57 protein-coding genes and 1 pseudogene (1 of these 58 running past the window's edge) are annotated in these 55,828 nt (G+C 72.5%); 29 read left to right on the forward strand and 29 right to left on the reverse strand.

The annotated features are described in order from the left end of the window. Positions 1-92: 92 nt before the first annotated feature. Positions 93-239 (reverse strand): annotated as a pseudogene (locus AB0N03_RS26690) (endonuclease/exonuclease/phosphatase family protein); the annotation flags it as partial. 70 nt (positions 240-309) lie between these two features. Here AB0N03_RS26690 and AB0N03_RS26695 point away from each other — a divergent pair. Continuing rightward, positions 310-726 (forward strand): hypothetical protein, encoded by a 417-nt coding sequence (locus tag AB0N03_RS26695; protein ID WP_364377102.1) that lies wholly within the window; start codon positions 310-312, stop codon positions 724-726. Positions 727-751: 25 nt separating this feature from the next. Beyond that, positions 752-1,411, forward strand: a complete 660-nt coding sequence (locus AB0N03_RS26700) for a TetR family transcriptional regulator (protein ID WP_364377103.1) — start codon at positions 752-754, stop codon at positions 1,409-1,411. Here the strand turns inward: AB0N03_RS26700 and AB0N03_RS26705 are convergent. The 7 genes from AB0N03_RS26705 to AB0N03_RS26735 all read right to left on the reverse strand — a co-directional run bounded on the left by AB0N03_RS26705 (position 1,398) and on the right by AB0N03_RS26735 (position 9,807). Next, positions 1,398-2,651, reverse strand: a complete 1,254-nt coding sequence (locus AB0N03_RS26705; protein ID WP_364377105.1) for a GrpB family protein — start codon at positions 2,649-2,651, stop codon at positions 1,398-1,400. The genes AB0N03_RS26700 and AB0N03_RS26705 overlap by 14 nt on opposite strands. A 59-nt stretch (positions 2,652-2,710) precedes the next feature. Continuing rightward, a complete protein-coding gene (locus AB0N03_RS26710; RefSeq protein ID WP_364377107.1) occupies positions 2,711-3,565 on the reverse strand; it encodes a shikimate dehydrogenase in 855 nt (284 codons plus the stop codon). Next, positions 3,555-5,894: an endolytic transglycosylase MltG gene (gene mltG, locus AB0N03_RS26715; RefSeq protein ID WP_364377109.1), complete on the reverse strand. Its 2,340-nt coding sequence runs from the start codon at positions 5,892-5,894 to the stop codon at positions 3,555-3,557. The genes AB0N03_RS26710 and mltG overlap by 11 nt, the downstream gene beginning before the upstream one ends. Then, positions 5,891-6,352, reverse strand: a complete 462-nt coding sequence (gene ruvX, locus AB0N03_RS26720) for a Holliday junction resolvase RuvX (protein ID WP_364377111.1) — start codon at positions 6,350-6,352, stop codon at positions 5,891-5,893. Before ruvX ends, mltG begins: the two co-directional genes overlap by 4 nt. Positions 6,353-6,383: 31 nt before the next feature. Continuing rightward, positions 6,384-9,044 carry an alanine--tRNA ligase gene (gene alaS / locus AB0N03_RS26725; RefSeq protein WP_364377113.1) on the reverse strand — a complete coding sequence of 887 codons (2,661 nt, stop codon included), beginning with the start codon at positions 9,042-9,044 and terminating at the stop codon, positions 6,384-6,386. A gap of 77 nt (positions 9,045-9,121) precedes the next feature. Then, positions 9,122-9,424, reverse strand: coding sequence for a hypothetical protein (locus AB0N03_RS26730; protein WP_364377115.1), 303 nt, complete (start codon positions 9,422-9,424; stop codon positions 9,122-9,124). Next, positions 9,421-9,807 carry a DUF948 domain-containing protein gene (locus AB0N03_RS26735; RefSeq protein ID WP_364377117.1) on the reverse strand — a complete coding sequence of 129 codons (387 nt, stop codon included), beginning with the start codon at positions 9,805-9,807 and terminating at the stop codon, positions 9,421-9,423. The genes AB0N03_RS26730 and AB0N03_RS26735 overlap by 4 nt, the downstream gene beginning before the upstream one ends. Before the next feature lie 129 nt (positions 9,808-9,936). On the opposite strand from AB0N03_RS26735, the gene AB0N03_RS26740 reads away from it, so the two are divergent. Continuing rightward, a complete protein-coding gene (locus AB0N03_RS26740) occupies positions 9,937-10,821 on the forward strand; it encodes a hypothetical protein (protein ID WP_364377119.1) in 885 nt (294 codons plus the stop codon). Between the two features lie 100 nt (positions 10,822-10,921). Here AB0N03_RS26740 and AB0N03_RS26745 read toward each other — a convergent pair whose 3' ends face one another. From AB0N03_RS26745 to AB0N03_RS26755, 3 genes are all read right to left on the reverse strand, one after another. Continuing rightward, positions 10,922-11,767 (reverse strand): NAD(P)-dependent oxidoreductase, encoded by an 846-nt coding sequence (locus tag AB0N03_RS26745; protein ID WP_364377121.1) that lies wholly within the window; start codon positions 11,765-11,767, stop codon positions 10,922-10,924. 40 nt (positions 11,768-11,807) lie between these two features. Further along, positions 11,808-12,185, reverse strand: coding sequence for a VOC family protein (locus tag AB0N03_RS26750; protein WP_364377123.1), 378 nt, complete (start codon positions 12,183-12,185; stop codon positions 11,808-11,810). A 130-nt stretch (positions 12,186-12,315) separates the two neighbouring features. After that, the gene (locus tag AB0N03_RS26755) at positions 12,316-13,692 is read right to left on the reverse strand and encodes a replication-associated recombination protein A (RefSeq protein ID WP_364377125.1); all 1,377 of its coding nucleotides are present in this window, start codon (positions 13,690-13,692) and stop codon (positions 12,316-12,318) included. A 141-nt stretch (positions 13,693-13,833) separates the two neighbouring features. Here AB0N03_RS26755 and AB0N03_RS26760 point away from each other — a divergent pair, with 141 nt between their 5' ends. The 3 genes from AB0N03_RS26760 to AB0N03_RS26770 all read left to right on the forward strand — a co-directional run bounded on the left by AB0N03_RS26760 (position 13,834) and on the right by AB0N03_RS26770 (position 16,571). Next, positions 13,834-14,529 (forward strand): TetR/AcrR family transcriptional regulator, encoded by a 696-nt coding sequence (locus tag AB0N03_RS26760; RefSeq protein WP_364377127.1) that lies wholly within the window; start codon positions 13,834-13,836, stop codon positions 14,527-14,529. A 34-nt stretch (positions 14,530-14,563) separates the two neighbouring features. After that, positions 14,564-15,781: a cytochrome P450 gene (locus AB0N03_RS26765; RefSeq protein ID WP_364377129.1), complete on the forward strand. Its 1,218-nt coding sequence runs from the start codon at positions 14,564-14,566 to the stop codon at positions 15,779-15,781. A 61-nt stretch (positions 15,782-15,842) separates the two neighbouring features. Continuing rightward, the gene (locus tag AB0N03_RS26770) at positions 15,843-16,571 is read left to right on the forward strand and encodes a metallophosphoesterase family protein (RefSeq protein ID WP_364377130.1); all 729 of its coding nucleotides are present in this window, start codon (positions 15,843-15,845) and stop codon (positions 16,569-16,571) included. Here AB0N03_RS26770 and AB0N03_RS26775 read toward each other — a convergent pair. The 7 genes from AB0N03_RS26775 to sthA all read right to left on the reverse strand — a co-directional run bounded on the left by AB0N03_RS26775 (position 16,543) and on the right by sthA (position 26,169). After that, positions 16,543-17,409, reverse strand: coding sequence for an SGNH/GDSL hydrolase family protein (locus AB0N03_RS26775; protein ID WP_364377132.1), 867 nt, complete (start codon positions 17,407-17,409; stop codon positions 16,543-16,545). The genes AB0N03_RS26770 and AB0N03_RS26775 overlap by 29 nt on opposite strands. Before the next feature lie 210 nt (positions 17,410-17,619). Next, a complete protein-coding gene (locus tag AB0N03_RS26780; protein WP_364377134.1) occupies positions 17,620-18,804 on the reverse strand; it encodes a phosphotransferase in 1,185 nt (394 codons plus the stop codon). Between the two features lie 79 nt (positions 18,805-18,883). Next, complete coding sequence (locus AB0N03_RS26785; RefSeq protein WP_364377136.1) at positions 18,884-19,831, reverse strand: DUF389 domain-containing protein; 948 nt, start codon at positions 19,829-19,831, stop codon at positions 18,884-18,886. Next, entirely contained in the window at positions 19,831-21,606 is a 1,776-nt protein-coding gene (gene aspS, locus AB0N03_RS26790) for an aspartate--tRNA ligase (RefSeq protein ID WP_364377138.1), read from the reverse strand. The genes AB0N03_RS26785 and aspS overlap by 1 nt, the downstream gene beginning before the upstream one ends. Positions 21,607-21,761: 155 nt before the next feature. Then, positions 21,762-22,364 carry an organomercurial lyase gene (gene merB, locus AB0N03_RS26795; RefSeq protein ID WP_364377140.1) on the reverse strand — a complete coding sequence of 201 codons (603 nt, stop codon included), beginning with the start codon at positions 22,362-22,364 and terminating at the stop codon, positions 21,762-21,764. Positions 22,365-22,681: 317 nt separating this feature from the next. After that, positions 22,682-24,580, reverse strand: a complete 1,899-nt coding sequence (locus AB0N03_RS26800; RefSeq protein WP_364377142.1) for an intein-containing Rv2578c family radical SAM protein — start codon at positions 24,578-24,580, stop codon at positions 22,682-22,684. A gap of 176 nt (positions 24,581-24,756) precedes the next feature. Beyond that, the gene (gene sthA, locus AB0N03_RS26805; RefSeq protein WP_364377144.1) at positions 24,757-26,169 is read right to left on the reverse strand and encodes a Si-specific NAD(P)(+) transhydrogenase; all 1,413 of its coding nucleotides are present in this window, start codon (positions 26,167-26,169) and stop codon (positions 24,757-24,759) included. 90 nt (positions 26,170-26,259) lie between these two features. Here sthA and AB0N03_RS26810 point away from each other — a divergent pair, with 90 nt between their 5' ends. The 5 genes from AB0N03_RS26810 to crcB all read left to right on the forward strand — a co-directional run bounded on the left by AB0N03_RS26810 (position 26,260) and on the right by crcB (position 31,900). Continuing rightward, positions 26,260-29,259, forward strand: coding sequence for an AAA family ATPase (locus AB0N03_RS26810; protein ID WP_364377146.1), 3,000 nt, complete (start codon positions 26,260-26,262; stop codon positions 29,257-29,259). Between the two features lie 82 nt (positions 29,260-29,341). After that, positions 29,342-30,730 (forward strand): FAD-binding oxidoreductase, encoded by a 1,389-nt coding sequence (locus tag AB0N03_RS26815; protein ID WP_364377148.1) that lies wholly within the window; start codon positions 29,342-29,344, stop codon positions 30,728-30,730. A gap of 59 nt (positions 30,731-30,789) precedes the next feature. Then, positions 30,790-31,197 carry a CrcB family protein gene (locus tag AB0N03_RS26820; RefSeq protein WP_364377358.1) on the forward strand — a complete coding sequence of 136 codons (408 nt, stop codon included), beginning with the start codon at positions 30,790-30,792 and terminating at the stop codon, positions 31,195-31,197. Further along, positions 31,197-31,529: a DUF190 domain-containing protein gene (locus AB0N03_RS26825; protein ID WP_364377150.1), complete on the forward strand. Its 333-nt coding sequence runs from the start codon at positions 31,197-31,199 to the stop codon at positions 31,527-31,529. Before AB0N03_RS26820 ends, AB0N03_RS26825 begins: the two co-directional genes overlap by 1 nt. Next, complete coding sequence (crcB, locus tag AB0N03_RS26830; RefSeq protein ID WP_364377152.1) at positions 31,526-31,900, forward strand: fluoride efflux transporter CrcB; 375 nt, start codon at positions 31,526-31,528, stop codon at positions 31,898-31,900. The genes AB0N03_RS26825 and crcB overlap by 4 nt, the downstream gene beginning before the upstream one ends. Before the next feature lie 43 nt (positions 31,901-31,943). Here crcB and AB0N03_RS26835 read toward each other — a convergent pair whose 3' ends face one another. Genes AB0N03_RS26835 through AB0N03_RS26855 form a run of 5 tightly spaced genes read right to left on the reverse strand, consistent with a single transcriptional unit; the run spans position 31,944 to position 36,673 of the window. After that, entirely contained in the window at positions 31,944-32,894 is a 951-nt protein-coding gene (locus AB0N03_RS26835; RefSeq protein WP_364377154.1) for an LLM class F420-dependent oxidoreductase, read from the reverse strand. Next, the gene (locus tag AB0N03_RS26840; protein WP_364377156.1) at positions 32,891-34,990 is read right to left on the reverse strand and encodes a prolyl oligopeptidase family serine peptidase; all 2,100 of its coding nucleotides are present in this window, start codon (positions 34,988-34,990) and stop codon (positions 32,891-32,893) included. Before AB0N03_RS26840 ends, AB0N03_RS26835 begins: the two co-directional genes overlap by 4 nt. Before the next feature lie 20 nt (positions 34,991-35,010). Continuing rightward, positions 35,011-35,862, reverse strand: a complete 852-nt coding sequence (locus AB0N03_RS26845) for a PPK2 family polyphosphate kinase (protein WP_364377158.1) — start codon at positions 35,860-35,862, stop codon at positions 35,011-35,013. Between the two features lie 17 nt (positions 35,863-35,879). Beyond that, on the reverse strand, positions 35,880-36,347 hold the full coding sequence (locus tag AB0N03_RS26850) for an SRPBCC family protein (protein WP_364377160.1): 468 nt from the start codon (positions 36,345-36,347) through the stop codon (positions 35,880-35,882). After that, positions 36,344-36,673: a metalloregulator ArsR/SmtB family transcription factor gene (locus AB0N03_RS26855; RefSeq protein ID WP_364377162.1), complete on the reverse strand. Its 330-nt coding sequence runs from the start codon at positions 36,671-36,673 to the stop codon at positions 36,344-36,346. The genes AB0N03_RS26850 and AB0N03_RS26855 overlap by 4 nt, the downstream gene beginning before the upstream one ends. A gap of 144 nt (positions 36,674-36,817) precedes the next feature. Here AB0N03_RS26855 and rocD point away from each other — a divergent pair, with 144 nt between their 5' ends. From rocD to AB0N03_RS26870, 3 genes are all read left to right on the forward strand, one after another. Then, positions 36,818-38,050 (forward strand): ornithine--oxo-acid transaminase, encoded by a 1,233-nt coding sequence (gene rocD, locus AB0N03_RS26860; protein WP_364377164.1) that lies wholly within the window; start codon positions 36,818-36,820, stop codon positions 38,048-38,050. Between the two features lie 102 nt (positions 38,051-38,152). Next, positions 38,153-39,511, forward strand: coding sequence for a DUF2252 domain-containing protein (locus tag AB0N03_RS26865; protein ID WP_364377166.1), 1,359 nt, complete (start codon positions 38,153-38,155; stop codon positions 39,509-39,511). A 60-nt stretch (positions 39,512-39,571) separates the two neighbouring features. Beyond that, a complete protein-coding gene (locus AB0N03_RS26870; protein WP_364377360.1) occupies positions 39,572-40,123 on the forward strand; it encodes a phosphatase PAP2 family protein in 552 nt (183 codons plus the stop codon). Here AB0N03_RS26870 and zapE read toward each other — a convergent pair. Next, positions 40,077-41,105: a cell division protein ZapE gene (gene zapE, locus AB0N03_RS26875; protein ID WP_364377168.1), complete on the reverse strand. Its 1,029-nt coding sequence runs from the start codon at positions 41,103-41,105 to the stop codon at positions 40,077-40,079. The two genes, AB0N03_RS26870 and zapE, sit on opposite strands and share 47 nt — an antisense overlap. An 89-nt stretch (positions 41,106-41,194) precedes the next feature. Here zapE and AB0N03_RS26880 point away from each other — a divergent pair, with 89 nt between their 5' ends. The 11 genes from AB0N03_RS26880 (at position 41,195) to AB0N03_RS26930 (ending at position 48,135) form a co-directional block, all read left to right on the forward strand. Further along, positions 41,195-41,932, forward strand: coding sequence for a pyrimidine reductase family protein (locus tag AB0N03_RS26880; RefSeq protein ID WP_364377170.1), 738 nt, complete (start codon positions 41,195-41,197; stop codon positions 41,930-41,932). Continuing rightward, positions 41,929-42,489, forward strand: coding sequence for a sigma-70 family RNA polymerase sigma factor (locus AB0N03_RS26885; RefSeq protein ID WP_364377172.1), 561 nt, complete (start codon positions 41,929-41,931; stop codon positions 42,487-42,489). The genes AB0N03_RS26880 and AB0N03_RS26885 overlap by 4 nt, the downstream gene beginning before the upstream one ends. Continuing rightward, complete coding sequence (locus AB0N03_RS26890; protein WP_364377174.1) at positions 42,489-42,902, forward strand: hypothetical protein; 414 nt, start codon at positions 42,489-42,491, stop codon at positions 42,900-42,902. The genes AB0N03_RS26885 and AB0N03_RS26890 overlap by 1 nt, the downstream gene beginning before the upstream one ends. 90 nt (positions 42,903-42,992) lie before the next feature. Next, the gene (locus tag AB0N03_RS26895; protein ID WP_364377176.1) at positions 42,993-43,430 is read left to right on the forward strand and encodes an Asp23/Gls24 family envelope stress response protein; all 438 of its coding nucleotides are present in this window, start codon (positions 42,993-42,995) and stop codon (positions 43,428-43,430) included. After that, on the forward strand, positions 43,427-43,678 hold the full coding sequence (locus tag AB0N03_RS26900) for a hypothetical protein (protein ID WP_364377178.1): 252 nt from the start codon (positions 43,427-43,429) through the stop codon (positions 43,676-43,678). Before AB0N03_RS26895 ends, AB0N03_RS26900 begins: the two co-directional genes overlap by 4 nt. 40 nt (positions 43,679-43,718) lie before the next feature. Beyond that, positions 43,719-43,895 (forward strand): hypothetical protein, encoded by a 177-nt coding sequence (locus AB0N03_RS26905; protein WP_013224542.1) that lies wholly within the window; start codon positions 43,719-43,721, stop codon positions 43,893-43,895. Next, complete coding sequence (locus AB0N03_RS26910) at positions 43,892-44,242, forward strand: Asp23/Gls24 family envelope stress response protein (RefSeq protein WP_364377179.1); 351 nt, start codon at positions 43,892-43,894, stop codon at positions 44,240-44,242. The genes AB0N03_RS26905 and AB0N03_RS26910 overlap by 4 nt, the downstream gene beginning before the upstream one ends. Positions 44,243-44,244: 2 nt before the next feature. Beyond that, positions 44,245-44,781: a DUF6286 domain-containing protein gene (locus tag AB0N03_RS26915; RefSeq protein ID WP_364377181.1), complete on the forward strand. Its 537-nt coding sequence runs from the start codon at positions 44,245-44,247 to the stop codon at positions 44,779-44,781. After that, positions 44,778-45,377 (forward strand): alkaline shock response membrane anchor protein AmaP, encoded by a 600-nt coding sequence (locus AB0N03_RS26920; RefSeq protein WP_364377182.1) that lies wholly within the window; start codon positions 44,778-44,780, stop codon positions 45,375-45,377. Before AB0N03_RS26915 ends, AB0N03_RS26920 begins: the two co-directional genes overlap by 4 nt. A 26-nt stretch (positions 45,378-45,403) precedes the next feature. Continuing rightward, a complete protein-coding gene (locus tag AB0N03_RS26925; protein WP_364377184.1) occupies positions 45,404-46,483 on the forward strand; it encodes an ATP-dependent DNA ligase in 1,080 nt (359 codons plus the stop codon). Positions 46,484-46,584: 101 nt separating this feature from the next. Then, positions 46,585-48,135 carry an alpha/beta hydrolase gene (locus AB0N03_RS26930; protein ID WP_364377362.1) on the forward strand — a complete coding sequence of 517 codons (1,551 nt, stop codon included), beginning with the start codon at positions 46,585-46,587 and terminating at the stop codon, positions 48,133-48,135. A gap of 134 nt (positions 48,136-48,269) precedes the next feature. Here the strand turns inward: AB0N03_RS26930 and AB0N03_RS26935 are convergent, their stop codons facing one another. After that, on the reverse strand, positions 48,270-48,512 hold the full coding sequence (locus AB0N03_RS26935) for a DUF2630 family protein (RefSeq protein WP_364377186.1): 243 nt from the start codon (positions 48,510-48,512) through the stop codon (positions 48,270-48,272). An 83-nt stretch (positions 48,513-48,595) separates the two neighbouring features. On the opposite strand from AB0N03_RS26935, the gene AB0N03_RS26940 reads away from it, so the two are divergent. After that, positions 48,596-48,967, forward strand: coding sequence for a thioredoxin family protein (locus AB0N03_RS26940; RefSeq protein ID WP_364377188.1), 372 nt, complete (start codon positions 48,596-48,598; stop codon positions 48,965-48,967). Between the two features lie 66 nt (positions 48,968-49,033). Here AB0N03_RS26940 and AB0N03_RS26945 read toward each other — a convergent pair whose 3' ends face one another. After that, positions 49,034-49,963: a proline dehydrogenase family protein gene (locus tag AB0N03_RS26945; RefSeq protein WP_364377190.1), complete on the reverse strand. Its 930-nt coding sequence runs from the start codon at positions 49,961-49,963 to the stop codon at positions 49,034-49,036. Positions 49,964-49,988: 25 nt separating this feature from the next. Then, complete coding sequence (pruA, locus tag AB0N03_RS26950) at positions 49,989-51,617, reverse strand: L-glutamate gamma-semialdehyde dehydrogenase (RefSeq protein ID WP_364377191.1); 1,629 nt, start codon at positions 51,615-51,617, stop codon at positions 49,989-49,991. Positions 51,618-51,741: 124 nt separating this feature from the next. Here pruA and AB0N03_RS26955 point away from each other — a divergent pair, with 124 nt between their 5' ends. Continuing rightward, positions 51,742-53,295: a helix-turn-helix domain-containing protein gene (locus AB0N03_RS26955; protein ID WP_364377193.1), complete on the forward strand. Its 1,554-nt coding sequence runs from the start codon at positions 51,742-51,744 to the stop codon at positions 53,293-53,295. 19 nt (positions 53,296-53,314) lie between these two features. Beyond that, a complete protein-coding gene (locus AB0N03_RS26960) occupies positions 53,315-53,971 on the forward strand; it encodes a maleylpyruvate isomerase N-terminal domain-containing protein (protein WP_364377195.1) in 657 nt (218 codons plus the stop codon). Between the two features lie 71 nt (positions 53,972-54,042). On the opposite strand, the gene AB0N03_RS26965 is transcribed toward AB0N03_RS26960, so the two are convergent. Continuing rightward, positions 54,043-55,020, reverse strand: a complete 978-nt coding sequence (locus AB0N03_RS26965; RefSeq protein ID WP_364377196.1) for an MsnO8 family LLM class oxidoreductase — start codon at positions 55,018-55,020, stop codon at positions 54,043-54,045. A 48-nt stretch (positions 55,021-55,068) separates the two neighbouring features. Continuing rightward, positions 55,069-55,461, reverse strand: coding sequence for a DUF6221 family protein (locus tag AB0N03_RS26970; RefSeq protein ID WP_360683134.1), 393 nt, complete (start codon positions 55,459-55,461; stop codon positions 55,069-55,071). Positions 55,462-55,800: 339 nt separating this feature from the next. On the opposite strand from AB0N03_RS26970, the gene AB0N03_RS26975 reads away from it, so the two are divergent. Then, positions 55,801-55,828, forward strand: the 5' portion of a protein-coding gene (locus AB0N03_RS26975) for a hypothetical protein (RefSeq protein ID WP_364377197.1). 587 nt of this gene lie beyond the right edge of the window; only the first 28 of its 615 coding nucleotides appear in the window; it begins with the start codon at positions 55,801-55,803; its stop codon lies off the right edge, out of view.

A 55,828-nucleotide genomic window follows, 5' to 3' on the forward strand; every position in this document is an offset into this window, starting at 1 on the left:
GCGTCGCGAATGACTCATTCGCGGCGTCGGAGGTCCCGAATGAGTCATTCGCGACACTCGGCCGAGCGGCGCGCAGGCTGGTGCCGGGCTACCTAGCCGCGGGGCACGAACACGTCCACGCGGACCAGGTCGTGGTCTGAGGCGTCGTTCAGCCGGGACAGCGGATCGGACGGCACCGGCCAGAACACCTCCGCGTGCCACGGCAGCAGCCCCTTCGACGGCAGCACGTAGTCCGTCCGCCAGCCCTCTTGAACACGTTCAAAAACGGCGCTACCGTCTTCTTGAACACGTTCAAAACAAGGAGGACCCATGGACCGGATAGTCGTCGCGTACGCCCTCTACCTGCTGATCAGCATCCCCTTGACGGTGCTCGTGGCCCGGACGCTGAGCCGGCACGGCCGCACCTTCCTCACCGAGGTCTTCGCCGACAGCCCCGGCCTGGCCAACGCCGTCAACCAGCTGCTGGTCGTCGGCTTCTACCTGGTCAGCCTCGGCTTCGTGACGCTCTTCCTGACCAGCCACGCCGAGGTGCCCACCGCACGCGAGGTGTTCGAACTGCTCTCGGTGAAGGTCGGCGTCGTCGCGCTGATCCTCGGCGCGATGCACCTGACGAACGTGCTGATCTTCAACGCCATCCGCCGCCACCACCTGGCCCCGAAGGAGGCACCGCGGCCGGCGACACTGCCCTACGGCATGCCGCAGGTCCCGCCCTTCCCCGCGCCCTGACGAGCCCGGCGCTAACGTGCCGCACGTGGCCAAGAGCGAGGAAACGCGGTCCCTGATCGTCACGACCGCGATGCGGCTGTTCACCGAGAACGGCTACGACCGCACGACGATGCGCGCGATCGCCGCCGGAGCGGGCGTCTCCGTCGGGAACGCCTACTACTACTTCTCCTCGAAGGAACAGCTGATCCAGGGCTTCTACGACGAGATCGCGAGACAGCACCTCGACGCGGCCCGCGCCCGGATCGACGGCGAGACCGCCTTCGCCGCCCGCCTGAAGACCGTGCTGCTGTGCTGGCTGGACATCGCCGAGCCCTACCAGCGCTTCGGCACGCAGTTCTTCGTCAACGCGGCCGACCCGGAGTCGCCGCTGAGCCCGTTCAGCGACGACTCCTCGGCCGCGCGCGAAGCGTCGATCGGCCTCATGCGCGAGGTCGTCGACGGCTCCGACGTCAAGCTCGACCCGGAGCTGCGGGGGCAGCTGCCCGAGCTGCTCTGGCTCTACCAGATGGGCGTGGTGCTGTTCTGGGTCCACGACCGCTCGGCCGGGCAGAAGCGCAGCCGGATGCTGGTGGAGCGCAGCGTCCCGCTGCTCGCCCGGCTGGCCGCGCTCTCCCGGCTGCGGGTGTTCCGCCCGGTCAGCCGCGAGATCGTCGACCTCATCCAAGACCTCGCTAAGAAGGACTGATCGCCCGGAAGTAGAGGAACCGCGGCGTGGTCCGCAGCTTCTCCGTCCACTTCGGATCGGCCTCGGCCGCCTCCGGGACCGGCATCGGCTCCTCCAGGCGGTCGACGGCGAACCCGGCGTCGCGGACCGCGCCGAACGTCCAGCTCAGCGGGCGCCGGTAGAACCGCACCGGGTGCGGTTTCCCACCGAGGCCGAAGTCGTCTTCGAGCAGCTCGAGCTGGAAGTAGTCGTCCTTCTCGAACCAGTGCCAGTCCTCACCCGGGTGGTGCACCGAGAACGCGAGCACCCCGCCCGGCTTCAGGACCCGCCGGAACCCGGCGAGCATCGGCCCCCAGTCCTTGAGGTAGTGCAGCACGAGCGACGCCGTGATGACGTCGATCGAGCCGTCCGGCAGCGGCAGCGGCCCGCTGACGTCCACGACCTCGAAGCGGGCGACGTCCCCGAACTTCCGCCGCGCGACCTCGACCATGCCCGCGCTGGCGTCCACGCCGAGGACGTCCGCGCCCCGCCCGGCCAGCAGCGCGCTCAGGTGCCCGGCCGCGCAGCCGACGTCGAGCACCCGCTTGCCCTCGACGTCACCGGCCAGGTCCACGATCGCGGGCCGGTCGTAGAGCGCGTTCGTGACGGACTTCTCCGCGTGCGACGCGTAAGCCTCGCTGTAGCCGTCGTACTGCTCGGCCCGCGCGCGGGCGAGGATCGCCTCCACCACCTCCGTCTTGGCGTCGGCGTACTGCTGGATGTACTTCCACTCCTTCGCACCCAGCTCACGCTTCGTCGTCGCGTAGAGCTCCAGCTCCTCCGGGTGCGACCGCAGCCGGTCGCGGAAGAGCCGGTAACGCGGCGTCTGACCGTTGCCCGGCGAGTACACGTGCAGGTTGACGTTCGTGTCCGGGCCCTTGAAGCAGCGGTGCTTCTCCCAGTCCGGCTCGCGGATCACGAGCCGGTAGCCCGCCGCCTCCAGATCCGGCAGGTACGCGTCCTCGTCGGCGGAATCCGGCACCTCGAGGAGGATGTCGACGCAGGGCTTGGCGCACAAGCCCGGCACCGACGTCGACCCGACGTGCTCGAGGACGAGCACCCGCTCCCCCAGCGCGCCCCGGATCCGCTCGGCTTCCCGTTCGAAGAGTCTCGGCCACTCCGGGTCGTAGTCGACGAGGGTGACCGTCGAGTTGAGCTTCGGCGCCTCGCCGACCCACCCCGACTCGATCTCGTCCTCGCTCAACGCTTCTTGGCTGGTCATTCCGGTAGACCCCCTTCTTCAAGGCAGTCGACCAGAATATCAACGCGGGGCAAGCGGATTTACGAGATCGGCAGCGGCAGCAGGTTCCCGGTGGCCTCGCGCAACGCGTCACGCATCGCCGCGCGCGGGGCCGGCCGGCCGGTGAAGTGCTCGGCCTGCCCGAACGCCTGGTGCAGCAGCATGTCCAGCCCGGTCGCGAGCCGGCCACCGCGGGCCGCGACGGCTTCGGCGAGCGGCGTCGGCCACGGGTGGTAGATGACGTCGAGTACGTGCGCGATCGCCGCGAGCTCGGCCACGTGCGCGGCGACGGCGTCCGGCGGCACGGTGTTCACCAGCACCGCCGCGGAGCCCAACGCCGCGAAGTCCGTCTCGGACCAGCGAAGCACGTCGATGTCGAGCGAAGCCCGCTTCGCCGCGTCGAGGGTTTCGCCGGCTCGCGCGGGATCGCGCACGACCAGGCGCACCTGCCGCACGCCCAGCGCGGCGAGCCCGACGACCGACGCGGCCGCGGTGCCGCCCGCGCCGAGCACGACACCGGTGTCCCCGGGCGACGGCTCGTAGCCGCCCGCCGCCCGCAGCGCGCCGGTAACACCCTCGACGTCGGTGCAGTCCGCGAGCCAGCCCTTCGCGGTGCGGACCAGGGTGTTGGCCGCGCCGACGGCGGCCGCGCGCGGCGTCACCTCGTCCGCGTGGTCCAGCGCCGCGCGCTTGCCCGGCATGGTGACCGAGAGCCCGGCCCACTCCGGGCCGAGGCCGGCGACCAGGCCGGGCAGCTCCTCAGCGCCGGTCTCGATGCGCTCGTACGTCCAGCCGGTCAGGCCGAGCGCGGCGAACGCGGCGCCGTGCAGCACCGGGGACAGCGAGTGCGCCACCGGCTTGCCCAGTACCGCGGCCCGGCGAGGCTCAGAAGACACCGCGATCCTTGGCCAGGTTGACGTTCTTCTTGTGGTCGTCGAACGTGACCGCGAAGCAGGACAGGCCGTTCTTCTCGCACTTGACGAAGTACACCCAGTCGCCCTCCACCGGGTGCACCGCCGCCTGGATGGCGTCGGGACTCGGCACCGAGATCGGCGTCGGGGTCAGACCCGCGTTCTTGTACGTGTTGTACGCCCCGGCCTTGGTCCGGTCGTCGTCGTTGGTCGCCAGGGTCGGGCGGTCCAGGACGTAGTTGACCGTGGAGTCCATCTGCAGCCGCATGTTGATCGCCAGGCGGTTGTAGATCACCCGGGACAGCTTGCCGAAGTCGGCCTTCACCGCTTCGCGCTCGATGATCGAGGCGATGATCAGCGTCTGGTACGGCGTCATCCCCGGGCCGGTCGACTGCGGGCTCAGGCCCGCGTTCTGGATCGCCTCGGTCGAGCTCCGGACGAGCTGGCCGATGATCTCCTGCGCGGTCGCGCCGGGCCGGACGTCGTAGAGGCCCGGGGCGATCAGGCCCTCGAGCCGGCGGTCCTTGCGGTCGGCCTTGTTCGCGGGCTCGATCGCCCAGTCCGGCACGCCGAGCGTCTTCAGGTCGGCGCCGTCGACCACCTTGCGCAGGTCGTCGGCGCTCACGCAGGTGCTCTTGCCGTCGATCTGCGCGCACGACGCCTTCGCCGTCAGGCTGTACACGCCGGGCGTGACCTTGCCGTCGGGCTGGGTGATGTCGTCGAACTGGGTGTACGGCCGGACCTCCAGCTGCCCGACGCGCGCACCGGCCGACAGGATCCGGTCGACCGCCGCGGAACCGGACATGTGCGACTTCATCACGTAGAAGCCGTGCTGGATCTTGGCGAGCTTCGAGTTGTCCTCGCCGGCCTTGACGAACGCCTTGCCGCTGGCGACGACACCCGCCGTGGCGAGCTTCGCGCCGATCGCCGACGTCGAGTCGCCGTCGTCGACCTGGAACAGCACGTCACCGTCGCCGGAGCCCTCGAAGTCTTCGTAGCCGAAGACCTTGTTGAAGCCGTAGTAGGCGCCGCCCGCGAGCAGCACGATCACCACGAGCGCGGCGACCCAGCCGAGGGCGCGCTTGCCCTTATTCTTGCGCGGCTTCTTCGGCTCTTCCTCGAAGTCGTCCTCGTACTCGGCCTCGTCGTAGTCCTCGTACCCGTCGGCGTACTCGTCGTAGTCCTCGTACTCGTCGCCCTCGGCGAAGAACTCTTCGGGCTCTTCGTGCGAAGGCTCGGCCGGGGGCGCCGGGGCCTGGGCGGGGATGATGTCGGTCACCGGCTCCTCGCGCACCGGCGGGGGCGGCGGGCGACGGCGCCGAGGCGGCTCCACGCCGGGTTCGGGCACGCCGACAGAGCGGTCACCCGGCTGGACGGGCCGCCGCGGGGGTTCCGGTGCGCCGCGCCGGGGGTCGGCCGCGGCGTCGGGTTCCAGCGCCGCCCGGCGGCGGCGCGCATCGCCGGCCTCTTCGGGATCGGGCGCCGCACGGCGTCGCCGGCCACCCGGTGGCTCGGCGACCTCGCCGGAGCCGGACGACGCGGCCCGGAAGCGGGCGATGTCGGCCACCTCGTCCGAGGCGCCCCGGGAGCGGCGCGGGGCCTGGCCTTCGTCGGGCGCGCCGCGGAGCCGGGCGGCCTGCGCTTCGGCGGCCTCTTCCAGGTCGAGCATCGCCTGGTGGCGGCGGGCCGCTTCGGCTTCGGCCAGCTCTTCGGGAGTCGGACGGCGACGGCGGGCGTCCGCCGGCTCGTCCGGGATCGGCGCGGGACGGCGGCGGCGCGGGGCCGCTTCCTCCGCGGCCGGGGCCGGGGCCGGGGCCGGGGCCGGGGCCGGGGCCGGGCGGCGGCGCCGGGGTTCGGCGGGCTCGCCGGGATCCGGGGCCGCGCGGCGGCGACGGGGGGCGGGGGCGGCGGCGCCGGCGGCCCGGCCGCGGCGGGCGCGGACGCCCGCCCAGCGCTCCGCCTCCCGCGGATCGAACTCGTCGTCGGCCGGGGGCAGCGTGCCCGGCGGCTCGAGGCGGCGACGGCGGCCGGACGGCGGCGCGTCGCGGCGCGGGTCGTAGCCCGGCTCGGGCCGCGCCCGGCGCGACGGCTGCGGCAGCTCGTGCGAGCCGCTCTCGTGGGAGCTGCTCTCGTGGGAGCCGCTCTCGTGGGAGCCACTGTGCCGCGAAGGCTGCGGAAGCTCCTGGTACCCGCTCGCGTGGGGGTCGTGCGGGTCCGCACGACGCGGTGCGGGCCGGGACGGCGGCGGAGTGGCCGGTCCCGGCTCGCGGAGTCGCCTGCGCCCGCGTGGCGGCTCAGGTGGCTGCTCGTTCATCGGTCTCCCTCCCGGGCGCGGTGCGCAGCGGCGGCGTCGATCCAGGCCTGCAGGATCTCGACGGCGGCGGCCTGGTCGACCACCGCACGCTGCTTGCGGCCTTTGACCCCGCGCTGGGAGAGGATGCGGGATGCGGTGACCGTGGTCAGCCGCTCGTCGCCCAGCCGGACCGGCACGGGCGCGACGCGCCCGGCCAGGCGTTCAGAATACGCGATCGCCAGCTCGGCCGCCGGACCCTGCCGGTTGGCGAGCGTTCGCGGCAGGCCCACGATCACCTCGACCACCTCGTGCTCGGTGACGAGGGCGGCCAGCTGGTCCAGATCACTGTCGTCGGTCGCATCGCGGGAGAGGGTAACCAATGGCGACGCGAGCACGGGGGCCGGATCGCTGAGCGCCACCCCGACCCGGACGGATCCGACATCCACCCCGAGCCGACGGCCGCGGCCCGGATCGTCCACTCCTGGCCGATCCAGGCCCCGGTCTCCGCGGTTAACCAATGCCGGCAATCGCCGAGCGCAGGGCCGTGACCGCGTCGGCCGCGCCAGCCGGGTTCGTGCCACCGCCCTGGGCCATGTCGGGCTTGCCGCCGCCGCGGCCGCCGATCTTCTCGGCGAACGACGGCACGAGCTTGCCCGCCGCGATGCCCTTGTCTTGCGCGGACTTCGTCGTCGCGACGACGAAGCTCAGCTTCTCGCCGGCCGGCGAGAACAGCGCCACCACTCCGGGCCGCGCGCCGAGCCGGCCGCGGATGTCCGAGGCGAGCGCGCGCAGGCCGTTGCCGTCGACGTCCGGGACGACCTCGGCCACGACCGTGACGCCGTTGATCTCCTGCGCCTTGTCGAGCAGCGAGCCCGCCGAGCCCAGCACCTGCTGGGTCTTGAGCTGCGTGATCTCCTTTTCGGCGTTCTTCAGCCGGGTCAGGACGTCCTCGATGCGGCCCGGCAGCTCGTCCGACGGCACCTTGAAGGTGTTCGCCAGTTGCGAGACCAGCAGCTGCTCCTTGCGGACGTACTTCAGCGCGTCCGAACCGACGAGCGCCTCGACGCGGTGCACGCCCGAGCCGATGGAGGCGTCGGAGACGAGCTTGACCAGGCCGAGCTGGCCGATCCGGTCGACGTGCGTGCCGCCGCAGAGCTCGCGGGAGTACTCGCCCATGTCGACCACGCGGACGTCGTTGCCGTACTTCTCGCCGAACAGCGCGACCGCGCCCAGTTCGAGCGCCTTGTCCTTGGTCGTGGTGAAGCTCTGCACCTCGACGTTGGTCTGCAGGTAGTCGTTGACCTCCTGCTCGACCTCGGTGAGGACGTCCGCCGACACCGAGCCCGGCGTGGTGAAGTCGAACCGCATGCGCCCCGGCGAGTTCAGCGAGCCCGCCTGCGCCGCGCGCTTGCCGTACGCGCCGCGGACGGCCGCGTGCACGAGGTGCGTCGCGGAGTGCGAGCGCTCGATGGACAGGCGGCGGTGCGCGTCGACCGAGCCGGTGAGCTTGGTGTCGAGGCCGACCTCGCCGTCGGTGACCTCGACGCGGTGCACGAAGAGCCCCGGGACGATCTTCTGGACGTCCAGGACCTTCAGCTCGACGCCGTCGCCCAGCAGCACGCCGGTGTCGGCGACCTGGCCGCCGCTCTCGGCGTAGAACGGCGTGCGGTCGAGGACCAGCTCCGCCTTCTTGCCCGCGGAGACGCTGCGGACCGGCTGCCCGTCTTCGAGCAGGGCCACGACCTTGGCCTCGGCCTGCAGATCGGTGTAGCCGAGGAACTCTGTCTCGCCGTGCTGCTCCAGGACCTTCCGGTACTCGGAGAGGTCGCCGTGGCCGGTCTTGCGGGCCGCCGCGTCCGCCTTCGCGCGGGTGCGCTGCTCGTTCATGAGCGTGCGGAAGCCGTCCTCGTCGACGGTCAGGCCCTGCTCGGCCGCCATCTCGAGGGTCAGGTCGATCGGGAAGCCGTAGGTGTCGTGCAGCTGGAAGGCCTTGTCGCCGGCCAGGACGTCACCGCCGCCGCGCTTGGTCTCCTCGGCCGCCATGTCGAAGATGCGCGAACCGCTGGTCAGGGTCGAAAGGAACGCTTCCTCCTCGATCCGGACGACCTCGTTGATCCGGTCGAAGCCGCCGACCAGCTCGGGGTAGGTCGGGCCCATGGTGTCGCGCACGACCTTCGCGAACTCCTGCAGCACCGGCTCCTGCACGCCGAGCAGGCGCGTGGAGCGGACGATGCGGCGCAGCAGGCGGCGCAGCACGTAGCCGCGGCCGTCGTTGCCCGGGGTGACGCCGTCGCCGATCAGCATGACGCCGGTGCGCGCGTGGTCGGCGATCACGCGGAAGCGGACGTCGTCGGCGTGGTTCGAGCCGTAGCGGCGGCCGGAGAACTCCTCGGCGCGGCCGATCACCGGGCGCACGAGGTCGGTCTCGTAGACGTTCTCGACGCCCTGCAGGATCGTCGCGACGCGCTCGACGCCCATGCCGGTGTCGATGTTCTTCTTCGGCAGCTCGCCGATCGGCTTGTGCCCGAGCTTGGGGCTCAGCTCGCCGCGGACGTCCTGCATGAAGACGAGGTTCCAGATCTCGATGTAGCGGTCCTCGTCGGCGACCGGGCCGCCCTCGCGGCCGTACGCCGGGCCGCGGTCGTAGTAGATCTCCGAGCAGGGACCGCCGGGACCGGGCACGCCCATGTCCCAGTAGTTGTCCTTGCCGTCGCGCTCCTGGATGCGCTCGCCCGGCAGGCCGGTGAGCTTGCGCCACAGGCCGGCCGCCTCGGCGTCGTCGTTGTAGACGGTCGCCCAGATCCGGTTCGGGTCGAGGCCGAAGCCGCCTTCGCTCTGGGGCTTGGTGATCAGCTCCCAGGCGTTCTCGATGGCGCCTTCCTTGAAGTAGTCGCCGAAGGAGAAGTTGCCGGCCATCTGGAAGAAGGTGTTGTGCCGGGTGGTCTTGCCGACCTCGTCGATGTCCGGCGTGCGCACGCACTTCTGCACGGAGGTCGCGCGCGGGTACGGCGGCGGCGCCTCACCGAGGAAGTACGGCTTGAACTGCACCATGCCGGCGTTGACGAACAGCAGGTTGGGGTCGTCGAGGATCAGTGGCGCGCTGGGCACGCGCGTGTGGCCCTTGCTCTCGAAATGGCGCAGGAAACGATCGGTGATTTCGTGTGTGTCCACGGGTCAGTCCTTGTACTGGTGCCGGAGGAGGGTGACGACGGCGGCGGAGCGGCCCCGGGTCGCGCGGGCGCGACCGGTCAGCGCTCCGCCCGGCGAGCTCGCCGGACGGGGCGGCGGTCGGCGGCGTGCCGGCCGGACGCCTGCGGCGTCACCACGCCCGCCCGCTCTTCGACCATGTCGTGCAACTCCTGCTCCCGCTCGTTCATCCCGGCACGCACTTCGGCGCCGAAGGAACCCACGGCGCCCGCCAGCTCGCGCACGGCGCCGCCCAGGTTCGATGCTAACCCCGCGGGGGTGGCCTGACGAGCGGTTTCGGCGGCCTTGCGCGACAGCACGACCCCGGTGACGACGCCGACGCCGAGCCAGAACAGCCGCTTCACTTGCCGGCCTTCTTCGCGGCCTTCAGCGCGCTCTTCTTCTTGCGCGCGCGGATCGCCTTGCTGAGCCCGTAGGACAGCGCCGCGGTTTTGACCAGCGGGCCGCCCAGGGTCGCGGTGAACACCGACGCCAGCGCGGAGACGTTCCCGGTGACGGCCTGCGCGTTCGAGGTGATCCCGTCGACCCGCTCCAGCTGGGTGTTGACGTGGGTGATCGTCTGGTTCGCGCCGATCAGCAGCGGGTCGGTGTTGCTGTTGGTGCGCTCGATCGCCTCGGTGGCCGCGTCCAGCGTCTTGCCGAGCTTGATCAGCGGGATCGCCAGCAGGACGACCAGCACCACGAATGCACCTGCGGCGATCAACGCGGCGATCTGCCCTGCCGACACGGGCCCTCCTCGGATAAGCGGTCTTGGGTGCTGGTGAGGTTACCGCCTGGCCGGGTTCCCGACCGTGTCACCCCGGGCGCGCCGGAAAACGCTTCGCTCCAGGCCGTGGTGAGGCGGTAGACCTGGGCGATGGGACACGACGAGGGGCCCGCTCGCCGGGTGCTCGCCGGGCCGGGCGGAGCCGCGGCCGACGTGCTGGCCGCGTTGCCGGGCGCCGACCTGACGACGGTCCAGCTGGAGGTGGCGCGGCGGCGCGCGGCCCGGCTGGCTCCGGCCGACGTGCTGCGCCGCCACCGGACCGACCGCTTCACCGGCCCGAGCCCGCTGTCGTTCCCGCTGCTGCGGCGGATCGAGGACGCCCTGCTCGGCACGGCTTCGTCGTTCGAGGCGGTGACGCTCGCGCCGCTGGTCCCGCTGGGCACGCATTCGGCGGTGACGGGACTGGCCCAGCACCGCGTCGTCCCGACCGGGCGCGGCACCGAGGTCGCGGCGGATCCGACGACGGGGCTGGCCTTGGAGGCAGCGGTGCGCCGCGCTTGCGGCGGTGTCGTCCGGTTGGCGACGGTGCAGCGCGTGGTGCGCGCCCAGCCGGTCCCGGCCGGACTGTTCGCGCACTTCTCGTTGTTCGGTGCGGTGACAGCGGGGCGCGACACCGGCGACCTGGAGTTCGAGCGAGCGGCGGCGGCCGAGCACGCGCGGCTCATGGCGGCGGGCTGTCGGGCGCTGGGGGCCACGGCGGTCTCGCTCGGGGTGACGGTGCTGGACCCGCGGTTCGCCGACGTGCTCTCCGCGGCGGATGTGCCGGTGCACCCGTTCCCGGCCCGCGAAGGCGGGCGCGGCGGGTACTACGAGGGGCTGTGCTTCAAGGTGTACGCGGCCTTCGGCGATGAGCCGGCCGAAGTGGGCGACGGCGGCTTCACGCCGTGGACGCAACGGCTGCTGGGGAACGCGAAGGAGCGGTTGATGACGAGCGGCCTGGGCGTGGACCGCCTGGCGACGCTCCTCCCGGCCTGACAAGCGCCCCAATGTGGCCTTGGTTGCGTTCAACGCACCCAAGGGGCCCTTCGGTGCGTTCAACGCACCGAAGGCCACATTGGGGCGCTCGAGAGCCGGGTCAGCGCTCCTTGACCACCGCGCGGTAGAGCGCCGCCATGTCCTCTTCGCCGTGGCCCGCTTCCACCGCCGCCTCCAGGTGGGCCAGCACCGCGCGGGCCCCCGCGACGTCGACGTCGGCGCCCGCCGCCTCGACCACCAGCCTCGCGTCCTTCGCCGCCAAGCCCGCCGGGAACGCCGGTGGGTACTCGCCCGCCAGCATCGCGGCGCCCTTCACGTGGGCGTAACCGACGTCGAGGCCGCCGCCCTTGATCGTCTCCAGGAACAGTGACGGGTCCAGGCCCAGCCCGCCGGCCAGGCCGAGGCTCTCGGCCGTCGCGTTGGTCAGCGCGAGCACCCACGCGTTCACCACCAGCTTCAGGCGGCTCCCCCGCCCCGCCGGGCCGAGCCACCGTGTCTTCACGGCGACCGCGTCGAACACCGGCGTGGCCGCGGGGCGGGCCTCCTCCGGCCCGGACGCCAGCACCTGCAGCTGCGCCTGCTCCGCGGGGGTGCGGGTGCCGAGCACGGGCGCGTCGACGAACACCACGCCCGCCTTCTCCGCCAGCGAGGCGAGGCGGTCGGTCCAGTCGAGGCCGACCGTGCTCATCTGCAGCCACAACGTGCCCGAAGCGGGCGAAGCGGCTTCGAACGCCGAAGCGACCGCGGGGCCGTCCGCGAGCATCGTCACCAGGATGTCCGCGCCCTCGGCCGCGGCGGCCGCCGAATCGGCGACGGTGGCGACGTCGGCGAGGGGTTCGGCCTTCGCCCGGGTCCGGTTCCAGACCCGGACGTCGAGGCCCGCCTTCGCGATGTTGGCCGCCATCGGCGCGCCCATGATTCCGGTTCCGAGAAACGCGACGCTCATGGCCCCATCGTGCCGAACGGCGGGACGTCCCGCAGTCCGGTCAGTAGTCGCCCAAGAGACAGAACGGGTGACCGGCCGGGTCGGCGTAGACGCGCCAGCCGCGGCCGTCGGGGTCCGGGTCGAGCAGCCGGCCGCCGTGCACGAGGGCCAGGTGGTGGGTCACGCGCATGTCGTCGACTTCGAAGTCGAGGTGGAACTGCTGCGGGTGGGCCGGGTCCGGCCACTGCGGCGGCCGGTGGTCCAGCGACCGCTGGAACCCCAGGACCAACCCGGCGACGTGCAGGGTCGAGAAGTCCTCGTCGACCCGCCACCGCGGGTCCGGCCGGTCCACCTCGCCCCCGAGCAGCGCCTGGTAGAAGTTCGCGAGCACGACCGGTTCCGGGCAATCCAGGACGATGCACTGCAGCGTCGCGGGCACGGGAGCGCCTCCTGCGGTCACGGCGGCCCGATTCGTGGCCGCCTCAAGGCGCGAAGCTTACGAAACCCGATGATCTTGCGTTCCACGGGTCACGCCGATGATCAGGTTCCCGGCGATTCGTCCGCCCGGCTCACTTTTCCCCGCGGATCGTCCGGCGCAGCTTCGGGACGCGCTCGGCGAGCGTGCGCTCGGCGCCGCGCTGGGTCGGCTCGTAGTAGTCCTTGCCCACCAGCTCGTCCGGCGGGTACTGCTGGGCCAGCACGCCGTCCGGGACGTTGTGCGGGTAGCGGTAGCCCTGCGCGTTGCCGAGCTTCTTCGCGCCCGCGTAGTGCCCGTCGCGCAGGTGCGGCGGGACGGTGCCGGCGAGCCCGGCGCGGACGTCGGCCAGCGCGGCGTCGATGCCGGTGACGACCGCGTTCGACTTCGGCGCCGTGGCCAGGTGGATCGTCGCCTGCGCGAGCGCCAGCCTGCCCTCGGGCATGCCGATGAACTGGACGGCGTGCGAGGCCGCGACCGCCGCCTGCAGCGCCGTCGGGTCGGCGAGACCGATGTCCTCGCTGGCGTGCACGACCAGCCGCCGGGCGAGGAACCGCGGGTCCTCCCCCGCCTCGATCATCCGGGCCAGGTAGTGCAGCGCGGCGTCCACATCGGACCCGCGGATCGACTTGATGAACGCGCTGATCACGTCGTAGTGCTGGTCGCCGTCGCGGTCGTAGCGCACCGCGGCCTTGTCCACAGTGGACTCGACGGTCGGCAGGTCGATGGTCTTCGCCTCGGTGGCCGACGCCGCGTCCGCCGCCGCCTCCAGCGCCGTGAGCGCGCGCCGCGCGTCCCCGCCCGCGAGCCGGACGAGGTGGGCCCGCGCGTCGTCGGTCAGCGTCAGCTGGCCGCCGAGGCCGCGCTCGTCGGCCAGCGCGCGCTCCAGCAGCTGCGTGATGTCCTCGTCGGTCAAGGGACGCAGTTGCAGCACCAGCGACCGCGACAGCAGCGGGGAGACGACCGAAAACGACGGGTTCTCGGTGGTCGCGGCGACCAGCAGCACCGTGCGGTCCTCGACCGCGCCGAGCAGCGCGTCCTGCTGGGTCTTGGAGAACCGGTGCACCTCGTCGATGAACAGCACGGTGTTCTCGGCGTTGTACTGCCGGCGCCGGCGGGCCTCCTCGATGACCCCGCGGACCTCCTTGACGCCCGCCGAAAGCGCCGACATCGCGACGAACCGGCGGCCGGTGGCGATCGAGACCAGGTTGGCCAGCGTCGTCTTGCCGGTGCCGGGCGGGCCGTAGAGCAGCACCGACGCCGGCGCGGCGCCTTCGACCAGCCGCCGCAGCGGCGCTCCTTCGCGCAGCAGGTGCTGCTGGCCGACGACCTCGTCGAGCGCGCGCGGCCGCATCCGCACGGCCAGCGGGGAGCTGGCCGGGTCCGCCTGGGGTTCACCGGCGTTCGACGTCGTGCGCTCCGGCGGGGGCGCCACGTCGGTGTTCACGGTGAAGAGCTCGTCCTGTGCCACACGGATGACGTTAACCGACGGCACCGACAGAACCCCTTGCCCCGGTCCCCGGAACGGCGCTATCGTCGTGGTGACTGGTTGACCGAAAGTGCGATTCTGGTCAACAGGTCAAATCTTCAACGAACCAGCAGGTGGAGACGCATGAGCCATCCCAACCGCGAGCGCGCCGACCGCATCCTGGACGCGGCGGGCGAGCTGCTGCTGCGCATGGGCTACCGAAAGGTGGCGGTCGACGACATCGCGCGCGCGGTCGGCATCGGCAAGGGCACCGTCTACCTGCACTGGCGCAACAAGGAGCTGGTGTTCCAGGCGCTGATGATGCGCGAGTCGGCCGACCTGACCGACGAGATCCTGGGCCGGATCAAGGCGGACCCGGCGATGATCGTCCCGCACCGGATGATTTCGTCGTCTTTCCTCGTCACCCACCGGCGGCCGCTGGTGATGGCGATGCTGCGCGGCAACGCCGACATGTTCGGCTCGCTCGGCGACCTCGCCCTGCGCAAGCAGCAGGACGAGCTGCGCACGCAGTTCGAGGAGGCGATGCTCCGGCGCGGGCTGATCCGCTCGGACGTCCCGAACCTGACCTACGCGCTCAACGCCGCGACCCTCGGCTTCTACCTGGGCGACACGCTTTCCGACGAGTTCGAGGGCGTCCCCCTCGAAGAGAAGGCGGCGGTGCTCGCCCACCTGATCCGCACGGCGTTCGAGCCGGCCGGGGAACCCGACCCCGAGGCGGTCGCGGACGTGGCGGCGGAGCTGAGTTCGGCGCTCGAGGAGCTCGTCTCGGGCTACCGGCAAGGGATCTACGCACACGATCCCACCAGGGCGCCCGGCTGATCCCGGGGCCACACAGGGGAAAGAAGGGGCGGACATGACCACCACACAAGCGGACACCTGGGGACTCCACGAATCCCAGTTCTGGCTGCGGGGGAAGCAGCCCGAGGAACGCGTGCACCACGCGGCCGACCTCGGGTTCTGGAACGTCTACGGGCACCCGGAGGCCGAAGAGGTCCTGCGCGACCCGGCGACGTACTCCTCGGACACCACCCGGCTGGTGCCGAAGGACATGATGCCGGACCTCGACGTCGACTTCGAGGAGATGCAGGCGGGCAACCTGCTGCAGCTGGACCCGCCGCTGCACAACAAGATGCGCAAGCTCGTCAGCCGGGCGTTCACGCCGAAGGTCGTCGCGGACCTGGAACCGCGCATCGCCGCGGTGACGAACGAGATGCTCGACGCGGCGGGCGCCGACGGCCGGCTCGAGCTGGTCGAGGACCTGGCCTACCCGTTGCCGGTGATCGTCATCGCGGAGCTGCTGGGGGTGCCCGCGAGCGACCGGCACCTGTTCAAGGGCTGGGTGGACAAGCTCTTCGACTCCTCCGAGCAGTTCTCGCTGAAGGAGCAGACCGAGGGACGGCAGGACGCGGTCAAGAAGTCGCTGGAGGGGCAGAAGGCGCTCGTCGAGTACCTCGGCCAGCACGTCGACGAACGGCGGAAGCAGCCCCGCGAGGACCTGCTGACGAAGCTCGTCGAAGCCGAACTCGACGGGGAGAAGCTGACCCGCAACGAGGTCGTCAACTTCGCCAACGTCCTGCTGCTGGCCGGGCACATCACCACCACGATGCTGCTCGGCAACGCGGTGCTGTGCCTGGACACGCACCGCGAGTGGGACGAGCGCGTGCGCGCCGACCGGTCGCTGGTTCCGCAGACGATCGAGGAGTCGCTGCGGTACCTGTCGCCGTTCGCGGCGGTGGCCCGCGCGACCACGCGCGAGGTGGAGCTGGGCGGAGCGACGGTGCCCGCCGACCAGATGCTGATGATCTGGGTGGCGGCCGCCAACCGCGACGACCGGGTGTTCGCCGAGCCGGACACCTTCAACCCCCTGCGCGATCCCAACCCGCACCTGGCGTTCGGCCGCGGGATCCACTTCTGCATCGGGGCGCCGCTCGCGCGGCTGGAAGGCCGGGTGGCGCTGAACATCCTGTTCGACCGCTACCCGGCGCTGCGCACGATCCCGGGTGAGCCGCCGAAGTTCCAGATCAACCCGAACATGACGGGAGTGCGGGAGCTGCCGCTCACCACGGCGTGAACCGGTTGCGCCCTGGGCGAAATCCCTCGCCCGGGGCGCGGCCGTGCCCGAGGGTGGACCGATGAACGTGGCGGTGCTCTCGGACATCCACGGCGTCCTGCCGGCGCTGGAGGCCGTGCTCGCCGAGCCGGACGTCGAAGCGGCGGACCGGATCGTGCTGCTCGGCGACATGCTGGCGGGACCGATGCCGGTCGAAACCATGGACCGGCTGCTGGCGCTCGGCCCGCGGGCGGTCTGGGTGCGGGGCAACGCCGACCGGGAACTGGCGGCGTCCGCGCGCGGTACCGGGAAGTTCGTCCCGGACCCGATCTTCCCGTGGGCGGCGGAGCAGCTGCGTCCGGCGGATCTGCCGGTGCTCGACGCACTGCCGCTGACGGTGTCGCTCGACGGCGTGCTGTTCTGCCACGCGACCCCGCGAGACGACACGGAAATCGTGCTCGTCGACAGCCCGCTGGAGCGCTGGGCCGAAGTCCTCGACGGCGTCGCGGAGCCGACGGTCGTCTGCGGGCACACGCACATGCCGTTCGTCCGGCTCGCCGACCGGCGGCTGGTCGTCAACCCGGGCAGCATCGGAATGCCTTACGGCGCCAGGGGCGCGCACTGGGCCCTGCTCGGCGACGGCGTCCAGCTGCGGCGCACATCGTATGACGTCGAGGCGGCGTGCCGGTTCCTGGTTTCGCGGTCGGGGTATCCCGGCATCGAGGAGTGGGCGGACTACTTCGTGCGCAACCCGGCTTCGGACGCCGAAGCGTTGCGGGTGTTCAGCGGGCCCGGAACGAGTTCCACATGATGACGGCGGCGTAGGGCAGGAACTCGCGGCCGCGGCGCCAGAGCCACGGGATTCCCTTGAGCACCAGCCACCCCGCGTGCCCGGCGGCGCTGGGCTCGACACCGCCGCCGCAGGTGAGGCTCACCGGCTCGGGAACGTCGAAGCCGGCTTCGGCGAGGAGGGCGGTGAAGCCGTCCGCGAGCAGGCGGTGGCCGAGTTCGGAGGGGTGCAGCCGGTCGACGCTCCAGACGGTCAGGTCGTAGGCGCCGGGGAGGCGGTCGAGGTCGAGGCAGGGCACGCCTTCGCGGGCGACGACCTCGTCGATGGCGGCGTTCAGCTCGGCGACGCGGGCGCTGAGGGCCCGCTTGAGCGACGACGGGAGGCGGAAGACCTTGCTGTGGTCGTGGAACCGGACCGGGATGACGGTGGTGCCGCTGTCTCGCAACCGGTGGATGATGCCGGTGAGGTCGGCGGCGATCCGGGCGGCGTCGAAGTCCGGGCGCAGGGTGTCGTTCATCCCGGCCACGAGCAGGGCGGCATCGGGCCGGTGCGCGACGGCGGCGGGTACCTGTTCGGTGAGCACGCACCGCATCCGGGCACCGGCGAAGGCGGGGTTCAGGTAGCCACCGGCCTCGATCCCGAGCGCGGCCGCGACGAGCGGGCCGACACCCCGCCAGCCCCCGCGCCGGGGCAGGGGATCACCGAGGCCCACGGCGGTGGAGTCGCCGAGGACGACGAGCCTGCGCGCTTGCTTGAGCGCGGGCACGGCCGCGAGCGCGGGCACGGCCGCGAGCGCGGGGCGGTCCGGCTGCGGTTCGGGAGTGACTTCGACACTCATCACGGTCACGACCACGACCATCGGCCACGGAAGCTCACTTGCGGTGAGGACGAGGTAACACGCCCGCGACCGGGCGCCTAATTCTTGACGCTCACCTCACAGGCGGGCGAAATGTCCTGTTCAGGCGCGGTGCGGCGCAGCGCCCCCAATGTGGCCTTGGTTGCGTTCAACGCACCGAAGGGCCCCTTGGGTGCGTTCAACGCACCGAAGGCCACATTGGGGCGCTCGGCCTCAGCGGAAAGCCGGGTAGAACGCCAGGTCGGCGTGCGGCCCCAGCCGCGCCGCCAAAGCCGCGGCCACTCGCGCCGCGAACTCCGAAACCGCCGCCATCCGGACATATCCCGCGTGCTTGGCCAAGTCGCGCCACCACGTCACCAAAGCCGCCTCACGGCTCACCGGGGCCGCGTGCCGGGACAGGTCGAGCGACCCCAGCTCCTCCCCCGTGATCAGCCAAACCCGCAGCAGCTCACTGACCGTCAGGTGGGCAGCCAAGACCTCGTCGTCGGCCAGTGCGGGCCAGACCCCCACCACCCCCGCGCGCCACGCCGCGACCATCGCCTCGCTCATGCCCGCCGGCAAGGCCAGCGCGTCCGGCCAGCTCGCGAACGGCAGCCTCAAGTGCGCCGCGTCGACCAGGGCCGAGCGGACGCACCCGTACTCGAAGTCGAGGAACCGGACGCTCTCGCCCGTCACCAGGTTGTTGTCCGGGCTCAGCTCCACCGGGCTGAACGCCCGGAAACCGGCCGAAGCAGCCTGCTTTAGCGAGTCCGCCACCTGCGCGAGGACCTCGTCCGGCGCCGGGATGCCCAGCCGCTGCTGGATCACCGCGGGCACCCGCGAGTACAGCTCGTCGCGGCCACTGGAATCCGTCTTCGCCGGTCCGCCGAGCCGCCGCAGCAACGCGTTGAAGTCGGCTTCGCGCCCCGCCGTGCTCGCGTGCAGCCGGCCCAGCGATCGGGCCCACGACAGCAGCGCGCGCTCGGCCGCGCGTGAGTCGCGGGCGTAGAGCTTGTCCTCCAGCGTCGGCGTGCGGCCGAGGTCCTCGAGCACCAGCACGCGGTCGCGGCCGTCGTGGGCGAGCAGCTCCGGGCACATCCGCTCGTCCGGCGCCAGCGCCGTGAACAGCTGGTAGCTGACCGCCTCCTGGGCGAACGGGTCCGCACCCGCGGACGGCTGGTCCGGGTAGTGCTTGATGACGAGCGTGCGCGGCAGCGCGAAGGACGACGACACCACTCTCGCCCGGACCACCGTGGCCGGCCCGCTGCCCGCGAGGTCCTCGGGCGCGACCAGCGTGATCGCGCTCCCGAACCGACGCGACAGAACGGACTCACCCGCCGCGACCGCCGCGGCGATGGCGAGGTGCTCGGCTCCTGCCCCGACCCCAGCATCGCCGGTGGAGGAGGTGTCGACTGTCATTGTCACCGACCCTACTCGTGACTGAGCAACCATGACTACTGACATCCGGACAAGAAGGAGCCCCCGGCCCGGCCGGGGTTCATCCCCGTGAAAGCGGACGCATCCCCACCGGTGAACGTTGCCCATTCCGGCGCACGATCAACACAATGGCCGCAGCTGCAACGATTCCGAGAAGGTTGACGAGCAGCTGACCCACCGATTGGACGCATCGACTCCACTCCCCCGCCACGGCCGCCACGACCGCGTAACCCGCGGCCGGCACCGTCGTCACGGAGATGAAAACGCCCACGAGCGCCGCCGACTTCGCCGAGGTCATGGCGAGCATCCCGGCCGCGCCGGCGAGCATCGCCACGACCAGCGACGGCACACCCACCGAGAAGACGAAATCGACCTCGCTGTGCTGCTTCAGCTCGAACGCCTGCTCGCCGAAAACGTCGGTGACGCGGACCAGCAGCGCGCCGCCAAGGGTCACGACCATGGCCAGCGGAAAGCCGATCCCCAGGGCCGCGCCCGCCAGCCGGACGAGGTCCCACCGGCGCAGCACCACCCCCACGGCCAGGGCGGCGAGCGGTCCGAACTCCGGGCCGACGACCATCGCGCCGACGATCGTCACGGCGGAATCCGTCAGCACGCCGACCGCCGCCAGCAGGCAGGCGATGGTGAGGAACGCCAGGAACGTCACGTTGAGCCGCGACTCCTCGCCCGTGCGCGACAGCAGCTCCTGCCAGACGACGGCGTCCGCGCCTTCGCCCGGCGCGGCCTCCTCCGCCTCGTCGGCGGCGTCGGACAGCGCCGTGTCGATCGCTTCGAGCGTGATCCCGCCGGTGTGGTCGAGCTCGAGCACGCACAGCGCGTCCACGATCTCGTCGGCCGCCTCGCGCGCGATGTCGGCCTCGACCAGGTCGCCTTCCGGCGACACGGCGGCGCCGCGGTGCACGATCAGGTGCGCCGTCCCGGCGTGCGCCCGCAGGATGTCGAGCGCCTGGGCAGTCTTCTCCTGCGGGCACACGGCCCTGAGGTGCAGCACTAGTTCTGCGGCGGGGTGGCCGGCTTCGCGTCGATGCCGGCTTCCTTGCGCTGCTGCGCCGTGATCGGCGCCGGCGCCGCGGTCAGCGGGTCGTAGCCGCCGCCGGTCTTCGGGAACGCGATGACGTCCCGCAGCGAGTCGGCCTTGGCCAGCAGCATGACGATGCGGTCCCAGCCGAACGCGATGCCGCCGTGCGGCGGCGGGCCGAAGGCGAAGGCGTCGAGCAGGAAGCCGAACTTCTCCTGCGCCTCCTCTTCGCCGAGGCCCATCAGGCTGAAGACGCGCTTCTGGACGTCGCCGCGGTGGATACGGATCGACCCGCCGCCGATCTCGTTGCCGTTGCAGACGATGTCGTAGGCGTAGGCCAGCGCGTTGCCCGGGTCCTGCTCGAACTTGTCGATCCACTCCGGGGTCGGCGAGGTGAACGCGTGGTGCACGGCGGTCCACTTGCCGGAGCCGACGGCGACGTCGTCGCCGATGTCCTCGACCGGCGCGAACAGCGGCGCGTCGACGACCCACACGAACGACCAGGCGTCCTCGTCGATCAGGCCGAGCCGCTTGCCGATCTCGTCGCGCGCGGCGCCGAGCAGCGGCTGCGTGCTCGCGGCCTTGCCGGCGGCGAAGAAGATGCAGTCGCCGACCTTGGCGCCGGCCGCGGCGACGACGTTCTCGCGCTCGGTCTCGGACAGGTTCTTCGCGACCGTGCCGCCCAGCGTGCCGTCCTCGTTCACGAGGATGTACGCGAGACCGCGCGCGCCGCGCTGCTTCGCCCACTCCTGCCACGCGTCGAGCTGGCGCCGCGGCTGGCTCGCGCCGCCGGCCATCACGACCGCGCCGACGTAGGGCGCCTGGAACACGCGGAACGGCGTGTCGGCGAAGAACTCCGTCAGGTCGGTGATCTCGAGGTCGAAGCGCAGGTCCGGCTTGTCCGAGCCGTACTTGGCCATCGCCTCGTGGTAGGTGATGCGCGGGATCGGCCGCGGGATCTCATGCCCGATCAGCTTCCACAGCGCGGTGACGATGTCCTCGCCGACCTTGATGACGTCGTCCTGCTCGACGAAGCTCATCTCGATGTCGAGCTGGGTGAACTCCGGCTGGCGGTCGGCGCGGAAGTCTTCGTCCCGGTAGCAGCGCGCGATCTGGTAGTACCGCTCCATGCCGCCGACCATGAGCAGCTGCTTGAACAGCTGCGGCGACTGCGGCAGGGCGTACCAGGAACCGGGCTTGAGCCGCGCCGGGATCACGAAGTCGCGGGCGCCTTCGGGGGTGGAGCGGGTCATCGTCGGCGTCTCGATCTCGACGAAGTCCTGGTCGTGCAGCACCTCGCGCGCGGCGCGGCTGACCTCGCTGCGCAGCCGCATGGCCGCGGCCGGGCCGCTGCGGCGCAGGTCCAGGTAGCGGTGCTTGAGGCGGATCTCTTCGCCGACGTCGACCCGGTCGTCGATCGGGAACGGCAGCGGCGCGGCCTCGGACAGCACCTCGAGCTGGGTCGCGAGGACCTCGATCTCGCCGGTGGGGATCTCGGCGTTCGCGTTGCCCTCGGGGCGCTTTTCGACCTCGCCGACGATCTTGACACAGAACTCGGAACGCAGCGCGTGCGCGCGCTCGGCCATCTCGCCCTCGCGGAAGACGACCTGGGCGACGCCGCTGGCATCCCGCAGGTCGATGAAGATGACGCCGCCGTGATCGCGCCGCCGGGCCACCCATCCGGTGAGGGTGACGGTCTGTCCGGCCTGCTCGGCACGCAGGGTGCCGGCGTTGTGAGTGCGGAGCACTGCGACTGCTCTCCTTCGACATGGGTGGTTCTCGCTGCTTGAAAGGCTAACGAACCATCCAGCTCTTGGGGGGTCCGGGTGGCGGAGCCCCCGGCTCGGGGCGAAGCCCCGAACGGCACAGCCTACGACGTCGGCAGGCTTGGCTTGCGCAGTGGTCAGAGCACGAACTTCGGCCGGGCCTCCAGCGCCGCGACCAGGCGGTGGGCCTGGGCGAGGTAGGCGGCGACCTGGTAGATGCGGCCGCCGGGGTGGGTGACCAGCCAGCCGGCGGCGGCGGAGGCCGAGGCGAAGAACGGCTGCCCGGCGCAGGCCATCGCGTCGACGTGCTCGAGCCCGAAGCCCAGGTCGATCGCGGCGACGACGGCGGAGGGCGGGTCGGCCTGCAGCACCGCGCGCGCGGTGAGCTCGATGCGGATGTGCGTCCCGGTGACCGGGCAGACCGCGGCGGCGTGCACGGGCTCGCCGGTGGCGATGGCCAGCAGGAACATGTCGACGGTGCCGTCCGGGCCGGCGCCGAGGGTGCCTTCGGCCGGCTGGAGCCGGTGGTGGGCGCCGCGCGGGGCGGGCCCGGTGCTGACGAGGTCGCGATGCAGGCTGAAGCCGATCAGCTCGACGAGCCGGCGCACTTCGGCCGGGGTGACGCCGACGATGGCGGCCAGCCGCTCGACGCCCACGGGGTGCCGGCCGGCCCGGGTCAGCTTCAGGGCGGCCCACGCGAGCCGGGCGGCCGCGACCCGGTCGGTCTGCGAGGTCGTCATCGCCGCTCTCCCTTCCGCATCGATCCCTTCGACGTTAGGCGTCCGCGAGGCAGGGCGACAACGACACGATCGGACATTTTTCCGCAAGGCCCCGACACGGCGGCGCAATCGGGTCGGGACTACGGCGAACGGGGGAGTCCGGCGGTAGTCGGCGGCGTTCCGGGTGACGGCTTCACCCACACGGCGGCCCGGCGGATGATCACGGACCGGAGGGTGGGGTTGTCCACAAAGGACCATTCGGCGGCTTCCGGGGCGACCCCGTTCCGCAGTGCTGCGGGAGCCCGCCGGTGGCTCCGGCCGCGCGGCACGCCTCGCCGTCACAGCAGGCGAAGCTGCTCCACGGCCGGCGCCTCGACCTGCGGCTCGGGTGCCGGCTCCGGACTCCGCACCTCATACCCCGTCTTCGGCGCCAGTCCGTGCCGCCGCAGCAACGGCGCCACCCGCTCCCCCAGCCTTTCCCGATACGCCTTCCGCACGTAACTCCCCCGCGCGTACAACTCGCGATACCGCGGCACCAGCGCCGGGTACTCCTCCGCCAGCCAGCGGCCGAACCACTCCCGGGCTCCCGGACGGAGGTGCAGCGGGATCACCGTCGCGCTCGTCGCTCCCACTTCGGCCAGGCGGGCGAACAGCGCGTCGAGCGCCTCCGCCGAATCCGTGAGCCACGGCAGCACCGGCGCCACCAGCACCGAACACGGCAGACCGGCCTCGCGGGCCTTGCGGACCAGCTCCAGCCGCGCCTGCGGGCTCGGCGTGCCGGGTTCGAGGCGGTGCTGCAGCTCGCGGTCGAGCAGGGCGATCGACACCGCGAGCGAAACCGGCACGTCGGCGGAGACGTCCCGCAGCAGCGGGAGGTCGCGCGCCAGCACGGTGCCCTTCGTCAGCACCGACAACGGCGTTCCGGACCGGGCCAGCGCCGTGATGATCCCCGGCATCAGCCGGTAGCGGCCCTCCGCGCGCTGGTACGGGTCCGTGTTAGTGCCCATCGCGACGTGCTCCCGCCGCCACGACGGCCGCTTCAGCTGCGCCGTCAGCACCTCCGGGGCGTTGACCTTCACCACCACCTGGGTGTCGAAGTCGTGACCGGCGTCGAAGTCGAGGTAGGTGTGGGTGTTCCGGGCGAAGCAGTTGTGGGACACCATGCCGTCGGCGATGAAGTCGCCGGTGCCGGTGGTGATGTCGAACAGCGGCAGCTGCAGGCCCAGCGGCTCGATCGCCTCGACGCGGCGGCGGCTCGCGCCGATCACCGCGCCGTCCAGCGACCGCTTCCACACCACCGCCGGGTTGCTCACGTGCAGGAACCGCAGCACCTCGGCGGTTCCGCCCAGCAGCCGGACCTCTTGGCGGGCGGGGAACTTCGGCACCTCGTCGATCTGGTGCGCGAAGCCGAAGCGGGTGAGCGCGCCGGCGAAGGCTTCGACGATCTCGGGTTCGTCGTGCGCCGCGGCGAGGACGCCGCGGCCGTAGTCGCCCGCGATGTCGAAGAGACCGGCGAGGAAGCCGCGCTGCCAGTGCGCGTCCGGATCGGACGGCACCTGGAGGAAGCCGACGGACGCGCCGAAGTCGGGCAGGTACTCGAGGGCGCGCGTGGCGGCGTCGGACTCCGCGGCGAACCCGCCGGAGCGCAGCATCCCGCAGAGGTAGCCGGCGCGGTAGCCGAGCGTCTCGTCCGGCGTGGGCTCGAACCGGCCGACGCCGATCAGCTCGGCGCCCGGCTCGAGGTGCGGCCGTTGCGCGGCGCCGAACTTGGTGCCGGTGACGTGCTTCCAGCCCTTGCTCGTGAGGAACCGGTGGTCGCCGCCGGCGACGAGCCGGGTGCCGTCTTCCAGGGTCACCCGGTAGGCGGCGCGCAGGGTCGTCCAGTGCGCTTCGACGCGGGTCGGCACCAGCCGCCGGGACGCGCCGTGGCCGCGGGTGCCGTAGATCTCGTCGCCGACCGCCAGTTCCGACAGCGCCTTCGTGCGGCCGTCCGCCATCAGGATCTTGGTGCCGCCTTCGAGGCAGTACGTGCAGGCGTGGGAGCAGCCGCGGTACGGGTTGACCGTCCAGCCGAAGGGCACGCCGGACCCCGCGGGCACCTTGTTCAGCACCGAGCGGGCGTGCACCTCGTGAAAGGTGACGCCCTCGAACTCCGGTGACCGCACGGACCGCACCAGGCCCTCCAGCCCGGGCAGTGCCGGCTCACCCTCCCCCGCTCGCTGCCGATCCCATCGCACGGCGCCAGTCGAACATATGTTCTAGTCGAGTGTCAAACGGGTTCGCCCCGGGCGGATCCGGGTGGTGGCGGCTGGTGCGGTTGTGACGCGTGGACCCCGGCTCGCGACGCGGTGAACGACCCTTTCACCTCGCCGGACGACATGAACGACTCTTTCATGACGTTCCGGCGCCGGGGTCAGGAGGTGAAGCGGTCCAAGGCGCGGATCTTGTTGGTCGCGTCCAGCGCCGCCACCTTGTAGGCCTCCGAGAGCGTCGGGTAGTTGAACACCGCGTCGACGAGGTAGTCGACCGTGCCGCCGCAGCCCATCACCGCCTGTCCGATGTGGACCAGGTCGGTCGCGCCCGTGCCGAACACGTGGACCCCCAGCAGCTTCCGGTCCTTGGTGGACACCAGCAGCTTCAGCATCCCGTAGCTGTCGCCGGTGATCTGGCCGCGCGCCAGCTCGCGGTAGCGCGCGATGCCGACCTCGTACGGCACCGACGACGACGTCAGCTGGGCCTCCGTCGCGCCGACGTAGGAGATCTCCGGGATCGTGTAGATGCCGATCGGCTGCAGCGCGCCCAGGCCGTTCGCCGGCTCGCCGAACGCGTGGTAAGCCGCGAGCCGGCCCTGGTCCATCGACGTCGCCGCCAGGGCCGGGAAGCCGATCACGTCGCCGACCGCGTAGACGTGCGGGACCTCGGTGCGGTAGTGCTCGTCGACCACGAGCCGGCCGCGCGGGTCCGCCTGCAGGCCCGCCGCGTCCAGGGCCAGCTCGCCCGTCATGCCCTGGCGGCCCGCGGAGTACATGACGCCGTCGGCGGGGATGCGCTTGCCGCTGACCAGCGTCGTGATCGTGGCGTCGTCGGAGACCGCGACGTCCGCGACCTTCTCGCCGAAGCGGAACGTGACGCCGAGGTCGCGCAGCTGGAACTTCAGCGACTCCACGATCTCGGGGTCGCAGAAGTCGAGCATCTGGTCGCGCTGCTCCACCACGGTGACGCGCGAGCCGAGCGCGGCGAACATCGACGCGTACTCGATCCCGATCACGCCCGCGCCCACCACGACCAGCGACGACGGGATCTGCTCGAGCCGCAGGATCTCGTCGGAGTCGAGCACGCGCGCGGCGTCGAAGTCGACGTGCGCCGGCCGCGCGGGCCGGGTCCCGGTGGCGATCACGACGTAGTCCGCGCTCAGCGTCCGCCGGTCCCCGGCGTGCTTGCCGTCGACGACGATCGTGTGCGGGTCGGCGAACGAGCCCATGCCGGCGACCAGGTCGACGTGGTTGCGCATCAGCTGCGCGCGCACCACCTGGACCTCGCGCCCGACCACGTGCTGGGTGCGCGCCAGCAGGTCGGCGATCGTGATGTCCTGCTTGACGCGGTAGCTCGCGCCGTACAGCTCGCGCTGGTTCATGCCGGTCAGGTAGAGCACCGCTTCGCGCAGCGTCTTGGACGGGATCGTGCCGGTGTTGACGCACACCCCGCCGACCATGTCGTGCCGGTCCACGACCGCCACCCGCTTGCCCAGTTTCGCCGCGGCGATCGCGGCCTTCTGGCCGCCGGGGCCCGAACCGATGACGATGAGGTCGTACTCGTGCTCGCTCACGACGTCGAGCCTGCGCACCCGCGCGCCCCGGCGCAACCCCTCGCCGGTGAAGATCCGCGCGCGAACCCGTCCGGGGGCTAGCGTGGCCGGGTGCTGCGGGTGTCGCTGCTGGGTGAGCAGGTGATCGCCGACGACGAGACCGGCGCCGTGCTCACGCGGTCGCCGCGCTCGGTCGCGCTCGTGGCCCACCTCGTCGTGCACGCCGGGCTCGCGCAGCCGCGGCGGGTGCTCGCCGGGCTGTTCTGGCCGGACTCGACCGACGCGCAGGCCTTGACCAACCTCCGCCGCGAGCTGCACCAGCTGCGTCGCGTGCTGGGCGACCCGCCCTCGCTGGCCGTCACCGGCCGCGACCTGTGCTGGCGGGACACGCCGTCGAGCCGGGTGGACGTGCGGGAGTTCGACGTCGCCCGCCAAACCGCCCTCGCCGCGACGGACGCCGCCGACGTCGTCGCCCACGCGCGGGCCGCCCTCGCCGCCTACCGCGGCGAGCTGCTGCCGGGCCTGGCCGACGACTGGGTCCTGGCGGCCCGCGCCGAGCTCGACCGCGAGTGCGTCGAGCTGTGCGACCTGCTCTGTCGGACCCCGGCGGGCGACCCGGCGGTCGCGCTCGACGCGGCACGGCGCCGGATCCGGCTGCGCCCGCTGGAGGAGACCGGCTACCGGACGCTGATGGGGCTGCAGGCCGACGCCGGCGACCGGGCGGGCGCGGTGAGCACCTACCACCGGTGCGCGTCGGTCCTCGAACGCGAGCTCGGCGTCGTCCCGGCCGAGCCGACCCGCGCGGCGCTGCGCCGGCTGCTCGCCCGGCCGGACCCGGAACCCCGGCGGGCGGCGGCACCCGGCCTCGTCGGCCGGGCCGGCGAGCTGGCGCGCCTCGGCGAAGCGTGGCGTGACGCGGCGTCGGGCCGCGCGGGAGTCGTTCTCGTGCGCGGTGACGCCGGAGTCGGCAAGAGCCGGCTGGTCGCCGAACTCGCCGCGCTGGCCCGCGCAGAGGGCGCGGTCGTCGCCGTCGGACGCTGTTTCGGCACACCGGGGCGGGTCGCGCTGGCGCCGGTGGCCGACTGGCTGCGCACGCCCGCCGTGCAGCGGGCGGCCACGTCGCTGGACCCGGTGTGGCGGACCGAGGTCGACCGGCTGCTGCCGCCGAGCGCCGCGCGCCCGGCCGCGCGCGGGCACGGCGGCGCCGACGCGTGGCAGCGGCTGCGGTTCTTCGAGGGATTGGCCCGGGCGCTCACCGCCGGCGGGCGGCCCGTCTTGCTGGTGCTCGACAACGTGCAGTGGTGCGACGACGAGACGCGCGCGTTCCTCGCCTTCTGCCTCGGCCTCCTGCCGGACGCGCCGCTGTTCGTCGCCGGGACGCTGCGCGACGGCGACCTCGATCCCGGCGTGGGCACCTGGACCGGCCGGCTGCGCGACGACGGCAAGCTGACCGAGCTGCCGCTGCGCCCGTTCGACGCCGACGGCACCGCCCGGCTCGGCGAGGCGGTCGCCGGGCGGCCACTGTCCCCTTCGGACCGCGCGCTGCTGCACGCGGCCACCGGCGGGTTCCCGCTGTACGTCGTGGAAGCCCTGCGCACCCAGGACTCCCCGCCGTCCGGCCGCCTGACCGGCGTCCTGCGGGCGCGGCTCGAGCAGCCGGGCCCGGCCGCCCGCGAGGTCGCCGGGCTCGCCGCCGCGGCCGGCCGGGACTTCCCCCTCGAGCTGCTGACCGAGGCGAGCGACCTCGACGCGGACACCGTCGTCGACGCGGTCGACGAGCTGTGGCGCCGCCGGATCGTGCGCGAGGTCGGCGGCGGCTACGACTTCACCCACGACCTGCTGCGCGAGGCCGCCTACCAGCAGGTCAGCCCGCCGCGGCGGTGGCTGCTGCACCGGCGGCTGGCCCAGGGGATGGAGCTGCTGCACGCCGACGACACCGACGCCGTGGCGGCGCAGCTGGCCGAGCAGTACGCCCGCGGCGGGCGGCCCGACCGCGCCGTCGCCCACTACCGGCGGGCCGCGGCCGTCGCCGCCGGGACGTTCGCCCACGCCGAGGCGATCCGGCTGCTGAAGGCGGCCCTGGACCTCGTCCGCGCGCGCCCGCCGAGCGGCAACCGCGACCGCGCGGAGCTGGGAGTCCTCGAAGCGCTCGCCGGGCCGCTCAACGCCCACCACGGGTACTCCTCCCCCGAGCTGCAGCACGTCCTGGAACGTTCGCTCGCGCTCGCGGAGGCCTCGGGCAGCAAGGAGTCCGCGCTGACGGCGCTGCTGGAACTGTGGTCGTCCCGGTTCGTCCAGGGCCGGACGGCGGAGGCGCACGAAGCGGCCGAGCGCGCTCTCGCGCTGCTCGCTCCCGGGACGAGCGCCGAACAGGACGGCTCGGCGCACTTCATCCTCGCGGGCTCGTCGCTACACCTCGGGCACGACCCGGTCGAGGCGCTGCGGCACTTCGAGCTGGGCGCGGAACGCACGCGCGGCGCGTCGTCGTGGCCCATCGGCACCCGGCCGGACGTGCACGGGCCGGCGTGGGCGGCGCACGCCCACTGGCTCCTCGGCCACGACGACGCGGCCGTGGCGAGCAGCGCCGCCGCGATCGCGCTCGCCCGCGGCATCGAGCAGCCGTACAGCCTGGCCATCGCCCTGGCGTACGCGGGCATGACGCACCAGATGCGCCGCGACCGGCGGGCGCTGTGGGCGGCTGTCACCGAGCTGCACGCCCAGTGCGACCGGTACGGCTTCGCGTACTACCGGGAGTGGGCCCTGGTGCTGGGCGGCTGGTCCCGCGGCGGCGCGGCCGGGCTGGCCGCGGCCCAGGAAGGCGTCGCGAACCTCAAGGCCGAGGGGGCGTTCGCCCGGATGCCGTACTGGCTGACGCTGGTGGCCGACCTGGCGGCCCCGGACGCGGCCCGCGCGACGCTGGACGCCGCGCTCGCCGCCGGGGAGGCCCGCGACGACCGCTGGTGGCTACCGGAGGTGCTGCGGCTGCGGGCGGCCCACGACGCCGACCCGGTCCCCCGCCTGCGGGCGGCCGCGGAGCTGGCCCGCGTCCAGGGCAGCGTCGCCCTGCGGCGGCGCGCGGAGGCGGACCTCGGCGGCCGGTCCCGGTCCTGACCTGCGCCGAACGGACCGAACGCTGCGCGAACGCCCCGTGCCTACGTTCTCTTCGGGTACCGGGAAATCCGAGAGGGGCACCATGACCACCACCGCTCTGCCGCACGAGGAACTGGCCGCCACACTGCGCGGCGACCTGATCACACCGGCCGACCCGGGCTACGACGACGCCCGCGCCGCGTACAACGCCATGATCGACAAGCGGCCGGCGGCAATCGCCTACTGCCGCGACACCGCCGACGTCGTCGCCTGCGTCCGCTACGGCCGGGCGCAGGGCCTGGACCTCGCCGTGCGCGGCGGGGGCCACAACGCGGGCGGCCTGGGCGTCGCCGACGGCGCGCTGGTCATCGACCTGTCCGGGCTGCGCAGCACCACCGTCGACCCGGTGAACCACACCGTCCGCGCCGACGCGGGCTGCACCTGGGGCGACGTCGACCACGCCACGGTCGCGTTCGGGATGGCGACGCCGTCGGGCATCGTCGGGTCGACCGGTGTCGCGGGGCTGACGCTCGGCGGCGGCATCGGCTACCTGGCCCGCCGGTTCGGCCTGACGATCGACAACCTGCTCGGCGCGGACGTCGTCCTCGCGGACGGGTCGTTCGTGCACGCTTCGGAGTCTTCGCACAGCGATCTGTTCTGGGCCCTGCGCGGCGGGGGCGGCAACTTCGGCGTCGTCACGTCGTTCACCTTCCGCTGCCACGAAATCGGCGAAAACGGCACGATCATCGGCGGGCCGGTGCTGTACGACCTGGGCGACACGCCGGACGTGCTGCGCTGGTACCGCGAGCTGCTCCCGTCGCTGCCCGAAGAGCTGAACGGCTGGTTCGGCCTGCTGACCATCCCGCCCGCGGCGCCGTTCCCGGAGGAGCTGTGGGGCCGCAAGGCGTGCGGCATCATCTGGTGCTACACGGGCGCACACGACAAAGCCGACGAAATCCTGGCCCCGGCGCGCGAGTTCGGTTCGCCGCTGCTGGTCGGGCTCCAAGAGATGCCGTACACGGCGCTGCAGGGGGCGTTCGACGCGCTGTACCCGGCCGGGCTGCAGTGGTACTGGCGGGCGGACGTGTTCCACGAGATCTCCGACGCGGCGATCGACATCCACCTCAAGCACGGCGAGGGCCTGCCGAGCATGCACTCGTCGATGCACCTGTACCCGATCGACGGAGCGGCGAGCCGGGTGGCCTCGGACGCGACGGCGTTCCCGCACCGGTCCGGCGGGTGGTCGGGCGTGATCGTGGGGGTGGATCCGTCGCCTTCGCAGGCGGAGGCGATTTCCCAGTGGACGCGGGACTACTGGGAGGAGCTGCACCCGACTTCGGCGGGCGGCGCGTACGTCAACTTCATGATGGAGGAGGGCCAGGACCGGGTGCGCGCTTCGTACGGCGCGAACTACTCGCGGCTGGCGGAGGTGAAGCGGCGGTACGACCCGGAGAACGTGTTCCACGTCAACCAGAACATCCGCCCGGCGTAACGGCTCACCGCCCGGCCGGGAGCCTGCTGGAGTAGGTTCCCGGCCGGGAGGTGATCAGCATTTCCGCAACGCCGGCGACCCGGTGGGACGTCCTGCTCGCGGTCGGCGCCGGCGGCGCGCTGGGCAGCCTCGCCCGGTACGGCCTGTCGGTGGCGATCCCGCACGCGCGCGGGGAGTTCGCCGTCGCGACGCTGCTCACCAACGTGCTCGGCTGCCTGCTCATCGGTGTCCTGATGGCGGTGCTGACGACCGCCGCGCGCCCCCACCACCTGCTCCGGCCGTTCCTCGGCGTCGGGATCCTCGGCGGCTTCACGACGTTCTCCACGTTCGTGACCGACACCCTCGACGCGGCGACGACCGGGCGGATACTGGCTTCGCTCGGCTACGCGCTGGCGTCGGTGGCGCTCTGCCTGGCCGCGGTGACCGCCGGCCTGACGGCGACCCGCGCGATCCGGAAGGGACGCTGATGGAAGGACCGGCCACCCGCCTGACGATCTATGTTGGCGAAGACGACCACTGGCACCACAAGCCGCTCTACCACGAGATCGTCCGCCGCGCGCGTGACGCCGGGCTGGCTGGCGCTTCCGTGCTTCGCGGCGTCGAGGGCTACGGCGCGTCGTCGCTGATCCACACCACGCGGATCCTGTCGCTGTCGGAAGACCTGCCGATGGTGATCGTGATCATCGACGCGGAGGAGAAGCTGCGGGCGTTTCTGCCGCAGCTGGACGAGCTGATCGGCGAAGGCCTGGTGACGCTCGACCAGGTCGAGGTGGTCCGCTACGTGGGGCGGACGAAGTGACGCTCGCGCTGGTGGCCCTCGGCGGGGCGGCGGGCTCGATCCTGCGCTACCTGACCGACCGGCGGGTGCAGGCGTGGCGGGACTCGCCGTTCCCGTGGGGCACGCTGACGGTGAACGTCGTGGGCTCGTTCATCCTGGGCTTCCTGAGCGGCTGGCTCCTGCACGGCGCGGAGCCGTCGTCGCTCCGGTCGCTGGTGGCGGTGGGCTTCTGCGGCGGACTGACGACGTTCTCGACGTTCGGCTACGAGACCGTCCGGCTGTTCCTGGAGAAGACGCGGCTGTACGCGGTGCTGAACGTGGGGGTGACGGTGGTCGCGGGCCTGGCGTCGGGAGCGCTCGGGCTCCTGCTGGCCACCGCGGTGTGGTCGTGAGTGGGAAACAGTGTTCTGACCCGGTTTCCCACTCACGACCGCCTCAGCGCGGCGCCAGGCCGCGGACCTGCTCGAAGGGATCCTCGCCCGTGGGCAGCAACGCGATGATCGGCGTCGTCAACCCGTTGTCCACATAGGACTGGACCTGCTCGCGGCACGACTCGACGCTGCCGTGGATCACCAGCTCGTCCACCACCGAGTCCGGGATCACCTGGTTGGCCTTCTGCCGGTCACCGGCCGCCCACGCCTCGTGCATCGGCGCCAGCGCTTCGCCACGGCCGAGCCAGTCGTGGAACGCCGCGTAGACCGGGACCGTCAGGTAGCTCGAGATCAGCATCCGGCCCAGGCCGCGCGCCGCCTCCGCGTCTTCGGTGGGGCAGACGAAGATGCGAGCCGCCAGCTCGACGTCCGGCCCGATCACCGAGCGCACCTTGGGCACGTCCGAAGCCGCCAGCCAGTTCGTGATCGCGCCGTCCGCCTCGCGGGCCGCAAGCTTCAGCATGCCCGGCCGCAGGGCGGCCAGCATGATCGACGGTGCCGGATCGGCCGGGCGCTCCAGCCGGAACTTCGAGACGGCGAACGTGTCGTACTTCTCGCTGACCTTCTCCCCCGCCAGCGCGGAACGCAGGAACCGCAGCGTGTCCCGCGACCGCGCGAACGGCTCTTCGAAGGGAGCCGCGTTCCAGTTCGAGACGATCACCGGCGACGACGCGCCGATGCCCAGCACGAACCGGCCCGGCGCCAGCTCCGCCACCGTCGCCGCCTGCATCGCCAGCAGGCCGGGACCGCGCGTGTACACCGGGACGATCGCTGTGCCCAGCCGCAGCCGGGGCGCCCACTGCGAGGCCAGGACCAGCGGCGTGAACGCGTCGGTGCCCGCCGTCTCCGCCGTCCACGCGTCGGTGTAGCCCAGGTCCGGCAGCTGTTCGACCAGCTCGCGGTGCGCCGTGAGCGGCACCCCCGTCAGCGGAATCGTGAGGCCCCAACGGCTCATGCGTTCTCCTTGTCCACGGCGGAAAGCTCGCGCAGCAACCAGTCCACCTGCGTGCGCATCAGGTTCTCCGCGACCTCTTCGGCCTGCGGCGTCATGTGCGTGGCCCCGGCGATCGGCAGGAACACGTGCGACCGTCCCTTCGCCAGCAACGCCGACGACAGCCGCAGCGAGTGCGCGACGAACACGTTGTCGTCGGCCAGCCCGTGCACGATCAGCAGCGCGCGGCTCAGCTCGGCCGCGCTCTCGATCAGCGAATTGTGCGCGTAGCTTTCCGGCTCGTCCTGTGGTTTGCCCAGGTACCGCTCGGTGTAGTGCGTGTCGTACAGCGACCAGTCGGTGACCGGCGCGCCCGCGACCGCCGCGTGGAAGACGTCCGGGCGCCGCAGCACCGCCAGCGCCGAGAGGTACCCGCCGTAGGACCAGCCGCGGATCGCGACGCGCTCGAGGTCCAGCTCCGGGAACCGCGCGGCGGCCGCCCGCAGCGCGTCGACCTGGTCCTGCAGGGTGACGTCGGCGAGGCGGCCGGCGATCTCGCGCTCCCACACCGCCCCGCGGCCGGGCGTGCCGCGGCCGTCCGCGACGAGCACCGCGAAGCCCTGGTCGGCGAGCCACTGCGACGTCAGGAAGGCGTTGCGGCTCTGCAGGACGCGCTGCGCGTGCGGACCACCGTACGGGTCGAGCAGCACCGGCAGCTTGCCTTCGCTCGGCTCGTAACCACGCGGCAGGAGCAGCGCCGCGCGCAGGCCGCGCTCCCCCAGCGTCAGCCAGGTCAGGTTCGGCACGATGTCCGGGTCCACAGTGGACGACTCGACCGAGGCGACCGGAGCGCCGTCCCGCAGCACCGACACGCGCGGGCCGCTGTGCTCGAGGCTCCACGACGACAGCACGGTGACCGCCGCGGATCCGGCTCCGACGTGCACGCCGTCCACAGTGGACAAGCGACGGACGGAAGAACCTTCGGTCCGGAAGACGTGGATCTGCGTCGGGTCGGCATCGGAGGCGCTGAAGAGGATCTCGTCGCCGACGTCGAGCACGGCCCGCAGCTGCAGCCCCGCCGGCGTGACGGCCTCGCCGCCGACGAAGAGCCGGTGGTCGCCGTCGACCATGCCCTCGGTGACCAGCCGCCCGTCGGGCGTCCACGCCGGCACCCCGCCGACGATGTCGATCCAGTGCTGGTCGGTGGCGGTGTGCACGACCGACGTCGAGCCGTCGGCGACGTCGAGCGCGAGGACGTCCATCCGTTTCTGGTCGCGCGGCTCCACAGCCAGCAGCGGCGCGCCGCCGGCCGACCAGTGCACCGAGGCCAGGTACTCCCATTCACCGGGCGCGACGTCCACGCGGGAGCCGTCGAGGCCGAGCACCGCCAGCGACACGAGCGCGTTCGTGGTGCCCGCGGCCGGGTAGGCGACGACGTTGGCCGGGTTCTGCGGGTTGGCCGGGTCGGCGATGGTCCAGCGCGGCACCGGGCCGCGGTCGGAGCGCTCGGCCAGGAGGCTGCGGCCGTCCGGGGACCACCAGTAGCCGCGGGTGCGGTCCATCTCCTCGGCGGCGATGAACTCCGCGAGGCCCCAGGCGATGTCCTCGCCGTCCTCCTCGACGAGCACGCGGTCGTCGCCGGTGGCCAGCTCCAGCACGTGCAGCCGCCGGTTCTGCACGTACGCGACGTGCGTGCCGGCCGGGTTCGGGCGCGGGTCGATCACCGAGCCGTCCACGCGCAGCGTGCTCTCGCCGGAAGCGAGGTCCAGGGTGTAGAGCTTGCCCGAAAGCGAGAACGCGGCGACCGTGAAGCCCGCGTCGACTCCGTAGTGGACGACGCCGCCGCCGGTCTCGCGGGCGCGTTCGCGGCGCGCCCGCTCCTCGGCCGGCAGCTCCTCCTCGCCGGGCAACAGCTCGGCGGCGTCGACGAGCTTCGTCTCGGCGCCGGTCGCGAGATCGGCCGACCAGAGGCTGTGCCGGGGGTCGGTGCCCGACTCCGCGCGCAGGAACAGCACGCGGGAAGCGTCCGGGGCGACCCGGAACTCCTTCGGCGCGCCGAGGGTGAAGCGCTGGGTCCGGGCCTGCTTGCGGAGGAACGGGAGGTCGTCGACATCGGTCACGTCCGCACTCTTTCAGACGATCACGACGGGACGCCAACACCCTTCAGCTTCTTCAGCTCCGCGGCGACGTCGAAGCCCGGCTCCGGGAACTCGGGCTTCAGGTCCGCGAGGGTCTCGATCAGCAGCTCGGCGACGGCCCAGTTCCGGTACCACTTGTGGTCGGCGGGCACGACGTACCAGGGGGCGTGGCCGGTCGACGTCTTCTTGAAGATGTCGGCGTAGGCGTCCTGGTAGGCCGGCCAGTGCGAGCGGGCTTCGAGGTCACCCGGGTTGTACTTCCAGTGCTTCTCGGGTGTCTCCAGCCGGGCCTTCAGCCGACGCAGCTGCTCGTCCGGCGAGATGTGCAGGAAGACCTTGACGACGGTCGTGCCCGCGTCGGCCAGCTCCTGCTCGAAGGCGTTGATTTCGCCGTAGCGGCGACGCCGCTCGCTCGCGCTGAGCAGCCCGGACACGCGCGGGACCAGGATGTCCTCGTAGTGCGAGCGGTCGAACACGCCGATCTGGCCCGCGTCCGGCAGCTGCTTGCGGATCCGCCAGAGGTAGTGGTGACGCCGCTCGGACACCGTGGGCGCCTTGAACCCGGCATAGCGCACACCCATCGGGTTGACCAGGCCGAGCACGTGCGAGACCGTGCCGCCCTTGCCCGAGGTGTCCATGCCCTGCAGCACGAGCAGGACGCTGCGCTGTCCGCCGCTCACGCCCTCGGCGTAGAGAGCTTCCTGCAGCTTGGACAGGCGCTCGCCCGCGCTGCCGAGCTTGGCGAGCGCCTTGGGCTTCTTGCCGGGGCCCACCGGGGCCGAGCCCGGGTCCGGCAGCTCCGCGCCGACGCGCAGCGCGTCCCGGACCCGGCTTCCGTCGTCCTTCTTCGCCATCCCGCGAAACTACCCGGTCAAGCGACGGCTTTCTCGGCGAACAATTTCAGCAGCCCACCGTGCCCGCCGTCGCCGGAGACGCCGTCGTGGACCTTCGCCGCGGTTTCGCCGTGCCGCTCGAAGGCCCGGTGCTCCAGTTCGACGCGGGTGCTGCGCGGCCCCTCCTCGACGAACCTGACCTCGATCTCGCTGGCGTGCGCGGGATCCGGGTCCACTTTCCAGTCGCCGTCAATCCGCCACGTCAGGACCACCCGGGCGGGTGGCTCCCAGACGAGCACCTCGCCCCAGTCGCACTCCGAGCCGTCGGTGGTCCGCTCGTACCAGCGCCCGCCCGGCTTCGGCTCCAGGACGGCTTCGGCCAGGTCGCCCTGTCCGATGTGGTGCTCGCGCGGCCACCAGCTGTCGAAGGCCTCGGTGTAGGTCTTGAACGCGTGCTCGCGCGAGCACGCGACGGTGATCGTCTTGCGGATCGGCTCCAGGGTCATGGCTGCTCCTCTTCGGGGGATTCGGGGGATTCCGCCAGGTCGGCGAAGGACTTCAGCGCGTCCGACCACATCCGGTCGAGGTAGGCGCGCACCGCGGCGATGCCGTCGGGCTCGAGGCGGTACAGCCGCTTCGTGCCCTCGGCCCGGTCCGCGACCAGGCCGGCCGCCTTGAGCACCTTGAGGTGCTGGGAGACCGCCGGGCGGCTGATCGGCAGGTCCGCGGCCAGCTCGCCGACCGCGCGGGGCCCCGCGCGGAGCGCTTCGACGATCGCGCGCCGCGACGGGTCCGCCAGCGCGGCCAGCTGGTCGCTTCCGTAAGCCGCCACGAACGGTAAGTTACGGCTTACCGATGAGCCCGTCAACCGTCACGCACGGATTCGGGGGTACGAGTCGGGTATTGCGCAACGAACAACGAGTGAAAGCAATGATTCCCGGCTGAATTCTGCGTGTTCTGCCTCTAACCTGAACGTATGACGACGTTCGCCGGCCGGGAGACCGCCGCCCCCACCGCCGCGAGCTTCATCGAGCTCGACGAGCGGTGGAGCACGCACAACTACCACCCGCTGCCCGTCGTGATCGCCGAAGCCTCCGGCGCTTCCGTCACCGACGTCGAAGGCCGGTCCTACCTCGACTTCCTCTCCGGGTACTCGGCGCTGAACTTCGGCCACCGCCACCCGGACCTGATCGCCGCCGCGGTGGAGCAGCTCGGCCTCGTCACCCTGACGTCGCGGGCGTTCCACCACGACCAGCTGGGCCTGTTCTGCCGCGAGCTGGCCGAGCTGACCGGCACCGAGCTCGTGCTGCCGATGAACTCCGGCGCCGAGGCCGTCGAGTCGGTCGTCAAGATCGCCCGCAAGTGGGCGCACCGGGTCAAGGGCGTGCCCGACGGCACGGCCGAGATCATCGTCGCCGGTTCGAACTTCCACGGCCGGACGACGACGATCGTGTCGTTCTCGACCGACGAGACCGCCCGCGCCGACTTCGGCCCGTTCACCCCGGGCTTCGTCACGGTGAAGTACGGCGACGCGGCCGCGCTGCGCGACGCGATCACCCCCCGCACGGCTGCCGTGCTGCTGGAGCCGGTGCAGGGCGAAGCCGGCGTGATCGTGCCGCCGGAGGGATACTTCGCCGACGTGCGTGCCGCGTGCGACGAGCACGGCGTGCTGCTGATCGCCGACGAAATCCAGTCCGGGCTGGCCCGCACCGGCACGGTGCTGGCGCTGGACCACGAAGGCGTCCGCGCGGACGTGTACACGCTGGGCAAGGCCCTCGGCGGCGGCATCCTGCCGGTGTCGGCGGTGGTCGGCCGCCGGGACGTCCTGGGCGTGCTGAAGCCGGGCGAGCACGGCTCGACGTTCGGCGGCAACCCCCTGGCCTGCGCGGTCGGCCGCGCGGTCGTCCGGCTGCTGAAGACGGGCGAGTTCCAGCAGCGCTCGACCGAGCTGGGCGCGCACCTGCACTCGCGACTCGGGGAGCTGATCGGCACCGGGCTGTCCGAGGTCCGCGGACGCGGCCTGTGGGCGGGCATCGACATCGCGCCGGGCGGACCGTCGGGCCGCGAGGCATCGGAGGCGCTGGCGACGCGGGGCGTGCTGTGCAAGGAGACGCACGAGCGCACCCTGCGGGTGGCGCCGCCGCTGGTGATCACCCGCGAGGAGCTGGACCGCGGCATCGACGCGATCGCCGAGGTCGTCCGCCCCTGAAGCCACCGGATGCCGCCGGGTGAGCCTCCCGCCCCGGCGGCATCCGGAGCACAACTTCCGCTCCAAAGGGAGCAGAACGTCCCCTTCGGACGTTGTGCCCGTATGGGATCAGGGGAATGGGTGGAACGGCCGCTCGTCGGCACCGGCAGCGTCACACCGGCCGAGCTCTACGAGCAGGGGAAGCGGCTCCGGGACAAGACGCCCGCCGCCGTGCACGACCACGAAGCCGCCGCGAAAGACCGGCCGAGCGCGAAGCAGTACTTCGACGCCAGCAACGCCGGGCGGCTCCCGGAGCTGGTCGAACTCCGCCGGGAACGCATGCTCGCTTCGCCGTTCACCTTCTTCCGCGGCGCCGCCGGGCTGATGGGCGCCGACCTCGCGGGCACGCCGGACTCCGGGGTCGCCGCCCAGCTCTGCGGCGACGCCCACGCCGCCAACTTCGGGCTCTACGGCACGCCCGAAGGCAAGATCGTGATGGACATCAACGACTTCGACGAGACCGTCCCGGGCCCGTGGGAGTGGGACCTCAAACGGCTCGCCGCCAGCCTCGTGCTCGCCGGCCGCGAGGGCGGCATCGGCGAGTCCGGCTGCCGCGAAGCCGCCGAAGACGCCGTGAAGTCCTATCGCCGCACCATCCGCGCGCTGGCCGACCTGCCGTTCCTGCGCAGCTGGAACGCCCTGCCGGACTCCTCGGTGCTGTCCAAGGCCCGCGCGGACGAGCTGATCGACGACTTCGCCGACGCCGCCGAGAAGGCCCGCAAGAACGACAGCGCGAAGGTCTCCGCGAGGTGGACCGAGCGCGTCGACGACCACGAGACCGGCTTGGCGCGCCACCGGTTCGTCGAGGATCCGCCGGTGCTGACCCACGTCGACGTGAAGACCGCCGAGGCCGTCGCCGCCGGTCTGGTGTCCTATGTGGACACGCTGCGCGAGTCGCGGCGGACGCTCATCTCGCGGTACCGGATCGCCGACGTCGCCTTCCGCGTGGTCGGCACCGGCAGCGTGGGCTTGCGCAGCTACGTCGCCCTGCTGCACGGCAACGACGACGAAGACCTGGTGCTGCAGGTGAAACAGGCCCAGCCGCCCGCGCTCGCGCCGTACCTCGGCCTGCCGGAAGCGGAGCACGAAGGACGGCGGATCGTCGACGGCGCCCGGCTCGTGCAGGCCGAGACCGACGTCCTGCTCGGCTGGACCACGATCGACGGCGTCCCGTTCATCGTCCGCCAGTTCCGGAACCTCAAGGGTGACATCGACCCGGCGGAGCTGGAGAAGGACCACCTCGACGACTACGGCCGGCTGGCCGGCGCCCTGCTCGCCCGCGCCCACACGCGGTCGCTGCACCCGAAGCTCCTCGCGGGCTACTTCGCCGACGACTCCGAGCTGGACGAGGCGATGGGCGCGTACGCCGTGCGGTACGCCGACCGGACCGAGGCCGACCACGCCGCCTTCTCGACGACCTGAGAGCCCCGGAGGTCGTCCCCCGTGGTCGCGGCTATTCTCGCGCAGGTGAGGACCTTGTGGGTGCCGGCCGCGATCTGCGGGCTGCTCGCGGTGCTGCTGGGGCTGCCCTTCGCCGGGGGTACGGCACCCGGCGCCGTGGACGCGACGGTCGCCGGCTGGATCGCGCACCTGAGCCCCGGTGTGCTGCGGGCGCTGGTCCTCCCGACCGAGCCGTACGTGGTGATCCCGCTCGGCGTGCTCGCCGTCGTCCTGTGCCTGCGCGCCGGGCGGCGGGCCGATGCCGTGTTCGCGCTCGGCGCGCCGCTGCTGGCGATCCTGCTGACGAGCTGGCTGCTGAAACCGCTCTACGACCGGTGGAAGAACGACACCCTCGTCTACCCGAGCGGCCACACGGTGAGCCTGGTCGCGGTGCTGACCGTGCTCGTGCTCGTCACGCGCAGGGCGGTCGTCGCCGTGCTCGCCGCGCTGGCGCTGCTCGCCGCCACCGCCGGGCTGATCGGGATGGGCTACCACTACCTCACCGACGTCGTCGGCGGCACGCTGTTCGCGGTCGCCGTCGTGCTGCTCACGTGGTCGGTGCCGCGTCCCGCGCCAGCGCCGTCAACCGGCTGACCGCGCGCAGGTACTTCTTGCGGTAGCCGCCGTTCACCATCTCCTCGGGGAACAGCGCCGGCAGCGGCTCGCCGGAGACGACGACCGGGACGGCCCGGTCGTAGAGCCGGTCCGCGAACGCCACCAGCCGCAGCGCGACGTTCTGGTCCGGCGCCGGGTGGACGCCCCGCAGGTGCACGCGGGTGACGCCGTCCAGGAGCCGTCCGTAGCGGGAGGGGTGCAGCGAACCCAGGTGTTCGCACAACGCGTCGAAGTCGTCCACAGTGGACCCCTCGTGCGCGGCGACGGACTCTTCGAGGACCTCCGGGGTGACCGGCGGCGGGGCGTCCGGCAGGCCGCGGTGGCGGTAGTCCGGGCCGTCGACGCGCACCACGGCGAAGCGGGCCGACAGCGTCTGGATCTCGCGCAGGAAGTCCTCGGCGGCGAACCGGCCCTCGCCGAGCTTCTCGGGCAGCGTGTTCGACGTCGCGGCGATGTACACCCCGGCGTCCATGAGCTCCTGGAGCAGCCGCGTGACCAGCGTGGTGTCGCCCGGGTCGTCCAGCTCGAACTCGTCGATGGCCAGGATCCGGTGCTCGGAAAGCCGCCGCACGGCCTCGGCGAAGCCCAGCGCGCCGACCAGGTGGGTCAGCTCGACGAACGTGCCGTACGCCTTCGGCGAGGGCGCCGCGTGCCAGGCCGAGGCGAGCAGGTGGGTCTTGCCGACGCCGAACCCGCCGTCGAGGTAGAGCCCCATCGGCCCGGCCGGCTCCGAGGAACCGCCAGCGCCGCCGAAGAGCCTGAAGCGCTTCTTCTCCTTGCGCGGGCCGATCTTGGCGGCGAACGCCGAGCAGGCCTCGACCGCGGCGGCCTGGCTCGGCTCGTCCGGGTTCGGGAGGTACGTCTCGAACCGCACGGCGTCGAAGCGCGGCGGAGGCACCAGCGCACCGATCAGCTCGTCGGCGGACAGCTCGGGACGGCGGTCGGTGAGGTGCGCGGCCATGGTCGCAGAGCCTATCCGCGCACCGAGTGCCGGTGAGCGGGCCTGTCCCCCGGTCGAGACGCACTTCACCCCCGTGCTGGGATTGTCGCGTGCGGAGCGTGTGGCCCTCTTCGACGGGCGAACTGACCGGGGTGGACCTCGAGGAGATCTACGCCTACCCGGCGGAGCTCGACCGCCCGTGGGTGCAGGTGAACTTCGTCGCCTCCGCGGACGGCGCCGTCGAGGTCGACACGACGTCGGCGGGCCTTTCGCACGCCGCCGACCGGCGGGTCTTCCTGCTCGGGCGCGACCTCGCCGAGGTCGTCCTGGTCGGCGCCGGGACCGCCCGCGCGGAGGACTACCGCGGGGTCGTCGCGGGCCCGAAGCGCCTGGAACGCCGTCGCCGGCTGGGGTTCGAGACGGTCCCGCCGATCGCCGTGGTGACCCGCACCGCGGATCTCGACCCCTCCTCCCGGCTGTTCACCGAGACCGTCGTACCCCCGATCGTGGTCACCACGGAGACCGCGCCGACCGGCGCCCTCGAAGCCGCCGGGGCCGAGGTCCTGCGCGCCGGCGAGGACGACGTCGACGTCGAGCGCGCCCTCGACCTGCTCGCCGCGCGTGGCCTGCGCCGGATCGCCTGCGAAGGCGGCCCCGGGCTGTTCGCGCAGCTCATCGCCGCCGACCGGGTCGACCAGCTGTGCCTGACCGTCGCGCCGCTGCTCGTGGGCGGGCCGGCCGGGCGGATCGCCGCCGGGCCGGTCGCCGTGCCGCGGTCGCTCGCGCTGGCGTCGATCCTGCTCGAGGACGGCTTCACGTTCCTGCGCTACCGCCGGGACGCCGGGTGAACGACGACGACGGCCTCCTCGCCCGGGCCGCGGCCGGCGACGAGGCCGCGTTCGGTGCGCTCGTGCGGCGGCACACGCCCCGGATGTACCGCCTCGCGCTGCGGATCACCGGCAGCGCCGCCGAGGCCGAGGACGTCGTCCAGGACTCGTGGCTCGCCGCGTGGCGCTCCCTCGCGTCCTTCCGGTACGAGTCCGCGGTGTCGACCTGGCTCTACCGGGTGGTCACCAACAGCGCGCTCGCGCTGCTGCGGCGGCGCCGGCCCACGATCTCGCTCGACTGCCCGGAACCCGACGGACAGTCCACTCTGGACAGTGCGCTGCTCGCCGGGGCCGACCCGGGCCCCGAAGGCCGGGTCGTGCGGGCCGCGGAAGTCGACGCCGTGCTGCGCGCGATCAGCCGGCTGGACGTGTCGCAGCGGGTGCCGCTGGTGCTGCGGGAGCTGGAGGGCCTGAGCTACGAAGAGGTCGCCGAGGTGCTCGACGTGAACGTCGGCGCCTTGCGCTCGCGGCTGCACCGGGCCAGGGTGGCGCTGCTCGCCGAGTTGAGGGAGCGGTGATGGCCGAGCTTTCCGACCCCGAGCGGGACCCGCGCTGGGACGCCGTGCGCGCGGCGGCCCGGCGCCGGGTGCCGACCCCGCCCGGCCTGGTCGAACGCGTGCTGCGGGCCGTCGCGCGCGGCCGCCGGACCGCCGTGGAGGTGCCCGGCGAGGCGGGCAGCCTGCGCGTCACCGGGAACGTCGTCGGCCGGCTGGTCTCGGCCGTCGCCGCCGAGCGAGCGCCCGACGGGGTGCGGGTGTCGGCCGTCGCGGTCGAGGACGACGCCGTGCAGGTGCTCGTGTCGGTCCGGTTCGGCCTCACCGCCGACGCGGCCGCCGAGGCGCTGCGGCGGGAGATCACCGCGGAGCTGTGCCATCAGCTCGGGGTCGCCATGACGGTGAACGTGCACGTCGTGGACGTCGACCCCGGCTAGGCATTCCCCCGATCGGGGGACCTTGCGTGAGGTTCGCGCGCTCGCGGGCATCGTACGGGCGAGAGACCGCCGCGAGAGGAGCCCGCACGCATGTACCCGGAACGGACCGAAAGCCCCGGCACGGTGACCCCGCTCAACGAGGAGGGCGCCGCCGGCCGCACCACGATCTCGTCGGTGGTCGTGCAGAAGGTCGCCGGCCTGGCCACCCGCGAGGTCGCCGGGGTGCACGCGCTGGGCGGCGGCGGGGTGTCGCGCGCGCTCGGCGCCCTGCGTGAACGCATCCCCGGCTCCGGCACGGTCACGACCGCCGGCGTCGCGGTGGAGGTCGGCGAGAAGCAGACGGCGATCGACCTCGACGTCGTCGTGGAGTACGGCGCGCGCATCGCCGACGTCGCCCGCGCGGTGCGGCGCAACGTGATCACCGCGGTCGAGCAGATCACCGGCCTCGAGGTGATCGAGGTGAACATCGCCGTCAACGACATCCACCTGCCGGGCGAGGAAGAACCCGAATCGACGCGGGTGGAATGACCGGCCGCGACCCGGGCGACGCGGCGGGCCGGGCGGCCTTCCGCGCCTTCGTGCGCGCGCACCACCCGGACGTGGGCGGGGACCCGGCGGAGTTCGCGGCCGGGCTGGCCCGCTTCCGGGCGCAAGGATCTCCTGAGTCCGAAGTGGACTCCCGGTACGACGCCCCGGTCAGCTTCGTCACCCGCCGGCGCGGGATCGCCGCGCTGCGGGGCCGGTTCCGCCGCCGCCGTCCGCCCCGGGTGCGGTGACCCGCACTTTCTCTTACCAAGGACCGTCCAAGGAGGACATGTGAACGCAACGCAGACCGGGCTCCTGGCCGGGCTGATCCTCGGCCTGGCCGCGACCCAGGGGTTCACCGCGTTCCTGGTGACCCTGGCCGTCGGGATCATCGGCCTGGTCGCCGGCCGGGTCCTCGACGGCGAGCTCGACCTCGGCGAGCTCTTCGGCAAGGGCCGCGACAAGTGAGCCGCGTCCTGGACGTGCCGCGCGACCTCGCCGAACCGGCCGAGCGCGGCACCCTCACGGTCGCGCACGCCGTGGTGCGCAAGGTCGCCCAGCACGCCGCCGACCAGGTCCCCGGCACCTCGCCGGATGGAAAGAAGGGCGCCAAGGCCAAGGTCGGCGGCCTCGACAACGACGTCGACCTCGCCCTCGACCTGCCCCTTCAGTACCCGGCGCCGGTGCGGACCGTCGTCGACGTCGTGCGGGAGAAGGTCACCGGCGAGGTCGAGCTGCTCACCGGCTACCACGTCCGGACCCTGGCCGTGACGGTGTCCGCGCTCCGGCCGGCCGTGCCGCCGAGGGTGCGGTAGCCGTGCGCCCGCTCGTCCGCCTCCTGTCCACCCTGCTCGCCCTGGCCTTCGCGGCCGCCGGCGCGCTGCTCGCCCTCGAAGTCGGCTGGCACTGGTGGCGCCCCGGATCGGGACCGCTGCTGGTGCCGTGGCCACGTTGGCAGGCCGAACTCGCGTCGCTGGGCTGGGACGCCTACGCCGTGCGCGTCGGCGCCGGCGTGCTCGCCGCCGCCGGCCTGGTCCTGCTGCTGTGCGCGCTGGCCGCCGGGAGCCGCGCGATCCGGCTCACCGACCCGGCCGACGAAGTGAGCGTCTCGACGTCGCCGCGCTCGCTGGCCCGGCTGGTCGGCCTCACCGTGCGCGCGCAGGACAACGTCGCCGGCGCGTCGGTCACCGCGAGCGCCCGCCGCGTCCGCGTCCGCGCGAAGAGCACCCTCGAAACCGAGGGCGAGCTGCGGCCGCGCCTGCTGGCGACGGTGTCCGCGCTGCTCGACGACGTCCCGCTCGTGCGGCGGCCCAAAGTCTCGGTCGTCGTGGACTCCCCCAAGGACCGCCGATGAGCAAGTCCGTCGCCGCGAAGGCGCTTTCCCGGTCGTACACGGGCGAACGCACGCTCACGTTCCTCGTCGGGCTGCTGGCCCTGGCCGGCGGGGCGCTCGCCTTGGTGGTCGGCTTCGGCGTGCTCGGCGAGTTCCGCGGCCGCCGTCCGCTGCTCGACCCGATGGCCCTCGACTGGCTCGGCGGCCACGCCACGCCCGCCCGCATGGTCGCGATCGGGCTCGGCGTCCTGCTGTTCGTGCTCGGCCTGCGCGGGACGCTGCGTTCGCTGCGCCCGGAGCCGCGGCCCGACGTGGACCTCGACCGCACCGAGGGCGCGGAGCTCGTCGTCACCGCCGGCGCGATCTCCGGCGCGGTCCAGGCCGACGCGGAACAGCTCGACGGCGTCAGCCGGGCCCGGGTCCGCGCGGTCGGCTCGCGGACGTCTCCGGCGTTGCGCGTCACCCTGTGGCTGCACGAGGGAACCGACCTCAAACGCGTCTGGGAAGACCTGGACGCGCGCGTGCTGACCAGGGCGCGGGAGTCGCTCGGGCTCGACGTCCTGCCCACGGCCGTCCGCTTGGAACTCGACACGAGCGCGGCGAAACGCGTGCGCTGAGCGGCGTCTTTCCGCAGAATGCGGGCATGCCCCTACCGCTGCAGCCGCCGCTGAAGCCGATGCTCGCCAAGCCCGCGAAGGCCATCCCGGACTCCGGAGGCCTGCTGTTCGAGCCGAAGTGGGACGGCTTCCGCTGCATCGTCTTCAAGGACGGCGACGAGCTGTACCTGCAGTCCCGCGCGGAAAAGCCGCTCAACCGGTACTTCCCGGAAGCCGTCGCGCGGCTGCTGGAGACGCTGCCACCGCGGGTCGTGCTGGACGGCGAACTCGTCGTCGCGCGCGACGGGCGGCTGAACTTCGACGCGCTCACCGAGCGGATCCACCCCGCCGAAAGCCGCATCACGCTCCTGTCCGCCGAGCAGCCCGCCGAGTTCGTCGCCTTCGACCTCCTCGCCCTCGACGACGAGTCGCTGCTCGACGAGCCGACGTCGGCCCGGCGCGAACGGCTCGTCGAGCTGGCCGGCGACCGGTTCGCGCTCACCCCCGCGACCAACGACCCCGCCACCGCGCGGCACTGGTTCGAGCTCTTCGAGGGCGCGGGCCTCGACGGCGTCATCGGCAAGCCCCTGGACGAGCCGTACACGCCGGGCAAGCGCGTCCTGCACAAGTACAAGCACCTGCGCACCGCGGACTGCGTGCTGGCCGGGCTGCGCTGGCACGTCGACGGCGGGCCCGGCGAACTCGTCGGCTCGTTCCTGCTCGGCCTCCACGACGACAAGGGCGTGCTGCACCACGTCGGCACCGTCGGGTCGTTCCCCAAGGACCGCCGTCGTGAACTCGCCGAAGAGCTCGCGCCGCTGGTCACCGACGGTGAGGACCACCCGTGGGGCGGTCGCGCGCAAGGCGAAGGACAGCGGATCCCCGGCGGGATCACCCGCTGGCGCGCCACCGAGCACGAATGGGTGCCGCTGCGGCCCGAGCGCGTCGTCGAGGTCGCCTACGAAAACACCGAAGGCGGCATGCCGTCCCGGTTCCGGCACAACGCGCGGTTCAAGCGCTGGCGTCCCGACCGCGAACCCGCGTCGTGCGACTACACGCAGCTGGAGGAACCGGCCCGCTACGACCTCGACGCCGTGTTCCGCGGCCAGGTCGTGCGGACCCGCTAACCCGCGTCCCACACCGGCCGTGCGAAGCTCGGCGGTGCCTGCCCTGATCGACCGCTGCACCTGATCGACCGCTGCTCCTGATCGACGTGAGGACTTCGCCCGTGCGCCGCCGCCGTTCCCGTCTCCTGGTCGCGCTGCTCGCCCTGGCCTCCGCCGCGGGGTGCGCCGCCGGGCCGTCGGTCCGTCCGGCGCTGGTCGAGAACGACGGGAAGACGACGGCCGGCACGCCCACCGGCACCCCGCCGGTGCCGCTGCCGCCGCTGGGCGAACCGCAGTCGCCGTCGCTGCGGTGGGCCGACTGCGACGACGACACCCGGCAGCGGATCGGCACCCCCGCCGTCCCGGACAGCCTGCACTTCACCTGCGCCCGGGTCACCGCGCCGCTCGACGCGCCCGGCGAGGCCCGGCGGTCGGTGGTGCGGCTGCTGGCGCTGAAGGTCGGCACCGGGCCGGTGCCGCTGGTCGTGGTCGACGACGTCGACGGCGAACCCGGCACCGTGTACGCCGCGCGGCTGGCCGCGACGCTGCCACCGGCGTTCCTGGCGAAGTTCTCGCTGATCGGCCTCGACCGGCGCGGCACCGGGCTCTCGGGCGCCGTCCAGTGCGTGCCCCCCGACATCCGGCACGACCTGATCGACGCGGACCCGGCGCAGGGCGGCCTGCAGGACGTGCTGGACGCCGCGCGCAAGGCCGGGCAGCAGTGCGCGATCGAGCTGGACGACTCGCAGACGGCGCTGGACAGCTGGCGCAGCGCCGGCGACCTCGACGAGCTGCGCAAGCAGCTGGGCATGGAACGGCTCGACGCGATCGGCCGCGGCGACGGCTCGAAGGTCCTTTCGCAGTACGCGGTGCGCTTCCCGGGCCAGGTCGGCCGGATGGTGCTCGACGGCGTCCCCGACCCGGGCCCGGACACCGCCGCGGTGCTCGACGCGGTCGCCGCCGGCGCCCAATCGACGTTGGACGCCTTCGCCGCGGACTGCGCGGCCCGCAAGTGCACCCTCGGCGACCCGAAGGCGGCCCTGGCGGCGCTGACCGGACAGCTGCGGCAGAACATCGCGCCGCTGACCGACGACGGCGTCGCATTCGGGCCGGGGGTCGCGATGTACGCCGTCTACGCGGGACTGGCGCAGCGCTCGCGGTGGCCGGAGCTGGCCGACGCGATCGCGGCGGCGCGGTCGGGGAACATCGGGCCGCTGGCGGCGTTCGTCGCGCCGGTGCTGCACGACTCGCGCGCGCAGCCGTCGCGGCTCGACGTCACGATCGCGACCCGCTGCAACGACAGCCAGACCCGGCTCTCGGCCGACCAGCTCGACCAGGTCGGGGCCGGGATGCGGGCGAAGTACCCGGAGTTCGGCGCGGTCGTCGCCCAGCAGCTGGCCTGGTGCGGACCGTGGCCGGTGCGGACCGAGCCGCTGCCGCCGGCGGGCGCGACGGGCGCGCCGCCGATCCTGGTCACGGCCACCGCGGCCGACCCGGTGACGCCCCAGGTGGGCAGCACCCGCGCGGCCGACCAGATGCCGACGGCGGTGACGATCACGTGGCAGGGCGCGGGCCACGGCGCGGTGGGCGCGTCCCCGTGCGTCACGGACGCGGCCCGCGCGTTCCTGGTGGACGGCAAAGTCCCGGCCGACGGCACCCTCTGCCCCGCCTGACCCCGTGATCGAAGGGTCAGCACGCGTGATTGCGGAGTCATCATTCGTGATTGAAGGGTCGACACGGTGTCAGTGCCGTGTCGACCCTTCAATCACGAGTGTCGACTCCGCAATCACGCGTGTCGACCTTGGGATCACTGGCGGTAGGACTCCACCTCGGAGACCGGGCGGGCCGCGGCCTCGTCCGGGTTCTCGTGGAACTCCGTTTTCGCGCGCCGCTGCCGGAGCAGGTCCCAGCACTGGTCGAGCTGCTGCTCGACCGCGGTGAGGCGATCCTTGTCGCCGCCGCCCAGCCCCACGCCGACCGAACGCGACCGGAGCTCGTGCTCCTCCGCGATCAGTTCGTCGATCCGGCCCAGGATTTCGCCGTCGGCCATGTGTTCCTCCTCGTACGGTTGCTCGGTGGTGACGCTACCCCGGCCCGGGGAATTCCCGCCGCCCCCGCTTCGTTGACCAGGGCATGAGCACCGTTGAGCTGACTGCCGAGAACTTCGACCAGACGCTGGCCGACAACGAGTTCGTCCTCATCGACTTCTGGGCCAGCTGGTGCGGACCGTGCCGCCAGTTCGCGCCGGTTTACGAAAAGGCCTCCGAGAAGCACGACGACCTCGTGTTCGCGAGCGTCGACACCGAAGCGCAGCAGCAGCTCGCCGCCGCCTTCGACGTCCGCTCCATCCCGACGCTGGCCATCATCCGGGACAAGACGCTGATCTACGCGCAGCCGGGCGCGCTGCCCGAGCCGGCCCTCGAAGAGCTCATCAAGCAGGCTCGCGAGGTCGACATGGACGAGGTCAAGCGCAAGGCCGCCGAAGCCGAGGCCGAACAGGCCTGATCACCACCACAGCCGTGAAGGCCACCTTCAGGAACTTGAAGTTCCTGAAGGTGGCCTTCACGGTGTTCAGGACTTCGTCGCGAGCCCGCGCAGGAAGAACGCCAGGTTCGCCGGGCGCTCGGCCAGGCGGCGCATGAAGTAGCCGTACCACTCGTCGCCGTAGGGCACGTAGACGCGCATGCGCGAGCCCGAAGCCGCGATCCGCGCCTGCTCCTCCGGCCGGATGCCGTAGAGCATCTGGAACTCGTGGTCGTCGTCCTCGCGCTCGTTCTCGACCGCCAGCGTGGCGGCGATCTCGATCATCCGCGGGTCGTGCGAGGCCACCATCGGGTAGCCCTGCCCGGCCATCAGGACGCGCAGGCAGCGGACGTAGGACTTGTCCACTTCGGACTTCCCGGCGAATGCGACCGCCTCCGGCTCGGCGTACGCGCCCTTGCACAGCCGCACGCGCGAGCCGGGCCCAGACAGGTCCCGGCAGTCCTGCTCGGTGCGCCGCAGGTAGGCCTGCAGCACCGCGCCCACCCACGGGTACTCGCCGCGCAGCTCGCGCAGGATGCCGAGCGTCGAGTCCGTGGTGGTGTGGTCCTCCATGTCGAGCGTCACGGTGGCCCCGACCGCTTCGGCCGCCGCGCAGATCTTCCGCGCGTTCTCCAAGGCGACGTCCTCGCCGTTCGACGGCAGGAACTGCCCCACCGCCGACAGCTTCACCGAGACATCGGCGCCCTCGGCCAACCCTTCCGCGGCCAGCGCGGTCAGCACGGCTTCGTAGGCCGCGACGGTCGACGCGGCCTGCGCGGCGTCGGTGGTGTCCTCGCCCAGGTGGTCGAGGGTGATCCGCCGGCCGTCCGCCGCCAGTTCCCTGGCCACGCGGACGGCGTCGGCGGTCTCGGACCCGGCCACGAACCGGCGCACCACGGATCGCGTGGCGGGCACCGCTTCGACGAGCCGCCGGATGCCCTTCGACCGGGCGGCGGCGAGCAACGGGGCACGCAGCATGACGGTCTCCCAGTCTCGAGAGGGCTCAGCCCTGGTGCGGGTAACGGACGGCGGTCGGCGGGAGGAACGTCTCCTTGATCGAGCGCGGGCTGGTCCAGCGCTGCAGGTTGAAGATCGAGCCCGCCTTGTCGTTGGTGCCCGAGGCCCGCGCGCCGCCGAACGGCTGCTGGCCGACGACGGCACCGGTCGGCTTGTCGTTGACGTAGAAGTTGCCCGCGGCGAACCGCAGCGTCTCGGACGCCTTAGCCACGGCCGTGCGGTCGTTGGCGATGATCGCGCCGGTCAGCGCGTACGCGGCCGTCTCGTCGACGAGCTTCAGCACGGCGTCGAAGTCGCCGTCTTCGTAGACGTGCACCGACAGGATCGGCCCGAAGTACTCGGTCGAGAAGATCTCGTGCTTCGGGTTGTCGGACACGAGGATCGTCGGCTGCACGAAGAAGCCGTCGGTGTCGTCGGCGGTGCCACCGGTGAGGATCTCCACCGAGGCGTCACCGCGAACGCGGTCGAACAGCTCCGTGTGCTTGGTGAACGCGCGCCGGTCGATGACCGCGCCGCCGAAGTGCGAGAGGTCCGTGACGTCGCCGTAGGACAGCGCCTCGGTCTCGGAGACGAGACCGTCCTTCACCCGGTTCCAGACGCTGCGCGGGACGTACGCCCGGGAAGCCGCGGAGCACTTCTGGCCCTGATACTCGAAAGCGCCGCGGACCAGCGCGGTGCGCAGGACGTCGACGTCGGCCGACGGGTGCGCGACGATGAAGTCCTTGCCGCCGGTCTCGCCGACCAGCCGCGGGTAGCCGCGGTAGCCCGCGATGTTCGCGCCGATCGTGCCCCAGAGGTGCTGGAACGTCGGGGTCGAGCCGGTGAAGTGGATGCCGGCCAGGTCGCGGTGGGTCAGGGCGACCTCGGAAACGGCCTTACCGTCGCCCGGCAGCAGGTTGATGACGCCGGGCGGCATCCCGGCCTCTTCGAGCAGCCGCATGGTGAGGTGCGCGGCGAACGACTGCGTCGGCGACGGCTTCCACAGCACGGTGTTGCCCATCAGCGCGGGCGCGGTCGGCAGGTTGCCGGCGATCGCGGTGAAGTTGAACGGCGTGATCGCGTAGACGAAGCCTTCCAGCGGGCGGTGCTCCAGCCGGTTCCACACGCCCGGCGAGCTGATCGGCTGCTCGGTGAGGACGCGGCGGCCGAACTCGACGTTGAAGCGCCAGAAGTCGGCGAGCTCGCAGGCGGCGTCGATCTCGGCCTGGGTCGCGGTCTTGGACTGCCCGAGCATGGTGGCGGCGTTGAGCGTGGCGCGCCACGGGCCGGTCAGCAGGTCGGCGGCGCGCAGCAGGATCGCGGCGCGGTCGTCGTAGGACAGCGCGCGCCACTCCGGCGCGGCCTTCGCGGCGGCCGCGATCGCGTCGGTCGCGTCCTGCTGCGTGGCGCTGTGGATGGTGCCCAGCACGTGACGGTGGTTGTGCGGCTGGACGACCTCGATCTTCTCGCCGCCACCGGGACGCTGCTCGCCCCCGACGGTGACCGTGAAGTCGAGGGGTTCCGCCTGGCCCAGCCGCTTGAGCGCACCCTCGAGCTCCGCGCGCTCAGCGCTGCCCGGCGCATACGTCAGCACCGGCTCGTTCTTCGGGGCGGGGGTCTGGGTCACGGCGTCCACGGCGGCTCCTCTGCCTTTCCTGCAACGGCTGGATGCCCCGAACGGTAACTCCGGACACGTCGTGGCGGGTTGTTCAACCGGCTAAAATCGCTCCTATGATCTTGGCTGATCGGATAACACGGCGGTGACGTCGCTGCGGCACGTGTTAGCCACCCTCGGGGAGCCGCTGGTCGAGGTCGTCGTCGCCCCGCACGGGCTGGGCGTCCCGGTCTCCGACGTCGTGATCCTCGACCCCGAAGACCCCTTGGAAGCCGGGCCGGGCGACCTGGTGCTGGTGATCGGCGCGCGCGGCCGGGCGGCGGCACCCGCGATCCGTGCGGCCGGGCGGGGCGGGGCGGCCGCGGTGGCGGTCAAGGGCGCGGCGGGTGCCGACGTCGCCGCCGACGCGGGCGTCGCGCTGCTCACCGTCGGCGCGGAGGCGCGCTGGGAGCAGGTGGAGTCGCTGGCCCGGGGGGTCGTCGAGGCGGCGCGCGCGGGCGGCGAGGCGGCCGGCGGTGAGGTGCTCGGCGACCTGTTCGCCCTGGCCCAGACGATCGCGACGCTCACCGGCGGCCTGGTCAGCATCGAGGACACGGCGAACCGCGTGCTCGCCTACTCGCGGGCGGGCGACGAGGTCGACGAGCTGCGGCGGCTGTCGATCCTCGGCCGCGAAGGCCCGGAACGCTACCTCGCGATGTTGCGCGAATGGGGCGTCTACCAGCGGCTTCGCGCCGGTGAAGGGATCGTCCGGATCGACGAACGACCCGAGCTGGGCATCCGCCGGCGCATCGCGGCGGGCATCCACGCCGGCCAGCAGCCGCTCGGCACGATCTGGGTCCAGGAGGGCGCCCAGCCGCTGACCGAACGCGCCGAGACGGCCCTGCTCGGCGCGAGCCGCACCCTCGCGCCGCAGCTGATCCGCGCCCGGACGCTGCCCAGTCCGGAGCTGCGGCTGCGGGAGGACCTCCTCGCGAGCCTGCTGGAAGGCCGGCTGGACGCGGAGTCCGTCGCCGACGACATCGGCGCGGACCCGGCCCGGCCGGCGCAGGTGCTGGCGTTTTCGCTTGAGCGATCGGACAACCGCCAGCTGCGCCGCGCCGAGCTGGTGCACCTGATCGCCGTCCACACGGCGGCCTACCGGCGCAGCGCGCTGGTGAGCGTGATCGGCGGCCGCGTCTACGCGCTGCTGCCGGACCTGCCCGAGCACTCGGACGCGGCGGTCCTGGCCCTGGCGAAGGAGATCGTGGGCACCGCGCGGCGGCACCTGGACGTCCCGGTGCGGGCGGCGCTGGGCGGCGTGGTGCCGCGGTTGTCGGCCGCGGCGGCGTCCCGCGGCGACGCCGACCGCGTCCTGGCGGCGATGGCGCGCGGGCACTGGGCGGCCGACGTCGCGTCGCTGGCCGACGTCCGCGCGGAGGTGCTGCTGTCGGAGGTCCTGGGTTTCCTGGATGCCGAGCCGCGCATCCGCGACCCGCGGCTGACGTCGCTGGTGGAGCACGACACCGAGCACGGCGGGATCCTGGTGCCGGCGGTCCTGGCGTGGCTCGACGCGTTCGGCGACGTCCGGGCGGCGGCCCGGGCCCTGAACATCCACCCCAACACGGTCCGCTACCGCGTCCGGCGGGCGGCGGAAGTGTCCGGAGTGGACTTCGCCGACCCCGCGCAGCGGATCCTCACTCAGCTGCAGCTGAGGCTCTGACCCTGCTAGCTTCGCCGGCGTGGATCTCTTCTCGCGCACGTGGGCGGCGTTGCGCGCCGCGGTCGCTGCCCTTCCCGACTCGGAGTTCGCGAAGCCGTCGGGCTGCCGGGGGTGGCTGGTCCGGGACCTGGTGTGCCACCTGGTGATCGACGCGCAGGACGTGTTGATCACGCTGGTCACGCCGGCTTCTTCGGTGGTGACGCACGACGCGGTGACGTACTGGTCTTTGGCGGACACCCTTCCCTCGGGCGACGACCCGCTGGACGCGCTGATCGTCCGCCTGGCGGCGGCGTACGAGGACCCGGCACTGCTGAAGTTCCACCTCGACGACGTGGGCGCGGCGGCGGGCCGGGCGGCCGACCTGGCGGACCCGGGCATGCGGGTGTCGACGCAGGAGATGGTCCTGACGGCGGGCGACTACCTGTCGGCGTACGTCCTGGAGTGGACGCTGCACCACCTCGACTTGGTGGCGCACCTGACCTCGGTTCCGGGACCGCCCGCGGAGGGCTTGACGGCGACCCGCTCGCTGCTGGAGAAGATCGGCGGGACGGCGTTCCCGGCGTCGTTCTCGGACGAGGACGTGCTGCTGGTGGCGACCGGCCGCCGCTCCCCTTCCGAGGCCGAGCGCGAGGTTCTGGGCGACCTGACCGCGCGCCTGCCGTTCGTGCTCGGGTAAACATTCGACACGCCGTCGCCATCATTCGCGATCGAATCACCGACATGATTGCCGGCCAATTCGTCAGAGGGTCACGAAATGGCGACCCGGACACGCGCGAGTTCGGCGAGCGCGGCGAAAGAATCGAGCCGTGCGGATTGGTCGTAGGCGGCCGTCGTCGCGAGGACTTCGTCGGCGCCCGCCGCCGCGACGAGCGCCCCCAGCCGGTCCTCGACTTCGGCCGGGGTGCCCGAAATCTGGCCGTCCAGGGTCTCCTCCAGCCGCCTGCGCTCGCGGTCGGTCATCGGCAGGGCCAGGACCTCCGCGGGCGGCGACAGCGGCGGGAAGACGCCGTGGGAGCGCGAATACACCGTCGCCCAGGCCTCTGAGACGAGCAGGCGGCGGGCGTCGGCGGCCGAGTCCGCGACGGCGATCGCCGACGACACGACGACGTACGGCTCACGCGCCCACTCGGACGGCCGGAACCCGTCGCGGTAGCGCGTCACGGCTTCGACCAGGGCGCGTTCGCCGCGGACCGGCGCGATCACCAGCGGCAGCCCGAGTTCGGCGGCGAGGTCGGCGCCGAACCCGGTGGCCAGCAGGAACGGCGGCACGCGCAGGCCCTCGGCGGGGTAGGCGTGGACGCCCGGATCCGAGCCCGTGAAGAACCCGAGCAGCTCCCGGACCTGCGCGCCGAAGTCGTCGGCGGCTTCCTTGCCGTGGCCCAGCGCCTCACGGACGCCGGCGGTGAAGCCGACCGACCGGCCCAGTCCCATGTCGATCCGGCCCGGGTGCAGCGCTTCCAGGACGCCGAACTGCTCCGCGACGACCAGCGGCCGGTGGTTCGGCAGCATGACGCCCCCGGTGCCGACGCGGATCTCGCTCGTCGCCGCGGCGACGGCCGCCGCCAGCACGGTCGGCGCCGACCCGGCGACCCCGGGCACGCCGTGGTGCTCGGACACCCAGAACCGGTGGTAACCCAGCCGTTCGGCGTCGGCGGCGAACGCGACGGTGTCCCTCAGCGCCCGCGCGGTCCCGGCGTCACGCCGCACCGGCGAGCGGTCGAGCACGGAGATCCTCACCCCGGGTGCAACGCCCGGCGCGAGGCGGGATTCCCGTCAGGGGCGCCAGCGCTCGCTGTAGTCCGGGTGGTCGGTGTAGGGCAGGGCCAGCAGGCGCAGCGTGAGACACCAGTTGGAGCCGGCCTCGTCGGCGGGCACGTGGCAGGTCTCACACCAGTATTCGCTGCCGTAGAGCGGAAAGCCGGGCACCTTCTCCGACACCGTGGTGCGGTGCGCGAGCAGGATCCGCCGGGTCGCCTCGATCTCGTTGATCATCTGGTTGACCGCGTCGAGGTCCAGGTCGGTCAGCCCGCGGATCTTCTGCTCCACGGCGACCTTCGTCTCGCCGCGGTTCATCGAGTCGCCCGCCTTGGCCTTGTTGACGGCCTGCATGATCATCGCCTGCCGCGCGCCCACGCGCGCGGCGAGGAATGCGATCAGGTCGTCCACTGAGGGCCTCCCTCGAACTCGCCCCAGGACATGTCTGCCGAACTGTCGTAGATCCGGGACCGCACGTTACGCCGTTCGTGCCGGTGGTCGAGACCATTGCGGCGGCTGTACGCCATTTGTGACCCGAAAGGCGACAGCGGGCAGCGAACTGATCACTCCGCGTTTTCCGGCGTGAGGTTTCGATTAAGCCGTTGAGGGCTCGCCCGGGGCGGAGAGTGGCGCGCGGCACGGTGGTGGCTTTGATTACATTCGGTACCGATCGGGGGGATTCGGTGCCGCTGAGTAACACCGGCCCCGGCCGCGGCGTCTGTCCCGGACACCAGAGTCCCGGAGGCAGCCATGTCCGTTCCCCTCCCGCAGATGCCGT

The sequence above is a fragment of the Amycolatopsis sp. NPDC051061 genome (assembly GCF_040682935.1).
Taxonomy (GTDB): Bacteria; Actinomycetota; Actinomycetes; order Mycobacteriales; family Pseudonocardiaceae; genus Amycolatopsis.

What these genes read in the sequence shown, in the direction of transcription:
- AB0N03_RS26815 (WP_364377148.1), top strand. Translation starts at nt 29,342, where the DNA reads ATGACCACCACCGCTCTGCCGCACGAGGAACTGGCCGCCACACTGCGC.
- AB0N03_RS26890 (WP_364377174.1), top strand. Translation starts at nt 42,489, where the DNA reads ATGGCCGAGCTTTCCGACCCCGAGCGGGACCCGCGCTGGGACGCCGTG.
- AB0N03_RS26900 (WP_364377178.1), top strand. Translation starts at nt 43,427, where the DNA reads ATGACCGGCCGCGACCCGGGCGACGCGGCGGGCCGGGCGGCCTTCCGC.
- AB0N03_RS26745 (WP_364377121.1), bottom strand. Translation starts at nt 11,767, where the DNA reads ATGAGCGTCGCGTTTCTCGGAACCGGAATCATGGGCGCGCCGATGGCG.
- rocD (WP_364377164.1), top strand. Translation starts at nt 36,818, where the DNA reads ATGACGACGTTCGCCGGCCGGGAGACCGCCGCCCCCACCGCCGCGAGC.
- AB0N03_RS26920 (WP_364377182.1), top strand. Translation starts at nt 44,778, where the DNA reads ATGAGCAAGTCCGTCGCCGCGAAGGCGCTTTCCCGGTCGTACACGGGC.
- AB0N03_RS26895 (WP_364377176.1), top strand. Translation starts at nt 42,993, where the DNA reads ATGTACCCGGAACGGACCGAAAGCCCCGGCACGGTGACCCCGCTCAAC.
- AB0N03_RS26780 (WP_364377134.1), bottom strand. Translation starts at nt 18,804, where the DNA reads ATGACAGTCGACACCTCCTCCACCGGCGATGCTGGGGTCGGGGCAGGA.
- AB0N03_RS26775 (WP_364377132.1), bottom strand. Translation starts at nt 17,409, where the DNA reads ATGGTCGTGGTCGTGACCGTGATGAGTGTCGAAGTCACTCCCGAACCG.
- AB0N03_RS26770 (WP_364377130.1), top strand. Translation starts at nt 15,843, where the DNA reads ATGAACGTGGCGGTGCTCTCGGACATCCACGGCGTCCTGCCGGCGCTG.
- AB0N03_RS26760 (WP_364377127.1), top strand. Translation starts at nt 13,834, where the DNA reads ATGAGCCATCCCAACCGCGAGCGCGCCGACCGCATCCTGGACGCGGCG.
- AB0N03_RS26825 (WP_364377150.1), top strand. Translation starts at nt 31,197, where the DNA reads ATGGAAGGACCGGCCACCCGCCTGACGATCTATGTTGGCGAAGACGAC.
- mltG (WP_364377109.1), bottom strand. Translation starts at nt 5,894, where the DNA reads ATGAACGAGCAGCCACCTGAGCCGCCACGCGGGCGCAGGCGACTCCGC.
- AB0N03_RS26765 (WP_364377129.1), top strand. Translation starts at nt 14,564, where the DNA reads ATGACCACCACACAAGCGGACACCTGGGGACTCCACGAATCCCAGTTC.
- AB0N03_RS26705 (WP_364377105.1), bottom strand. Translation starts at nt 2,651, where the DNA reads ATGACCAGCCAAGAAGCGTTGAGCGAGGACGAGATCGAGTCGGGGTGG.
- AB0N03_RS26850 (WP_364377160.1), bottom strand. Translation starts at nt 36,347, where the DNA reads ATGACCCTGGAGCCGATCCGCAAGACGATCACCGTCGCGTGCTCGCGC.
- AB0N03_RS26845 (WP_364377158.1), bottom strand. Translation starts at nt 35,862, where the DNA reads ATGGCGAAGAAGGACGACGGAAGCCGGGTCCGGGACGCGCTGCGCGTC.
- AB0N03_RS26835 (WP_364377154.1), bottom strand. Translation starts at nt 32,894, where the DNA reads ATGAGCCGTTGGGGCCTCACGATTCCGCTGACGGGGGTGCCGCTCACG.
- zapE (WP_364377168.1), bottom strand. Translation starts at nt 41,105, where the DNA reads ATGGCCGCGCACCTCACCGACCGCCGTCCCGAGCTGTCCGCCGACGAG.
- AB0N03_RS26695 (WP_364377102.1), top strand. Translation starts at nt 310, where the DNA reads ATGGACCGGATAGTCGTCGCGTACGCCCTCTACCTGCTGATCAGCATC.
- merB (WP_364377140.1), bottom strand. Translation starts at nt 22,364, where the DNA reads ATGACGACCTCGCAGACCGACCGGGTCGCGGCCGCCCGGCTCGCGTGG.
- AB0N03_RS26935 (WP_364377186.1), bottom strand. Translation starts at nt 48,512, where the DNA reads ATGGCCGACGGCGAAATCCTGGGCCGGATCGACGAACTGATCGCGGAG.
- AB0N03_RS26865 (WP_364377166.1), top strand. Translation starts at nt 38,153, where the DNA reads ATGGGATCAGGGGAATGGGTGGAACGGCCGCTCGTCGGCACCGGCAGC.
- AB0N03_RS26740 (WP_364377119.1), top strand. Translation starts at nt 9,937, where the DNA reads ATGGGACACGACGAGGGGCCCGCTCGCCGGGTGCTCGCCGGGCCGGGC.
- AB0N03_RS26925 (WP_364377184.1), top strand. Translation starts at nt 45,404, where the DNA reads ATGCCCCTACCGCTGCAGCCGCCGCTGAAGCCGATGCTCGCCAAGCCC.
- AB0N03_RS26940 (WP_364377188.1), top strand. Translation starts at nt 48,596, where the DNA reads ATGAGCACCGTTGAGCTGACTGCCGAGAACTTCGACCAGACGCTGGCC.
- AB0N03_RS26945 (WP_364377190.1), bottom strand. Translation starts at nt 49,963, where the DNA reads ATGCTGCGTGCCCCGTTGCTCGCCGCCGCCCGGTCGAAGGGCATCCGG.